General features: G+C 52.6%; 52 protein-coding genes (1 of these 52 running past the window's edge). 15 read left to right on the top strand and 37 right to left on the bottom strand.

The window, feature by feature from the left end:
• Positions 1-126 precede the first annotated feature (126 nt).
• From RSX24_RS10180 to RSX24_RS10205, 6 genes are all read right to left on the bottom strand, one after another.
• Positions 127-414 (bottom strand): hypothetical protein, encoded by a 288-nt coding sequence (locus RSX24_RS10180; protein ID WP_236414300.1) that lies wholly within the window; start codon positions 412-414, stop codon positions 127-129.
• Positions 401-2,203: a hypothetical protein gene (locus RSX24_RS10185; RefSeq protein ID WP_343260514.1), complete on the bottom strand. Its 1,803-nt coding sequence runs from the start codon at positions 2,201-2,203 to the stop codon at positions 401-403. Before RSX24_RS10185 ends, RSX24_RS10180 begins: the two co-directional genes overlap by 14 nt.
• Positions 2,204-2,207: 4 nt before the next feature.
• On the bottom strand, positions 2,208-5,765 hold the full coding sequence (locus RSX24_RS10190; protein WP_343260515.1) for a DUF4132 domain-containing protein: 3,558 nt from the start codon (positions 5,763-5,765) through the stop codon (positions 2,208-2,210).
• A gap of 64 nt (positions 5,766-5,829) precedes the next feature.
• Complete coding sequence (locus RSX24_RS10195; protein ID WP_343260516.1) at positions 5,830-7,008, bottom strand: VWA domain-containing protein; 1,179 nt, start codon at positions 7,006-7,008, stop codon at positions 5,830-5,832.
• Complete coding sequence (locus tag RSX24_RS10200) at positions 6,993-9,392, bottom strand: DUF5682 family protein (RefSeq protein ID WP_343260517.1); 2,400 nt, start codon at positions 9,390-9,392, stop codon at positions 6,993-6,995. The genes RSX24_RS10195 and RSX24_RS10200 overlap by 16 nt, the downstream gene beginning before the upstream one ends.
• Positions 9,380-10,480, bottom strand: coding sequence for an ATP-binding protein (locus RSX24_RS10205; RefSeq protein ID WP_236414290.1), 1,101 nt, complete (start codon positions 10,478-10,480; stop codon positions 9,380-9,382). Before RSX24_RS10205 ends, RSX24_RS10200 begins: the two co-directional genes overlap by 13 nt.
• A gap of 280 nt (positions 10,481-10,760) precedes the next feature.
• On the opposite strand from RSX24_RS10205, the gene RSX24_RS10210 reads away from it, so the two are divergent.
• The 4 genes from RSX24_RS10210 (at position 10,761) to RSX24_RS10225 (ending at position 13,949) form a co-directional block, all read left to right on the top strand.
• On the top strand, positions 10,761-11,954 hold the full coding sequence (locus RSX24_RS10210; RefSeq protein WP_343260518.1) for a cytochrome P450 family protein: 1,194 nt from the start codon (positions 10,761-10,763) through the stop codon (positions 11,952-11,954).
• A 44-nt stretch (positions 11,955-11,998) separates the two neighbouring features.
• Positions 11,999-12,148, top strand: coding sequence for a ribosomal protein L7/L12 (locus RSX24_RS10215; RefSeq protein WP_343260519.1), 150 nt, complete (start codon positions 11,999-12,001; stop codon positions 12,146-12,148).
• A 161-nt stretch (positions 12,149-12,309) separates the two neighbouring features.
• Entirely contained in the window at positions 12,310-12,594 is a 285-nt protein-coding gene (locus RSX24_RS10220; protein ID WP_236414284.1) for an ArsR/SmtB family transcription factor, read from the top strand.
• A 176-nt stretch (positions 12,595-12,770) separates the two neighbouring features.
• On the top strand, positions 12,771-13,949 hold the full coding sequence (locus RSX24_RS10225; protein WP_343260520.1) for an MFS transporter: 1,179 nt from the start codon (positions 12,771-12,773) through the stop codon (positions 13,947-13,949).
• 75 nt (positions 13,950-14,024) lie between these two features.
• On the opposite strand, the gene RSX24_RS10230 is transcribed toward RSX24_RS10225, so the two are convergent.
• The 9 genes from RSX24_RS10230 to RSX24_RS10270 form a co-directional block, all read right to left on the bottom strand.
• The gene (locus RSX24_RS10230; RefSeq protein WP_339272192.1) at positions 14,025-14,780 is read right to left on the bottom strand and encodes an SDR family NAD(P)-dependent oxidoreductase; all 756 of its coding nucleotides are present in this window, start codon (positions 14,778-14,780) and stop codon (positions 14,025-14,027) included.
• 302 nt (positions 14,781-15,082) lie between these two features.
• Positions 15,083-16,810, bottom strand: coding sequence for a ubiquinone-dependent pyruvate dehydrogenase (poxB, locus tag RSX24_RS10235; RefSeq protein WP_343260521.1), 1,728 nt, complete (start codon positions 16,808-16,810; stop codon positions 15,083-15,085).
• Between the two features lie 216 nt (positions 16,811-17,026).
• Positions 17,027-17,788 carry an SDR family NAD(P)-dependent oxidoreductase gene (locus RSX24_RS10240; protein WP_236414280.1) on the bottom strand — a complete coding sequence of 254 codons (762 nt, stop codon included), beginning with the start codon at positions 17,786-17,788 and terminating at the stop codon, positions 17,027-17,029.
• 120 nt (positions 17,789-17,908) lie between these two features.
• Positions 17,909-18,208, bottom strand: coding sequence for a Dabb family protein (locus RSX24_RS10245; RefSeq protein WP_236414279.1), 300 nt, complete (start codon positions 18,206-18,208; stop codon positions 17,909-17,911).
• A gap of 167 nt (positions 18,209-18,375) precedes the next feature.
• Entirely contained in the window at positions 18,376-18,627 is a 252-nt protein-coding gene (locus RSX24_RS10250) for a type B 50S ribosomal protein L31 (RefSeq protein WP_236414278.1), read from the bottom strand.
• Positions 18,628-18,765: 138 nt separating this feature from the next.
• The gene (locus RSX24_RS10255; protein ID WP_339272190.1) at positions 18,766-19,032 is read right to left on the bottom strand and encodes an HPr family phosphocarrier protein; all 267 of its coding nucleotides are present in this window, start codon (positions 19,030-19,032) and stop codon (positions 18,766-18,768) included.
• 224 nt (positions 19,033-19,256) lie between these two features.
• Positions 19,257-20,324: an NAD(P)-dependent alcohol dehydrogenase gene (locus RSX24_RS10260; protein ID WP_343260522.1), complete on the bottom strand. Its 1,068-nt coding sequence runs from the start codon at positions 20,322-20,324 to the stop codon at positions 19,257-19,259.
• 27 nt (positions 20,325-20,351) lie between these two features.
• Positions 20,352-22,469, bottom strand: a complete 2,118-nt coding sequence (locus RSX24_RS10265; RefSeq protein WP_343260523.1) for an alpha-glucuronidase family glycosyl hydrolase — start codon at positions 22,467-22,469, stop codon at positions 20,352-20,354.
• Positions 22,466-24,646 (bottom strand): glycoside hydrolase family 52 protein, encoded by a 2,181-nt coding sequence (locus RSX24_RS10270; RefSeq protein WP_343260524.1) that lies wholly within the window; start codon positions 24,644-24,646, stop codon positions 22,466-22,468. The genes RSX24_RS10265 and RSX24_RS10270 overlap by 4 nt, the downstream gene beginning before the upstream one ends.
• Before the next feature lie 239 nt (positions 24,647-24,885).
• Here RSX24_RS10270 and RSX24_RS10275 point away from each other — a divergent pair, with 239 nt between their 5' ends.
• Positions 24,886-25,797: a helix-turn-helix domain-containing protein gene (locus tag RSX24_RS10275; RefSeq protein WP_343260525.1), complete on the top strand. Its 912-nt coding sequence runs from the start codon at positions 24,886-24,888 to the stop codon at positions 25,795-25,797.
• Positions 25,798-25,911: 114 nt separating this feature from the next.
• Here the strand turns inward: RSX24_RS10275 and RSX24_RS10280 are convergent, their stop codons facing one another.
• Together RSX24_RS10280 and RSX24_RS10285 are read right to left on the bottom strand one after the other, a co-directional pair.
• Complete coding sequence (locus RSX24_RS10280; protein ID WP_343260526.1) at positions 25,912-27,312, bottom strand: aldehyde dehydrogenase; 1,401 nt, start codon at positions 27,310-27,312, stop codon at positions 25,912-25,914.
• Between the two features lie 15 nt (positions 27,313-27,327).
• Positions 27,328-27,630, bottom strand: a complete 303-nt coding sequence (locus tag RSX24_RS10285) for an ArsR/SmtB family transcription factor (protein WP_236414268.1) — start codon at positions 27,628-27,630, stop codon at positions 27,328-27,330.
• A 242-nt stretch (positions 27,631-27,872) separates the two neighbouring features.
• On the opposite strand from RSX24_RS10285, the gene uxuA reads away from it, so the two are divergent.
• The 4 genes from uxuA (at position 27,873) to RSX24_RS10305 (ending at position 31,113) form a co-directional block, all read left to right on the top strand.
• Positions 27,873-28,940 carry a mannonate dehydratase gene (uxuA, locus tag RSX24_RS10290; protein WP_236414267.1) on the top strand — a complete coding sequence of 356 codons (1,068 nt, stop codon included), beginning with the start codon at positions 27,873-27,875 and terminating at the stop codon, positions 28,938-28,940.
• Positions 28,937-29,800, top strand: coding sequence for an SDR family oxidoreductase (locus RSX24_RS10295; RefSeq protein ID WP_343260527.1), 864 nt, complete (start codon positions 28,937-28,939; stop codon positions 29,798-29,800). Before uxuA ends, RSX24_RS10295 begins: the two co-directional genes overlap by 4 nt.
• A gap of 182 nt (positions 29,801-29,982) precedes the next feature.
• On the top strand, positions 29,983-30,711 hold the full coding sequence (locus tag RSX24_RS10300) for a DUF421 domain-containing protein (RefSeq protein ID WP_236414265.1): 729 nt from the start codon (positions 29,983-29,985) through the stop codon (positions 30,709-30,711).
• 30 nt (positions 30,712-30,741) lie between these two features.
• On the top strand, positions 30,742-31,113 hold the full coding sequence (locus tag RSX24_RS10305; RefSeq protein ID WP_236414264.1) for a DUF4363 family protein: 372 nt from the start codon (positions 30,742-30,744) through the stop codon (positions 31,111-31,113).
• A 99-nt stretch (positions 31,114-31,212) separates the two neighbouring features.
• Here RSX24_RS10305 and RSX24_RS10310 read toward each other — a convergent pair whose 3' ends face one another.
• The 4 genes from RSX24_RS10310 to RSX24_RS10325 form a co-directional block, all read right to left on the bottom strand.
• Positions 31,213-31,917: a M50 family metallopeptidase gene (locus RSX24_RS10310; RefSeq protein WP_343260528.1), complete on the bottom strand. Its 705-nt coding sequence runs from the start codon at positions 31,915-31,917 to the stop codon at positions 31,213-31,215.
• Positions 31,918-31,978: 61 nt separating this feature from the next.
• A complete protein-coding gene (locus RSX24_RS10315) occupies positions 31,979-32,551 on the bottom strand; it encodes a hypothetical protein (protein WP_343260529.1) in 573 nt (190 codons plus the stop codon).
• Positions 32,552-32,773: 222 nt separating this feature from the next.
• Positions 32,774-32,923 carry a 50S ribosomal protein L33 gene (rpmG, locus tag RSX24_RS10320; protein ID WP_036613813.1) on the bottom strand — a complete coding sequence of 50 codons (150 nt, stop codon included), beginning with the start codon at positions 32,921-32,923 and terminating at the stop codon, positions 32,774-32,776.
• A 74-nt stretch (positions 32,924-32,997) separates the two neighbouring features.
• Entirely contained in the window at positions 32,998-34,197 is a 1,200-nt protein-coding gene (locus RSX24_RS10325; protein WP_343260530.1) for a GTP-binding protein, read from the bottom strand.
• Positions 34,198-34,465: 268 nt separating this feature from the next.
• Between RSX24_RS10325 and RSX24_RS10330 the strand changes: the two genes are divergently transcribed.
• The 3 genes from RSX24_RS10330 to RSX24_RS10340 all read left to right on the top strand — a co-directional run bounded on the left by RSX24_RS10330 (position 34,466) and on the right by RSX24_RS10340 (position 37,200).
• On the top strand, positions 34,466-35,521 hold the full coding sequence (locus tag RSX24_RS10330; protein ID WP_236414260.1) for a permease: 1,056 nt from the start codon (positions 34,466-34,468) through the stop codon (positions 35,519-35,521).
• Positions 35,522-35,618: 97 nt separating this feature from the next.
• Positions 35,619-36,635 (top strand): TIGR03943 family putative permease subunit, encoded by a 1,017-nt coding sequence (locus RSX24_RS10335; RefSeq protein WP_343260531.1) that lies wholly within the window; start codon positions 35,619-35,621, stop codon positions 36,633-36,635.
• Between the two features lie 235 nt (positions 36,636-36,870).
• Complete coding sequence (locus tag RSX24_RS10340) at positions 36,871-37,200, top strand: hypothetical protein (protein WP_339272168.1); 330 nt, start codon at positions 36,871-36,873, stop codon at positions 37,198-37,200.
• Between the two features lie 80 nt (positions 37,201-37,280).
• Here the strand turns inward: RSX24_RS10340 and RSX24_RS10345 are convergent, their stop codons facing one another.
• From RSX24_RS10345 to RSX24_RS10390, 10 genes are all read right to left on the bottom strand, one after another.
• Positions 37,281-38,582, bottom strand: coding sequence for a pyrimidine-nucleoside phosphorylase (locus RSX24_RS10345; protein ID WP_236414258.1), 1,302 nt, complete (start codon positions 38,580-38,582; stop codon positions 37,281-37,283).
• 46 nt (positions 38,583-38,628) lie between these two features.
• Positions 38,629-39,336, bottom strand: coding sequence for a purine-nucleoside phosphorylase (gene deoD / locus RSX24_RS10350; protein WP_236414257.1), 708 nt, complete (start codon positions 39,334-39,336; stop codon positions 38,629-38,631).
• Positions 39,337-39,457: 121 nt separating this feature from the next.
• Complete coding sequence (gene deoB / locus RSX24_RS10355) at positions 39,458-40,636, bottom strand: phosphopentomutase (RefSeq protein ID WP_343260532.1); 1,179 nt, start codon at positions 40,634-40,636, stop codon at positions 39,458-39,460.
• A 30-nt stretch (positions 40,637-40,666) separates the two neighbouring features.
• The gene (locus RSX24_RS10360) at positions 40,667-41,857 is read right to left on the bottom strand and encodes a NupC/NupG family nucleoside CNT transporter (RefSeq protein ID WP_236414255.1); all 1,191 of its coding nucleotides are present in this window, start codon (positions 41,855-41,857) and stop codon (positions 40,667-40,669) included.
• Positions 41,858-42,096: 239 nt separating this feature from the next.
• Positions 42,097-42,747, bottom strand: coding sequence for a deoxyribose-phosphate aldolase (gene deoC / locus RSX24_RS10365; protein ID WP_343260879.1), 651 nt, complete (start codon positions 42,745-42,747; stop codon positions 42,097-42,099).
• Between the two features lie 287 nt (positions 42,748-43,034).
• Positions 43,035-43,973: a DNA-binding transcriptional repressor DeoR gene (gene deoR / locus RSX24_RS10370; protein ID WP_236414254.1), complete on the bottom strand. Its 939-nt coding sequence runs from the start codon at positions 43,971-43,973 to the stop codon at positions 43,035-43,037.
• A 218-nt stretch (positions 43,974-44,191) separates the two neighbouring features.
• Positions 44,192-44,539, bottom strand: coding sequence for a hypothetical protein (locus RSX24_RS10375; protein WP_339272165.1), 348 nt, complete (start codon positions 44,537-44,539; stop codon positions 44,192-44,194).
• Positions 44,540-44,640: 101 nt separating this feature from the next.
• Positions 44,641-45,318 carry a class II aldolase/adducin family protein gene (locus tag RSX24_RS10380; RefSeq protein WP_343260533.1) on the bottom strand — a complete coding sequence of 226 codons (678 nt, stop codon included), beginning with the start codon at positions 45,316-45,318 and terminating at the stop codon, positions 44,641-44,643.
• 42 nt (positions 45,319-45,360) lie between these two features.
• Positions 45,361-46,845, bottom strand: a complete 1,485-nt coding sequence (locus RSX24_RS10385; RefSeq protein ID WP_343260534.1) for a rhamnulokinase — start codon at positions 46,843-46,845, stop codon at positions 45,361-45,363.
• A gap of 50 nt (positions 46,846-46,895) precedes the next feature.
• On the bottom strand, positions 46,896-48,686 hold the full coding sequence (locus tag RSX24_RS10390; RefSeq protein WP_343260535.1) for an L-fucose isomerase: 1,791 nt from the start codon (positions 48,684-48,686) through the stop codon (positions 46,896-46,898).
• Positions 48,687-49,040: 354 nt separating this feature from the next.
• Here RSX24_RS10390 and RSX24_RS10395 point away from each other — a divergent pair, with 354 nt between their 5' ends.
• Positions 49,041-50,060: a LacI family DNA-binding transcriptional regulator gene (locus tag RSX24_RS10395; protein WP_339278292.1), complete on the top strand. Its 1,020-nt coding sequence runs from the start codon at positions 49,041-49,043 to the stop codon at positions 50,058-50,060.
• 173 nt (positions 50,061-50,233) lie between these two features.
• Here the strand turns inward: RSX24_RS10395 and RSX24_RS10400 are convergent, their stop codons facing one another.
• The 3 genes from RSX24_RS10400 to RSX24_RS10410 all read right to left on the bottom strand — a co-directional run bounded on the left by RSX24_RS10400 (position 50,234) and on the right by RSX24_RS10410 (position 53,004).
• A complete protein-coding gene (locus tag RSX24_RS10400; RefSeq protein ID WP_343260536.1) occupies positions 50,234-51,127 on the bottom strand; it encodes an NAD-dependent epimerase/dehydratase family protein in 894 nt (297 codons plus the stop codon).
• A 145-nt stretch (positions 51,128-51,272) separates the two neighbouring features.
• Complete coding sequence (locus RSX24_RS10405; RefSeq protein WP_343260537.1) at positions 51,273-51,992, bottom strand: class I SAM-dependent methyltransferase; 720 nt, start codon at positions 51,990-51,992, stop codon at positions 51,273-51,275.
• A gap of 31 nt (positions 51,993-52,023) precedes the next feature.
• Positions 52,024-53,004: a Gfo/Idh/MocA family protein gene (locus RSX24_RS10410; RefSeq protein ID WP_236414245.1), complete on the bottom strand. Its 981-nt coding sequence runs from the start codon at positions 53,002-53,004 to the stop codon at positions 52,024-52,026.
• 209 nt (positions 53,005-53,213) lie between these two features.
• Between RSX24_RS10410 and RSX24_RS10415 the strand changes: the two genes are divergently transcribed.
• On the top strand, positions 53,214-53,807 hold the full coding sequence (locus tag RSX24_RS10415) for a bifunctional transcriptional activator/DNA repair enzyme AdaA (protein ID WP_236414243.1): 594 nt from the start codon (positions 53,214-53,216) through the stop codon (positions 53,805-53,807).
• Positions 53,804-54,622 carry an SPL family radical SAM protein gene (locus RSX24_RS10420; RefSeq protein WP_339278288.1) on the top strand — a complete coding sequence of 273 codons (819 nt, stop codon included), beginning with the start codon at positions 53,804-53,806 and terminating at the stop codon, positions 54,620-54,622. The genes RSX24_RS10415 and RSX24_RS10420 overlap by 4 nt, the downstream gene beginning before the upstream one ends.
• A 136-nt stretch (positions 54,623-54,758) precedes the next feature.
• On the opposite strand, the gene RSX24_RS10425 is transcribed toward RSX24_RS10420, so the two are convergent.
• The 3 genes from RSX24_RS10425 to RSX24_RS10435 form a co-directional block, all read right to left on the bottom strand.
• A complete protein-coding gene (locus RSX24_RS10425) occupies positions 54,759-55,865 on the bottom strand; it encodes a Gfo/Idh/MocA family protein (protein ID WP_236414239.1) in 1,107 nt (368 codons plus the stop codon).
• A 57-nt stretch (positions 55,866-55,922) separates the two neighbouring features.
• On the bottom strand, positions 55,923-56,651 hold the full coding sequence (locus RSX24_RS10430) for a ThuA domain-containing protein (RefSeq protein WP_236414237.1): 729 nt from the start codon (positions 56,649-56,651) through the stop codon (positions 55,923-55,925).
• A gap of 72 nt (positions 56,652-56,723) precedes the next feature.
• Positions 56,724-57,671, bottom strand: the 3' portion of a protein-coding gene (locus RSX24_RS10435; RefSeq protein WP_343260538.1) for a Gfo/Idh/MocA family protein. The gene runs 225 nt beyond the window's last position; the window shows 948 of its 1,173 coding nt (coding positions 226-1,173); its start codon lies beyond the right edge, outside the window; its stop codon occupies positions 56,724-56,726.

Here is a 57,671-nt window from a genome sequence, read left to right on the forward strand (position 1 = left end):
CCTTCAATCCCTCCACCCGCATAGCAGGTGGTTTTTTGTTTCGCGCGTTTCACGCACTCAACTGGCTAAAGCCATAACAAAAAAAGATTTACAGAGGATTCCTCCCCTGCAAATCTTTGATCCTGCCTATTTGTACGAGGATGGCTCTTGCAATCCAAGTCTCACATATTGGGTGATGCGGCAATACAGATCCAGGAGCTGAACCTCATCGCCATCACCCAGCGCCATTTTCCTCCCCTGATCCACGAGGTGACCCACTAACTCTTGCAGGAAAGACGCCTCAAAGCGCTTTACCTGTTCAAGAATCGCTTCCAGTACGTCAACATCCTTCATGCTGAATTGGGTCAGTCCCCGCAGCAGCATTTCTTCACCCCAGCTTTGGATTCGTTCCAATATGGCATTATATTCTTGCAAACCGTCCCATCCTTCCATAACCGGCATCCAGCTTCAGGTTGATCACCTGCTGCCCTTTCAGAAAACTGATGGGACGCAAGCGTCCGGCCTCGACACGCATAAATACGAAAAAATGTTCCAGCTTGGCGATGCCATGCCCGGATTCCAAACGGCTGATCATCGTGCTCCAATCCTTGTCGTAAGGAAACGACAGATCGAGCAGTTCTCCGCGATCGCTTTCTACCGTAAGCGTCAGCTCTTGCTTCTGTTTATCATAGGCTTGATCGAAAACACGGGTGACTTTTACCAGAGCAAGCTGCTCCTGAGGCATGGAGAACAGTTGATATGATCTTGGCCCTCCACTATTCGAAAGGGCAGAAAACTCTTGTGTAAAGGGGCCGAAATCCATCTCTTCTACCGGCCTGCGTGTCAATAGTTTCAGCTTGGCTCCCTCTCCGGATGAGAGTCTGCGATCTTCGTTGACCTTAATCCCGTGGAAACACAGCTCTTCGCCTGCAAATTGTCGGTAGCTTACGTTGGGCAGCCACGGAATCGTCGAACGGTAATGATCTTCGAACTGGAATTGCTGTTGGTCGTAATATACGGCGCGAACGTCGCTGAAGGTATACATTTGCTGGTCCTGCAGCCCGTAAAAATAGTACGTGATCCCCCGATAACCCGACTGCGTCTCCCAAGCATCTGCCCCAAGTCCATATAGATGCAGATCAGGGACTGTATAATACTTGCTGCGAAAGCTGCCGATCAGCTGGCTTTGCTGCATGGTGGATACCTGTTTCTGTTCCAATACCTGCAGAGCAAGGTACAGCTTCGTGACCCGATCAAGCATGGTTGGCATGGAGAAACGAATATGCCTGGTCAGAAAAAGCTGCAGCTCCCCCTGGATTCCTCGCAAACTGCGTTCGATATCCGGCAGATTGCCGCTGTGGGCTGTGATCGCCAACGTTTCGAGCTGGGCCATGTACGATTCTGGCAAGCGGGCTAACCCTACCCGTAACATTTCCGCTAACATGCGACGACACTCTTTGACCGTCTCCAGCGAGAATTTAGCTTCATATGCCTTTCCGCCAAGCGTGTCCGCATCGTGAAGTCCGTGCTTCTTCCGATAACGAAGCAATGCTTCCAGTTTGGCCATATTCCCGGCAGCCTGTTTCACCTTACATAGCGCTTTGCTTAAACCAGGTTCTTCCGTGAAAGAGACTTCGATGTTTTGCCGAACAAGCCGCACCGTGAGCAAGGAGTCATGAATGACTTCAATGTCTTCGGGATAACTCAGGCGGAACATGACTTCTTCCAGGGCAGAGGCACTGTACGATTGGATCAATGCAAGCAAGTCGGCGTGCAGCATCCATTCGAACCGGGATCGCGACCGGGATTCCGGGGCAGCAGTATCCTCACGATCAGCCCCGTCAGTCGCCACATGAGTCTTAACCGATCCGGATTCCGCCTCCGTCAAGGCCTGTTCCGGATTAACGTCATGTGCTTTATCGGCAGGCACCTCAGCTGCGGCATGCGTCTGTTGGTAATACAAAATGGAGATGAGCACATGTTTGCACAAATGATCCGAAGGGCATGAGCAGTTCCAGTGATCCAAGGTGCTTTCCAAGGTGCACGTGATGCCGTCGCCCAGATGGCACGTTACGGTTGTCTCTCCCCATTCGTACTTCACGCTCACGCCTTGGGCAATGTCCTTCAAGGAACGCTTGTACAATCCTTTATTGGCATGGCGGATCAAATAATCTTCGGTACACAGCTCGACGAATGCCTGAAATTTCCGTTCAAATGACGTCACGTAATCAGCGCCCCGATGCTCTCAAGATGTCATACAACGTTTCACTAAACACGCGCCCCGGGACCTTGCCCAGAGAAATCGCTTTGTGGTCGCTGTAATAATATTGTTTCTGGTTCCCTGGGTTGAAGAAAATCAGGGATTCGAGCGTAATGTCTTCCATTCCTTCATAATACGTAATGCTTGTACCGCTGAATCGCAGCTCTGCAACAAGCTCGCCGTATTCTTTGTAAAATTCGTTAAACCAGCCGCCATCCATGGCAGGCCCCTTGATCCAGCCGTATTTCTCCAAAGCTTTCGGAAACGCCGTTGGTGAAAGGTCTGACTCCGGCAGACGATCATATTCGCTCTTCGCCTGATCTTCCTCGTCCACAACATGAATCTCGCGTTCAAGCTGGGCGAACGGCTGGCTGATCTCGTAATCCTCCAGCTGCGTCTTCCATGCGGCAATGTCGGATGCCTCCAATTCAAGCGGATGAACCAGACCAACCATGAAGGCAGGGTCCAATTCATATTCGTCTTCATCCACCGTATTAAACGTGCCGTCTTCCATATAGCGGAAGGTTGCTGCAAGTTCATTGTCCTCATACACGCCCCAAATTAAGCCTACCGCAAACTTTTGCATGATCACGTTATCGACGAACAGGTTTTTCCACTCCTCCGCCGTCCACAGACGCTGCTTGGACAACGATTCCTCCAAACGTTGAGACTGTATGGTGACCATGGCTTTAAGGTCTTTCTTCAATTGGGCAAAGCTGGCTTTCGCCTTGGCCGCAAGTTCCGGATCGTCTTTTTGCGCAGGCGCGGGCAGCGATTTGACCGATTTTCCGGTTTCTTCGTTCCATACCGCAAGCTGCAAATCGCTGTTCACCTTGATCAAGAAGGTGCGTTCGCCATAACTGAGCCGCTGCGTCCCTTTTTCGTCAAAACCGAGTGAAGTAACCAGCCGATCCTCCAGCTGCTCCGTCGTCAGTCCCATATTTTCGGCGGCCAGCAGCAGCGCTTCCTCAGCGGAGCCCTTGACCTGGCGATTTTTCACCGTACGTTTGATCGAATCGATCGCCATTAGAGCGGCAGGAGCCTTCAAATAAGCCAATACTCTGACCGCATCGGCGGCAATCGCTCCCCGGCTCGACTCGGTCCATTCCTTGATTTGACGCTTGAAAATGGCAACGAGCTGCAAATCGCCGAACAGCACGGACAGATACATTACCCATTTCTCTTTGGCAGGCGCCCCTTCCTGAATCCAAAGCTGCAGCAATTCAACGGCGAAACGGGAGAGCGATTCCTCGGTGGCATAGGTACGTACTTCATTCAAGCTTTCATTCGGGGCGGCCGTATAGTCCATGGACTGAAGCAGTACATATTTTTTGATTCGTTCATCGAGCGGCGTTCCTTCGTGATCCATAAGATCAGGCAGATCCTTCAACGACAGCCAGTTCAAACGGGATACTTTTTTGGCATCGGCTTGGTCTGCCAGCGCGGCATGGGCATGTACCGGGCTCAAATCGGCGGTATCCAGCAGAATTTGAATCAATGCTTTCCACTCTGCCGATTTCTCGCTTTGTAGAAGCGTTTGATAGGCCGTTTTGGGATCAGGCAGCCCGCGAATGGCGTTCAACACCATTTCCTTGATGCCGGCTTTTTTCTCCGCACGATAGATGTGAATGTACAGCTCCGCATCCGGCGTGCGGTTGAAGCGCGACGTGGCGAGCGCATTGGCTTTTTTGGACGAATCCTGAAGTCCCAACCGAAGCGCCTGCGACAACTGCTCTACCGAAAGCTCTTGATCTTCCGCAAACGCAATTTCAAGCGCAAGCTGGCGCGTCTCTGCAGGCAGGTTTTTGTACTGCTTGAATGCAGCATCCAGATGGTTTCCGATGATCCGGGTATATTCATCCTGAGGCATCGATCGGTAGCTGTATTCACGAATGCCGTTCAATTGGAGCAAACTCGAAAGCAGGTTTTCATCGTCCACGTCCGGATCGTTGCTGTACGCATCAAGCAGCTTCTCTCCACTGAACGCATAGGAGGAGTAGAGATCGGACAAAGCCTCCAACGTCCCGGTTTGGGGACGGGAAATCAGGATGGCAAACCGCCGCATCGCTTCGGAACGTACCGGCAGGAACGTAATTGCAATCAGGTTGGCAATACGTTTGGCATCCCGATTCAAATGGGTGAACAACCCGCGATTCAAGTTGTCTTTCCAATAATCCTCGAGCGAGGTTTCCCCTTTCAAATAACGGGACATGTTCAGACCGTGCCGGCCTCCGTCCGTTGGATGGGCCAGTGCGGCGAAGACGGCTTCTTCGATCGTTCCCGATCCGGACGGTAGTGAAATATCATGCTTTTCAAGCACGTAGTGAATATATAATTTGAAATAAGCAGAGCGCGAGAGCGCATACGTGCGCTTTGCCCGCTCAGTGTCGGCCAACACGGCGGCTTCCAGCGACTGCCACGGCACAAAATAACTGTACAGATCCGTGCGCAGCTGCTCGATCAGCTGATAAGGCTCGTCCGTCGGGACCAAGCCGCTCAGCAGCTCATCCACGTTTTTCGCGCGGTAATCCATCGCGAGCAGGTATTGACGCACCTCCAAAGGATAGATTTCGTGCAGTTCTCGCATTGACTCAAGCAAAACGAGGCTCAGCTCGTCTTGATGCTCTAGAAATGCGTTCTTTCCCCCTTGGATGTTGATCACGTATAGCAAAGCGCTGCTGATCAGCAGCATCGTGGAATGGAAATCGCCGGCAGATACCCGATCTTTTTCCCGCAAAACCGTATCCGCATACTTTTCATCGATGAGTTGCTTGCGTTTGGATTCAAGGTATTCATGATCCAGCTCATACCATGATCGATTGTCCTTCGTCTGCATGTAGCCGACCACGAGCGGTTCGCACATCCGGTGCAAAAGCGTACGAAGCTCAGAAACATTTCCCGCGAAGACCGCTTGGAACAGTTCTGGCAAACCTTGATGGAACAGCTGAACCTGTGCGCCGTGCTGTGCATCGCCATGCAGGCCGGCATAGGCACGGAGCAAAAGAAGCGCGTTTACGATGTCATAACAGCTGTTGGATCGATGGGCTTTCTTTTGTTTCAGATGGGTCTGGATTGCTCCCAGCCTGCTTTTCAACTCATCCACGATTTCGCGCTCGCCTGCAAATGCACGAATTTTGTCCAGACGGGCAATAACAGGCCCCATCCGATCTTTGCCTTTGGTCTTGCCTTCCAATCCGTACGCGTTGGCATCTTCGCCAAGACAAACGGAAAAGGCATCCTGTCTCCACGAATTTCGGGAGTATCGGGACTCCAGATGAATGAGAATGGAGCCGGCACGGAAAAACACGTCCCCCGCATCCCTTTTACCAATTTTCATGAGCGTTTCCATGCTGAAATATGCATAGTGGCTCGATTTGCCCAACATATCCGGAAATTCGTCGGTATTGCCCATAATATAGTCATAGATGGAGCCGCTTCGGTCCGTTTGTATCGAGTATTCCCGCGAACACTCGGTGGCGAATTTTTCGATCAAGGCCTCCAATGCACGATCTGCGGTTAACATCATACATGCCTCCTTTAAAATGTGTAGCTATGGTTCATCCAAACAAGGTTATATAAATTGGACCCATTCAACTTATGATCTCTCCGATCCAATCTGCCAGCTCGTTTGGCGTAATGGCGGCAACGTGCGCTCCCATATTGGCGAGTGTCTGTGCGGCATGTTTGTTGTAGACGGAATCTCCGTTGAAATCAAGCGCCGTCAGCACCAGCAGCTTGCAGCCCGAATCCAGAATATCTTTGCAAGCTTTATACATGTGCTGGATCGGATAACCTTCCTCCAGATCGCTGACGAGGATGTAAATCGTTTTTCCGGGGTTATCGATCAACGTTTCACCATAACGCAGTGCTTTGGCAATATGCGTGCCCCCGCCAAGCTGCACGTTCATTAACAGATCCACCGGATCGTCGAGCCGGTCGCTGAGATCAACAACTTGGGTATCAAAAATGAACAGTTTGGTGCGCAGCGCATTGAGCCGGTAAAAAATGCTCGCCATCACTGAACTGTAGATTACCGAGTCCAGCATGCTGCCGCTTTCGTCCACGCCGATGATCACGTTCCACTTATTGTGCGGTTGAATATTGCCGTCGAAATACAGCCGGTCTATGATGAACCTTCGATTGACGCGATCGACGTTTTTCAGGTTTTTGGTCACCGTTCGCTTGAAGTTCAGATTGCGCAGCGAGCGAACCGGGCTATGTGCATATCGCGAGCGTTTGCCCATAATGCTGGCGCGCGTTTGCGACTCCAGTTTTCTGCGCAAGTCTTCCACGACTTGCCGCACGATCTCTTTGGCGCTTTTCAGCACCTCGCCCTTCATGCGGCCTTTGAACTGCATAATGTTTTTGAGCAAGCCCATATTGGGTTCAAGCGACTCAAGCAATTTTTTGTCCGTCAACAGTTCGGTGAGTCCGTAACGGTCCAATGCCTGTTTTTCCAAAATCTCGACCGTCTGTTTCGGAAACAGCTTCCGAACCTTATGCAGCCATTTGGGTACCGTCAGATTGGAAGGACCTCGGCCCCCTTCTTGCCGATAGCCCTGATCTTCCCCGTATTCGCGGCTGTATAAATAGTCCAGTATTTCATCCACTTCGTTATATTGGAAATGCTGCTCGTCAAAGCCGTCAGCCTGGCATAAACCTTCGCTCGCCGATTCTCCGAGGATCAATCGCCAGCGATTGAGCGCTTCCGATGAACTGCGTTTCGCCGACGCGCCAGCGGCTTCATGCATATTCAGATCAGTTTCCATGCCTCAAACTCCTTTCGGATGGCTTCATCCCAAGCCTTTGCCTGTACCAGCACTCTTTCGTCCATAGCGGGAAGGGAAAGATCGTCCACCCGAACTTGGAAGAGGCCGGCTACCCGTTCCGCAATCAACGCAACTTCCATCGGCGTAAAAAACGTAAAGGCCAGGCGCAATTCGGGAACCATGCCGATAAAATCCTCCGTAGACAGCTGCGCCACCAAATAGTTCAATTCCTGCAACAGCTCATCTTCATACAGGAACGCATCGCGCGAAATCGCAAAAACACCTTGCAAATACAGCGCGGTTTGCAGCATTTGCTCCGGTGTACCGCGAATATAAGACCGGGCTCGCTCTACGATTTCCTGCTTTGGCCTGTCGCCGAGCCCGGAGGATATGGCAACGCAGACCCCTTCCAATTGAGGGGGAAGTCCCTGATCCATAAGCAGATCGTTCAAGTAGGAACGGAACGTTTCGTCCTCGAATGGCTGTTCGGCCGAGTCCGCCAGCATCGATAACAGCTTCAATCCCTGAATGATGGCAGCGTGCTCGTCCTGGTTCGTATGGGCTAGCTGCGGCAGCTTGTCCACCGCATTTCGATATGCCTCCACCACCAGCAATCGCAGCCTGTCATCATTTGCAATTCCGAGCAAGTGGCGATGCTGACGAATCCTGTTCAGCGTGTGCAGGCTGTCGCATAAAGAAAGGAAATGGCCGTCTTTGCGCAAAGCGGCGCGTACCTGACTGTATAACCGTTCGGCGGTATCCTGCAGCCCCATCAACAGGGCACGCAGCATGCGCTGGGCAAGCTCTCCGCTGTGATGATCGGGAATACCCTGCATCTCTTCTTCCATTTTGCGGGCTGCCGCCTCGCGAAGGGTGCCTCCATACAACGAGCTTTCAATCAAACGGGCTTCAACGCGTGATGAATACGCATAGACCCACGTTTCACGAACCAGGTTCATATCGCGCCGGGCAACCCAATCCGGACCGGATTGCCGCTCCGCGAAATGCGGCACCAAGTATGTAACGCATTGAAAGAGCCGGCTTAATCGGCGATGTTCCTTTTTCGCATACAGATCCAACACCTTTTTATGCTGGCCCGTCGTTCCGATCTGGAGTTTTAGCTCTTTGCACCAAGCTTTAAAGTCTTCAACGATCGGAACGCTGAAAGGATTCGGTGCCACAGTGCCGATGGCATCTCCGGTCAGCAATTGCTGCAGTTCTTTCATAGGCTGTTCCGTCGCGAGCGTAAGCTCGCCCTTGATAAAGGCGGACAACGCCGCGTCCATGAGCTCATAGACCCCGCCTTCCGATTTGCCTCGCAGCGCCGCCAAATCCTGAATCATGCGATACGCTTCAATGGCGTCGCTTGTGGATACATGTTCATCGCGACTCCGCAGTTTGCGCGTCAGTTTGGCCAGCAAATCGACGGCGACTCGTTCGTATGGGCGGTTTTTCTTTCGCTGCAAATGTTCCCAGATCCATTCATAATAGCTGACGAAAGGCATGCCGCTGGCATAACCGTTCAACCGATCCGCCTCTGCATAGGTATAAACCATTGGGTAAATCTGATGCGATACGGGAGCTGTCTGAGGTAACGTATCTTGATGTGATGCTCCGCCGCCCGGTACGGCTGCTGGTTCTGTAAGCAAGCCGTAGGTATGAAATCCTCCCGTAATCACCAGCACACGTTCATATGCGCCGGCGGCTTCCGCGATGTGCTCGCGCATCCGGGCTTCCCTTGCCAAATCGCCGGATGCCAGCAGCTGGCTCGGCGTATAGCACATTCTAGAACATGTGCAGTACGTAAATACGTCCAGCACAAATTCGCGCGTCGTTTTGGCCAAACCGCCGATCTCGAACACTTTCTCCCAAAGCTCGTCAAAGCTGCGGCAATTCGCCTTTTGACACAAGCGCTGAATGAACTCCGATCCGGCGAGCAGTGTTTCGTCCTGGCCCGACACTTCCCTTCGCTCCGATGTTTGCGTTCCGGCCAGGTGGTGGTAGTCCAGATCGATGAAACGGGCCGGGATGCCGCGCTTGGCTGCCTCTCTGATGGCCACGTACTCCGGAGAATAACGCAGCATGGGATAATAGCAAGCATCTCTGCCGTCTTCATTTTCGTACGTATAATACAGGCTGACCGGAGGGACCGTAGCTTCGTCTGCCAGGACGCCAAGCAGCGGGTTTCCGCTTTCCGGGCCTTCGATCAGAATCATATCCGGCTTATACAGATCAATCAGCTTCAATAAATGGTAGGAACAAGCAGGACTATGATGCCTCACCGGATAATACAAGGTTCCCCCGTCCGTATTGAACACGCTGGTCTCAAACAGACGCAGCAGCTCATCCATGTCCAAGCCGGACGCGGCGTTTACCCGATCCATTTTTTCTCCTCATAATACTGCTTCCAAATGCCTTCATCTTTGGAACGCTCTTTGACCACCTTGGAAAAATACGTTTTGAGCACGGACAAGTCCTTGTCGTTTTCCTTGGCGATCGTACCCAGCATGTTCTGCACCAGCCGGTCGAGCGCAATGTCCTTCCCTTCATAATAATGGGATGTCATCGCGCTCTGCACATAAACGGATACCGCTTCGGCCGTGCTCATGGAAGCCTGCGGCGTGTCCAGCTTGTACCCTTCGCGGCTCATGCCCGTGCGAAGCTCCATAAAGGTCGTCGCGAGCAGTTCCACCACGTCGGTATTGATTTCAGCCTCGATGCCGCTATGCATCAGCAGGCTGCGTGCCTGGGATTCGATGATTTTGGCTTCCATCTTCACGCTGTTGATTGGCTTGATCGTTTCAAAGTTGAATCGGCGCTTCAGCGCGCCGCTCATTTCGTTAACGCCTTTGTCCCGGATGTTCGCGGTGGCGATCACGTTGAAGCCCGGTTTGGCGAACAATACTCCGCCATCCAGTTCGGGAATGCTCATGACCTTGTCGCTGAGTATGCTGATCAGGCTATCCTGCGCTTCCGAAGGACAACGCGTAATTTCCTCGAAACGGGTCAGGATGCCTTTTTTCATTCCGTTATACAACGGGGATGGCACGAGCGCGGCTTCCGAAGGTCCTTTATCAAGCAGCATCGCGTAGTTCCACGAGTACTTGATCATGTCCTCCGTCGTGCCGGCCGTACCTTGAATGGTGTTCAGGCTGGTACCTGAAATGGCTGCGGTCAACAGCTCGCTCAGCATCGTTTTGGCCGTTCCCGGTTCCCCGACCAGCATGAGCCCCCGGTTTCCCGCCAGCGTCACCACGGCCCGCTCGATCAGCACGTCGTTGCCGTAAAATTTTCGCGTAATCGGCACCTGCTTGCCGTCCAGCACCGCCGGCTCGTCGCGCCCAATGATGAAGTCCCGCACATGCACAGGCGATAACAGCCAATTTGGAGGCCGCTTGCCCTTGTCTTCTTCCCGCAGTGCACGCAGCTGCTCCTCGTACAATGTTTCGGCCGGTGGTTTAATCATTTCCATCGTGAAGCTTTCTCCTCTCACATAACAGATCGTATGTTCTTATTGATGTTATATTAACATACTCCTTTTCAGGCTACAGGCATAAACGCCAAAAATGGTTGAAATGTCCTTCTTATCAGCATCTATACTAAGCCCTTGGACACAGATCCACGTATAAATACGTAACAGAATTGTACCTGTCCAGACCAATCCGGGATCATTCGTAGCAACATTTGCATATTGCCCAAGCATCTGGAAAAATAGAGTTGTATCCAAACGAGCAAAGAGAGGGGATATTCATTTGAGCAATCAGCCTGGTTCGAATTATTCCGATTTCTTCACGTCCGAATTCACCCGGAATCCGTATCCCGTTTATGCAAAAATGAGACAACAGGAACCCGTTTTTCGCATCTTGTTCCCCGATGGGCAATACGTCTGGCTTATCACGCAATATGAAGATGCGGTACAAGTGCTTAAAGATCCGCGATTCAGCAAGGACGTGGTCAAACGATACGGGGCGGAACACGCAACCATGATGACGAATAACATGCTGTTCGCCGACCCGCCCGACCATCGACGCCTGCGAGGACTCGTGCAAAAGGCATTTACGCCTAAACTCATTGCGGACATGCGCGATCACATCCAGGAGATTGCCGACGACTTGCTCAACAATCTGTCATCCACGGAACGCGTGGACTTGATCGACGAATATGCATTCCCGCTGCCGATTATCGTCATTAGCGAAATTTTGGGCGTACCCTTGGAGGATCAGGACAAATTCCGGGTCTGGTCCAATGCCATCATTGACGCAAACAGCGCCGAGCATGCGGATACGTTTCAGGAGCATAGCGAGGCATTCAGGGCTTATTTGACCGAATGGTTCGCCAAAGTACGGAAGGAGCCAGGAAAGGATCTGATCAGCCAGCTTGTAGCGGCAGAGGAAGCGGGCGATAAACTGTCCGAAGAAGAGCTGCTTGGCGTTGTCGCCCTGCTCATCATTGCCGGTCACGAAACCACCGTAAACCTGATCGGCAACGGCGTTCTTGCTTTGCTGGAACATCCGGAGCAGCGCGATCTGTTGATCAAGCAACCGGAGTTGATCCATCAAGCCGTCGAAGAAATGCTGCGTTATAATGGCCCCGTGGAATTCAGCACAACGCGTTGGGCCTTGGAAGATATTGAATTTCGCGGACAACATATTGCCAAAGGAGAGATTGTCATCGTTGCGCTGGATTCGGCCAATCGGGACGAAGCACGCTTCAGCGATGCAGACCTGTTCGATATCACGCGCGAGAAGAGCCCGCATTTGGCTTTCGGAACAGGCATTCACCTTTGTCTCGGAGCGCCGCTCGCCCGCCTGGAAGGGGAAATCGCCATTGCAACCTTGTTGAAACGATTTCCGCACATGCGTCTAGCATCCGACGTGGATTCGCTGGAATGGCGGGCAGGACTGATTGTAAGAGGGGTAAAGGCCCTCCCTATTCAACTAAGCTAGAAGCAGAAACCGATCTTTCAACAACAAACCCGGAGCCGGCCGCGTTGTCTGTGGATCAACAAGCGCTTGAGCACAGGCAGATCGAACTTATTCGCGCTGGCAACAAAATCAGGGCTATCAAGGAATTGCGCGATGAAAGAAGGCTGTCGCTCAAGGATGCCAAGGATGTTGTTGAAGCTCTTGAACGAAACTAAAAAGTATCACCCCTACTCCCTGCGGAAATCCTTACGCTCTTGGCATGCATCCTTGCTGTCTAAGACGAATTTTCAGCAGGGAGTTTACATTTTCATCGATCCATGCTATCTTATTTCTATATTCCTAGAAATAAGAAATAAAGATGAAGGGACTAACCATAATGGTGAATAACCCGATTGATATGGAACAAGCCGTGAAAATTCATAAAGCGTTGGGTGAGCAAACACGGTACAAAATCGTTCAGATCTTGTCCGGTGAAAGCAATCTTTGTCCTGCCGATCTGGAGAACCGCCTTGTAACGGTGGCCCTTTCCACCTTGTCTCACCATTTGAAGCAGCTGTCCGATTGCGGCTTGCTTACATCCCAAAAAAAAGGAACCTATATCTACTACAGCCTGAATACAGACACCGTACAGCGGTATGCTCCCTATCTGTTAAACAGCTAAAAATTTTGATCGTTATTTCTATAAAACTAGAAATATCGAAAATAGGGCTGTTCGGATGAACATCAGCATGTTAGCTCACTCAATGCATTCAATGGACGGTATAGCGGTTTTTCTTTGTCTTTATTTCTATATTTCTAATAATATCAAAAAACTATTATCGAAAGAGGTTGATCTCGTTGTCTAAACAGCTGAAAATCGTTGTTCTCGCTTTGGTCAGTTTTCTTGTCGGCACTTCCGAGTATATCATTGCCGGCATTCTGGATCGCATCGCCGCCACGATGCACATCTCACTGATTGCTGCCGGTCAGCTGATTACCGTATTTTCACTCGTTTACGCCCTCGGTACTCCAGTGATCATCGCCCTGACTTCCCGCTTCGATCGGCGAAAATTGCTGCTTTATTTCCTCGGTCTTTTCGTCATCGCCAATGTGCTAGCCTTCCTGCTGCCAGGATACGAATGGTTTATTGCTGCCCGTATTCTGATGGCGCTTGGCGCCGGAGTGGTTGTCGTTACCGCGCTAACCGTCGCTTCCAAAATCGCCCCTGAGGGTAAACAGGCCAGTGCCATTGCTACGGTCATTACCGGCTTCACCGCTTCCCTGATCGTTGGCGTGCCTTTGGGAAGGCTCGTTGCCGCCTCATGGGATTGGAAACTCGTTTTTGCAGGGATTGCGTTCCTTGGCCTATTATCCATGCTGGTCATTGCATCAACCATTCCGCCATTGGAAGCCGAAGCTCATGTTCCATTGAAAAAACAGTTGTCCCTCTTGAAGCAGCCCCGAATCGGCTTGGCCCTGCTTGTGACCTTTTTCTGGCTGGGCGGTTATTCGATCACCTATACGTACATTTCGCCGTATCTGATCGAAATCTCCGGCATGAGTGAAGCCGTGTTAAGCACCACCTTGCTTGCCTTCGGTATTGCAAGTCTGATCGGCTCGAAGGCAGGAGGTTACAGTGCAGACCGTCAAGGCGTAAAACGCACGCTGCTTGCGGGAATGGCTCTGCATGTGTTTAGCCTTGCGATGTTAAACCTGACATCCCACTCTTCATTCGCCATCGTCGCCGTTCTTATATTGTGGTCTTTTGCGGCCTGGTCGTCCGGTCCGACTCAACAATATCATCTCGTTACGATGGCTCCTGAATCCTCCAGCATCATGCTCAGTCTGAACAGCTCCGTTATGCAGCTCTCCATGGCTGCAGGTGCCGGTATTGGTGGGATTGCCGTCAGCGCCATATCGTTATCGTCCATCACCTGGATCGGTGCAGCCGGAGTCGCCATTGCTTTTGTGGTGGTTGGGGTATCCTATCGATCCGCACACAGGAAAGTAACTTCAAATGCTTCAAGTGCCGCATAATGAGCAATAATCACTTGGTGATAAGAAAAAGAGAGGCTCTGTCACATACAGCGCCTCTCTTTCTTTGTTCATCCATTATTGTGCCGTTACGGCACCATCAATGGGATATACAGCACCGTTGATGTACGGAGCTTCGTCTCCAAGCAGGAAAGCAACCAGGTTCGCGATTTCTTCCGGCTTGCCGAGACGTCCCGAAGGGATGCTGTCAACGGTCGCCTTGAACACCTCCGGGTTGTCCTTGCCGAATTGCACTACCATTGGCGTTTCGATCGTTCCCGGCGCGATGGCGTTTACGCGAATTTGATCTTTGCCGTATTCGATAGCTGCCGTACGTGTCAGACCAACCACGCCATGTTTCGTCGCCGCATAAGGAGCCACGGCGGGTACGCCGACTACGCCTGCCGTTGAGGCGGTGTTGACGATCGAACCGCCGCCCGTTTTGAGCATTTCGGTAATGACATATTTCAATCCGTAAAATACGCTTCTCAAGTTAATGTCGATGATTTTGTCAAACTGTTCAATCGTGTGCTCGATCAATTTGACGCCTGGGCCCGCGATTCCGGCATTGTTAAAGAACATGTCGATGCGTCCGAACTCATCGATCGTTTTTTTTACGTAGTTTTCCACGTCCGCAGCCTTGCTTACGTCTGCCTGGACGAAAATGGCTTTTCCGCCAAGTTCCTTGATTTGTTTAACCGTTTCCTGACCTGTCTCTTCTACGAGATCAACGACAACGATGGATGCTCCCTTTTCCGCCAGCTTCAACGCGGCAGCTTGTCCCAAACCGCTTCCTGCTCCAGTAATGATAGCTACTTTTCCGGTGTGACTCATGTTGATCTCCTCCATGTCTGTACGTTTTTCGTCATCGGATGGTTAAGTCGATTTGAAGCAGTGCTCAAACATAACCTATGTAAGATAAAATTGTATCCTTCCTGACTTACTTATTGTAAATGACTTACGACAAAAAAATCAAATTATATTTATATTAGTACATATAATATCGTTTCATAAGTATATAAAAATGGTGCGAAGAAGAGAGCGTCCAAAAAAGGACATGTTTTGAACCCGCTCTCCCTACGCATCCGATAGGATGATGCTGCACAGCATAACACCTGGAATTCCCCTCCAAGCCGTTAGCGCAGCAAATTCGTTTTGGCCAGCTCGATCAGCTCATCCCCACGCCCGTTAAGTACAGCCTTCATCATCCACAGCGTGAAGCCTTCCGCTTGTTTGATGCTGATTTTTGGTGGCAAGGACAGTTCCTGCCGGTTGACGACTGCGTCGATCAGGACAGGGCCGTCATGCTGCAGTGCCTGCTGGATCGCTCCTTCGACATCGGCCGGATCTTCTACTCGAATGCCTTTGATGCCCATAGCTTCCGCCACCGTCGCAAAGTTGGGATTGACGAGCTCGGTGCCTGATTCCAAAAAACCGGCCGCCTTCATTTCAAGTTCGACGAAACTAAGCGCTCCATTATTGTAAACCACAACCTTCACCGGCAGATTGTGCTGTTTCAGGGTAAGCAGGTCACCCATCAGCATGGCTAATCCGCCGTCGCCGGACAAAGAAATGACCTGCCGGCCAGGATCGGCTACTTGCGCCCCAATGCCCTGAGGCAGTGCGTTGGCCATCGTGCCATGATTGAACGAGCCGAGCAGACGGCGATTTTGGCTCATTTTCAAGTAACGTGCCGCCCATACGGTAGGCGTGCCTACGTCGCACGTAAAAATGGCATTCTCCGCGGCTGCGTCGCTGATCGCTTGCGTAAGGTATTGCGGATGGATCGGCTTTTTGCCGGGTTTGCCCACGGCCAACTCATCCAAGTCTTTACGCACCTTTTCGAAATGTTCCACACTTTTGCGCAGATGTTTGTCGCTGTGCTCTTGTGTCAAATAGGGCAGCAATGCTTCGATGGTAGCCTTCACGTCCCCGCACACCCCATAATCCAGCTTGGTTCTTCGGCCAAGGTGCGAAGCTTGAATGTCCACCTGCAGAACGATGGCCTCCTCGGGATAAAACTGCCGATACGGGAAATCTGTGCCCAACATCAGCAATATATCGCAATCCATCATCGCATGATATCCGGATGAATATCCGATCAATCCGGTCAATCCCACTGAATACGGATTGTCATACTCCAGATGCTCCTTGCCCCGGAGCGCGATGACCATCGGCGATTTCAACCTGTCGCACAGCTGCATCAGCTGCTCATGTGCACCAGCGCATCCGGCCCCGCAGAGTAGCGTTATCTTTCGGTCGCTATTCAAGTACTCTGCGAGTTTTTGCAGTTCGGGAACGGAAGGGTGAACGACGGGCTTGGGGGTTTGGAATACATGCTCGGGTACGGGAAGATTGGCCGCCTCCAGAGCAGCAACATCGCCCGGCAACACAATAACCGAAACGCCCGAACGCGCCACCGCAGTCTGCATGGCCATCGTAATCGAACGCGGCATCTGCTTGGCCGTGGTGACGACCTCGCAATAATGGCTGCATTCCTGAAACAAATATTCCGGATGCGTGGATTGAAAATATTCGCTTCCAATCTCGTCGCTCGGAATATGTGCCGCAATGGCCAGAACGGGAACGAGATTCCGGTGGCAGTCGTACAAACCGTTAATTAAATGCATATTCCCCGGGCCGCTGCTTCCGGCGCAAACGGCAATGCTCCCGGCAACGGCCGCATCCGCTCCGGCGGCAAACGCCGCGACTTCCTCGTGACGCACGTGGATCCATTCGATTTCACCCGAACGGCGAATGGAATCGAGGATCGCGTTCAACGAGTCTCCAACAATACCATAAATACGTTTAACGCCTGCGTTTAGCAAGGCTTTAATGACAACATCCGCTACTGTCTTCTTCATGGACAATCTCCTTTATTCGCTGAATATGAGTTATGCTTCCACCTCGCCGATATACCTATTCGCATACCCGAAATCATTCAACCCGAACCAGATGACGCCAAAATCCGCCTGTCGCAGAGACAGGCGGATACATATGCGGATACATATATGGAACAGTTGCCCACACGGGCAGCGCACCATGATGAACATATTTCAAATCAAACACAAACTTCGCCATTAAATGGCTGGCATGACATTGCCGCCGCTCACCGGGATGTACGCCCCGGTAATGAACGAAGACAGATCGGAAGCCAAGAAAGCGACAGCATTGGCAATTTCCTGATCCTCACCTCTGCGTTTCAAGGGAACTTGATCGGCGTAAGCCTGATCGTAACCAGGTTCTGCGGCGCGGTCGCGATCGCTGATGGTCCATCCCGGAGCGACTTGATTGACCGTAATCTGATGCTCCCCCACTTCGCGCGCAAGCACGCGATACAGACCATCCATGCCGCGTTTGCCTGCAGTGTATGCGGACTGCGTGGCAAAATTTTGCATGGCGCATTCCGTGTTGATACCGATGAAACGTCCGCTCCCGGCTTCCTTCATGTGCGGAATGAACGCTTTGGCCAAGTACACGCTCTGCATTACGCAAGACTCGAACTGACTCATGTAATCCTGCGGAGATTGTTCAAGCACCGTCGTCCACGCATACTGAATCACCGCATTGGCAACGACGATATCGACCGGGCCCAAACCCGCCAGGATCTCATCGCGAATCCGAAGGGACGTTTCTTCTTTCGTGATATCCCCTTGCACGGTTAAGGCTTTGCGGCCGGCGGCCTCGATCTGCTGCCGCAGTTCTTCGGCCTGGGCCTGATTGTTTATGTAATGAAGCGCGATATCCGCGCCGCAATCAGCCAGTGTACGTGCAATAACACGTCCCAACTGACCGGTGGAGCCTGTGACAAGCGCGATTTTGCCCGTAAGATCCAAACGCATTGCAGCACCTCCTTTTTCACGTCATATTGTTTCTGGATCCGAGTTCAAAACACCCACAGTAAAGGGCACTATATAGAAAACGGTTTCGTTTTAGAAATAAATGATTGCTGCAAACCGCTATTATTGATGTTGAATCAGATCGATTTCCTGGAAACGACTGACTTCCTTCAGCCAACGCTCTTCCACATATTTGCGATGCGCTGGATGATCATTATAGCTGTCGTAAGCAGCCTGATCGGCGAATACCATGGAGAATCCGTAGTCGAATTCGTTTTTGGCGCTAATTTGCTTCAATACCTGAAATTGCTCCACACCCGGAATGACCTCGAGCACATTTTTGCTTTCCTGCAAGAAGGCTTCTGCCTCAGCCGTCCCCTTGCCTGCGTACAACGAAAACGTTACCATATGCGTGATGCTCATCTCTAAACTCCTCCTCCAATGTATATATAACGATCTACTTAATAGTACCTCCGAACAGTGTGTAAGCGCAATCTTTATATTTACATCTATTTTCCACTTATTCCCATTCAAACAACAAAAAAGCCTGGGGCAGTGCCCGAGGCTTCCGTATGAACGTCCAACAACATTTAGTTTTTGAGATTGTATTTACGGTTGAAGCGATCCACGCGACCGCCCACGTCAACCACTCTTTGTTTGCCTGTAAAGAACGGGTGTGATGCGGAACTGGTGTCCACGCGAATGACGGGATACGTGTTTCCGTCCTCCCATTCCATCGTTTCGTTCGAATGTTTGGTGGAAGAACTGAGGAACTTGTAATCGGCACTGGCGTCATAGAAAATAACGATCTGCGTTTTTGGATGGATATCTGCTTTTGGCATATCTATCTTCACTCCTTGTGATATGAGTAAGTGTTCCCTTGAATTGAACCAAATTCGATTATACTCCATTTTGCATCAAAAATCAACAATATCTGGAATTTGATGCATGCTGGCTGCAAGCTCTGCAGTGAGTCCAGTCTATGAGCGGCCCTTCTCCAATACGTCCAGGATGTATTCCAGCGCCTCCAGCTCGTCTCTCCCTCTGGTCTGCAATCGGACCACGCTGCCGTGACGAATCGGAAGCATGGCCATGCCGAGCAAGCTTTTGACATCCACCCGATGCTCGTGATCAGTGGTTACGAATGACAAGGAGATGTCCGAGGCAAAACGCGATGCTTGGGATGAAACCGCGATCAGGTCATCCCGGTCAAAATCGGAGTGAATCGTAAACTCGTGTGTTCTCACGACGCTCAGTTCCTTTCAGCAAAAGTTGCGATAATCCATTGTATGCCTATCGTTGCATATTGAATTCTTTCAGCATTATACCACGATATGACAGGTTGTCTAATCCTTGCCGGAAAAAAAGCCCGCAATGGCCATCGAAAAAACCATAACAACGGCCAGCTCCAACTGCTGATAGACTCATGAAATGCAAAAGAAGCCCCGGATACAGGGCTTCCTTCATCTCTTTATCGACCGTTTGGATATACCATGACTTTCAGGCTTCCGCTCTTGTTGTGCAGCGCCCGCTCCATCGCTTGCTGCGTCTCTTCAAGGTCGTACCTGTCCGTAATGAGCGACATCACGTCGTGCTGTCCCGAAGCAAGGAACTCGATTCCGGCCGGATACGTGTTGGCATAACGGAAAATGCCGTAGATATCAACCTCGTTATCCGCAATGAACGGCACGTTCAACGCGATCTCGTCCTGGGCGGGCAGCCCGACGATCGCAAGTTTGCCTCCGCGACGAAGCGAGTACAAGGCGGATTGCAGCGCTTTCGGGTTCCCCGCCGTTTCCCAAGCAGTATCGACGCCGATCCCGTTCGTCAATTCACGAATGGCTTGAACCGCATCCTCCTTACGAACATTGATGGCATGCGTCGCTCCCAGACGGAGGGCAGCCTCCAAACGCACCTCTTCCAGATCCGTCACGATAATGCGGTCCACGCCGAAGGATTTCGCTGCAGCCACGGCCATCAGGCCGACAGGGCCCATGCCCATGATGGCCAGCGTCGTTCCTGGAGCCAGCTTGCTGCGGCGGGCCGCATGAATGCCGACGGAAAACGGCTCGTTCATGGCGGCTTCCTCGAAGCTGAGGTGATCCGGGATCGGGAACACCATGTCCTCCCGAATCGTCATGTACTGCACGAATGCGCCATCCACCGGCGGCGTCGCCAGAAATTGCACATCCGGGCAGAGATTGTAGCGCCCCTCTTTGCACGCTGGACAACGTCCACATGTGACGCCCGGCTCGATGGCTACCCGATCTCCTTCTTTCAGTCGCGTAACGTCTGCGCCGACGGCGGCGATGATGCCCGCGCATTCATGTCCCAGAATGATCGGCTTTTCAACGACGAACCTGCCGATTCGCCCATGCTCGAAGTAATGCACGTCTGAACCGCACACGCCCACTGCCATTACTTTGACAAGCACTTCGTCGGGTGCCGGTTCAGGCACCGGCTGCTCCTCGATGCGGATCGAACCCGGCTCTGTCATGACCGCGGCTTTCATCGTTTCGGGAATCTCTTGATGTCGCATGGTACTCCTCCTTCTGCCTTTTCTTCATTAATATATAGTTCTTCCCCATCGATCCTCGATCCCGCTTTTGCGGTAGAAGTACGTATTGATCATGTCGCGCCATTCCTTTGCATGTTCGGCCTGGCCTTCCTGCAGCGCAGCCACTTTGTTGAATATGGTCGGATCGATCTTGCCCTCAAGCCGCTTCCAATCGTTCAACAATGCCGCTGCCTGATCGGCCCCGTCGAAATGGGTGTCGTAAATATGCTGTATAACCGTTTTGCCGGAGTGCAGCACATGCGTGTAAGGAACATGGTGGAAAAAGAGCAGCAGTTCGTCCGGGCAGGTTTCCAGCGATTCGTATCTGTCTGCATTCGCGGCATGGTACTGCGAAGCATAACCCGTACCGCTTTTCGCCGTCCGATCCACGCCGATGCCATGGCAATCCGCGAAATGATATGTGCCCCATTTGGAATACTCGTAACCGTCTACGTTCGGACCGTAATGGTGTTCCGGATTAACCATCCAGCCTACGCCAAGCGGTGCCGTGTAGCTTTCATAGATGTCCAGCGAACGGAGCAGCATGCCTGTAATGATAGTTACGATTTCGTCGTCGCTGCCGAACGTCTGCCTCACCCATTCGTCCGCAATCTGTTCGGCGGACAATTCCGGGTTCCATGCGAGACGTCCATACCCGTACAAATTGGCCTGGGCCAACGGATGTCCCGTCCAGCAAGCATCCGCGCCGATATTGGAAACGGCCGCAAAGCCGTTTAGGGACCTGCCATACAACGAACCGTCGGCGATGCGTTTCACTTGCGAACCCTCGCCTTTGGCATGTGTGTCAAAATCCAGAACTTCTTTCCATTGCGGGATCAAATAACAGAGGTGACGCTGCTGGCCCGTATATTCCTGCGTAATTTGGAATTCAAGCACCTGATTTGTATGCTCCATCGCCCCGAACAACGGCGATACCGGTTCGCGGACCTGAAAGTCCATCGGGCCGTTTTTGATCTGCAAAACGACGTTGTCTGCAAACCGTCCATCGAGCGGTTTGAAATGATCGTATGCTGCACGCGCGCGGTCGGTCGAACGGTCTCTCCAGTCCTGTTTGCAGTTGTACACGAAGCAGCGCCAGATCACGATCCCCCCGAACGGCTGAAGCGCTTCGGCCAGCATGTTGGCTCCGTCGGCATGATCACGGTTATACGTGAAAGGTCCAGGACGGTTTTCGGAATCCGCCTTGATCAGGTATCCGCCGAAGTCCGGAATGGCCGCATAGACCTTGGCGGTCTGCGATTTCCACCACTCCCGCACTTCTTCATCGAGCGGATCTGCCGTATGCAGTCCGCCGATCTCGATGGGGCTTGCATAATTGGCGCTCAGGAACAGCTTGATTCCGTAATCCCTGAATTCCGCGGCTACCCGTGCCACGTCGCCAAGGAATGGTTCCGTCAGGAACAGGCTTTCCCTTTGGTGCACGTTGACGTTATTGATCGCGATCGCGTTCAGCCCTGTCGATGCAAGAAGACGTGCATAATCGCGAATCCGAGCGGTGTCGGATACGATCTCCCCGTTTTCATAGAAGATAGACCTGCCTGCATACCCTCGCTCTATGCTTCCGTCCACGTTATCCCACTGGTTGAGCATGCGCAGCAGGTTGCGCGGCTGCTCGGCAATCTGGCCGAACGCCTCCGCGGAGGCCCCATCCGGACGCCCTATGCGAAGCACAAGCTCTCTTAATACATGGAATGAACCGTACAAAACGCCTTGGGGAGTTTCCGAACCGATGTAAAGATGTCCGCGGTCCGCATCTTCGCGAATGACGTAACCTTCGCCATGAACCGAAGCGCGCTCGGCATCGGTAAACGTATTCCGAAGGGTTGCGCTGCCCGCCCATGTACCGATCCATATCCCTGCCGCTGATGCGTGAACATCTCCGGCAGCCGTCGTTTCAGGTTTGCTTCCATACAGCTTTTCCAGTCCGATCGTCAGCTCTGCAGCAGCTGTTTTGACAACCGGATGAGCTTCTTCAGTAATCACCTGGCGAGCCCAGAGCGGTGCCTTGGCCGATCCAGCCCCGTTTTTTCCCGGGACTCCTGCGAGATATCCCAGCCAAGCGTCATATTGCGGTCCGGCCAGCCCGGATTGTACGATTGAACTCATTGTGCCGCCTCCTTGGTTGCATAGATCTGTGTCAGTCGGTTGCCCTTGCCTTCGAGCAGCCATAGTATCGATGTTACGCCGCGCGGGTAATATTTGCTGCCGACCGCTACGCCGGACAGAATCTGATCGCTCCAGCACCAATAGGATTCTGCCGGATGCAGCAGCCAATCGACATGTGCGGCATCCGCCGCTTTTCCTGTTTCGTCCCCCTCCACGCCCAGCAGCTCTCTGGCGATGAACTGGGAAAGGTAGATTTTGCTCAGCCACGAATTGTTGCTCGTCGAGGACAGCTTCCAGCCGCCGTCCGCGAACAGGCAGGTGCCTGGAACGAGAACTGTCTTCAAGTGCGTACGCAGCGCCTGCAAATAAGCGCCGAAGCGGCCGTTTGCGTCCAATGCGCCCTCGCAGCCTGTGAAATACGGGAACACGAGCCCTTCGATCGCCGGAATGATGCGCGAATCGTTATTTTCCGCAATGACGGCCGGAATGTAGCCGCCATCCGTCAATTGCGCCGCGATGCTGGCCGCGCAGCGATCGGCTTGACGACCTGCTTGGTACGACAAGTCGTTCAGCTTTTCCGCAGCGAACAACTTCTCGAGCGCTACATACACCGCCCAGCATTTGCCCGCCAGATAGATGTTGTTTCGGGATTGTCCCAGCGACACGTCCAGGCTGTCGTAGGTCGTAATCTCTGCCCCGCCTTTGGTGCGGGTGCTGTCCAGGCCCATCAATCCGTTTCGTTGATTTTCTTCCGGATGGTCGCGGTTGACCATGCTCTGGAAGCAGTCTTGGATGACAGGCAGCATGTTCTGCACAAAATCCCGATCCCGAGTCTGCTCGATGTACACTGTCGCACAGCAGAGCCAGTTGACCAACTCCTCATGGCTCATCTGCGAGAAGCAGTCATCGATGCCGACCAGTTCGTACGCCGAATGCCCGGGTCTCGAAAATACGTTGGCTACGCCGATGTCGTGCGTAAACGTAATTCCTCCCGGATGCGCCTTTTCCTCTCCCGGGAATCGGACCTCATCGGTATAGCTGTACCGCTTCACGAACCACTCCAGTTCATTGCGTACCGTCCACGGATTCATGGCCAATTCGAAATACAGCTGGTCCGCGGTCAAATCGAGCGTGTTCATCATGCGATATTCGCCTTCGTTGACCACCCAGAGCGGTTCTCCATCTGCATCGAGCAGCTGCGTGCTTGCATAATAACTGTGAACGGAATGCGCCAGCATGAACGACTGATCCTCGGACAATGCGGAAACGCCCAAGCGCCGATCCGCTTCCTCGCACGAAGTTGCCAGTTCATCGAAGCGATTCAGCGCGTATGTTCCCGCCTCCTGGATGTTCGCGAAATACCGGGTATACCAATAGGTCGTGTCCATGCCGGAAGTGACAATGCCTCCGCGATAGAAGCTTACCGCAAAACGGTACGTGCGCTGTTCTCCTGCGGGAACTTCCATAAGCAAAGCGGCTGTGCCGCCAAGGCCGAAGGCCAGATTTTCCACGTGTTTTTCAAGCAAAATCTTCTCCAGCGTAAAACCGAGCGCGGGCCAAAGTCCGCTATCCTTCGAAAGGATCGCCGTATGGCGCCCTTGGCCAATGCCCGTCACGGAACCGCCTTCTGGCCCGCCAATCATACGCATCGCGGAATATGGATCGCTGCCCTGGTAACCGAAGAACGCTCTGCGCGTTTGCTGTCCCTGGCGGTTGTCCAATACAAGCTCGACCAGCACGGCTGGCACCAAGGCATCTTTCAGCGCTTGTTCATCCCCTTCAACCGGGTGAGGCACCGGACGTACCGGCGAATAAATGCGGAAAGTCAGATCGCCTGCGGTCCATGTATCCGTGCCGATCGTCAGTTTACGGCTGATGTCCTCGTCGCGAAACGCGGAGACCAACGGTTTGGCCGCTTCGGCCGCCGACGCGTCAGTGTGATCCGGCTTTTCTACGTCATAACGGGCACTTTCGTCTTCGGTTGCTGCAAAAAAGGGCAAAGCCTCGTAATGTTCGCCGTCCCGTGCCTGAAGGCCGATGTAGATGTTTTCGTCGGCAGGCTTGCCCAATTCGAGTCCAAGACCGCCTTTGGCTCCTTTATATCCAAGCGTAAAGCTTGCAAAAGCGCCGATCGGCGCATGGTGGGCATTATAGAAAATCGATTTGGATGTGCTCATGGGATGCGACCCCTCTCAAATGATTTGCATGCGTTTTCATAGCCCCATCCTATCATGGCATTTCCGGCCAGACCATGGTCAAATCAAGCAGATATTTACCCAAATCGGGCTGATGGTTTATAATTGTACTAAAGCGGTTACATGCTTTGGCGCATCAAGAATTCTTCCGGTACACCGCAGGAAGGTTCGCCGAATCGAGCTTGCATCTTAGTTATGCATCCGAAAAAAGGAGGTCCCACATGTCTTCCACCTATTTGCCTCCCCAGCTTGGGGAAAGCGTGCACGAAGTGTTCTATCCCGACGTGCAAACGACGGTAAACCTGTTTGCCATCCATCTTCGCAGCGTCGGGTCCGATTGGGACTATCCCGCTCATGAACACCCGCAATACGAGCTTAACTATGTGACCGAAGGCGAGCAGCACATGATCATCGAAGGTCAATTGTACAGGCAAAAAGCCGGAGAATTGCTTCTGATCCCTCCGGGCAGCGTTCATTCCAGCCATAGCCCTGACGGAAAAGGCTTCACCTATTTTTGCATGCATTTCGATATCGATGATCAGCTGTTTCTCTCTCTGCTTGCCCGCATCAGACAAGTCCTGTTTGGCGCCGACAGCGTCGTTACCCAAAACATCGAACCCGTGCTGCGCAAACTGATGAACTCGGCCACTGCCCCGTCGGCCAGCACCATGGTGCAGCGCATGCAATTGCAATCGGCCGTGTTCGAGCTGTTCGGCCACCTCTGGGAAGCCGTTTCCCAGGAGGTTGCGCATACGTATGCCGACGGTTACGACCGGATCGAGCTTGCCCATCAGATCCGCAATCGTTTGCAGGGGCTGGTGAGCCAGCAGTTCAAACAGGGACATGAATCAGCCAGTCACTATGGCATCGACGACATTGCAGCAGAACTCGGGATCAGCACGTCCCATTGCAACCGCGTATTCAAGCAGGTATTCGGCCAATCCCCACGCGCCATGCTGTCCGAGATGGTTCTGCATGAAGCGAAGATTTTACTCGGAAATCCGGCATTGTCCATTCAAAATATCGCCGTCATGCTGGGTTACAAAGACATCGCCCACTTCAGCCGCCAGTTCAAACGCTGGTCGGGGATATCCCCATCCCGGTACAGGCAGGATCTGCCTGGTTCGGAATAAGTCTTGGGGCGCAGCACTTCGCTTCCGTCGACTCTCGCCGCGCTATGGCAAAGTGGTCCCTGCCGGGTGAGAGCACTAAGAAACCGAGTTCGGTTGATCCGAAACCCGTATGGCTTATTTCAGCAGCCGTTTGATCGTTTGTAATTTGCCGGCATAAGGCGGGTACAAGATCGGCAGATTCAGCCGCGTGCTTTTTCGGAGTATGCTTTTCATATGCGAAAAGGTTTCGAAGCTGTATCGCCCGTGGTATCCGCCGATTCCGGAATTCCCTACCCCGCCAAAAGGCAGCCGCGGGTTGGCCACATGGGTAATCGTATCGTTGATACATCCTCCGCCAAAGGACACTTCCTGCAGCACCTTCTCCTGAACCTGCTTATCGGAAGTGAACAGATACAAAGCCAATGGTTTGGGAAGTTTCAAAATGCCTGCGATGGCTTCGTCAATATCATGATAACTGATAATCGGGAGGATCGGGCCGAAAATTTCGTCTTCCATACTCGCTGCTTCCCAAGACTCCACGTCCAGCAGCGTAGGCGAGATGAAGCGATCTGCCTCGTCCGTTTGTCCTCCAAAAATCAGGTGTGCCTTATCCCGCTCGATCAGATGGCTCAACCGCTTGAAATGGGCTTCATTGACGATCCGGCCATAATCCCGGTTATGCCGAACGTCCGAGCCGTAGAAGCTGTGCACGGCCGCCTTCATTTCCTCGATCAACGTTTGCTTCACCCGCTCATGGACGAGCAGATATTCCGGTGCGATGCACGTTTGACCTGTGTTGAGCAGCTTGCCCCACATAATGCGCTGCGCGGCGACTTTGAGGTCGGCATGTTCGTCCACGATGACCGGGCTTTTGCCGCCCAGCTCCAGCGTAACCGGAATGAGGTTTTTGGCAGCGGCCTCCATGACGATTTTGCCGACGGGCACACTCCCCGTAAAAAAAATATAATCAAATTTCGCGTGGATGAGAGCCGTCGTCGTATCTTTGGCTCCTTCAATGACCTGGACGTACCCGGGCTCGAATACCGATGTGATGATGTCCCGCACGACGGCCGAAACGGCCGGCGTATGTTCGGATGCCTTCAGCACGGCCGTATTGCCAGCCGCAACGGCACCCACGAGCGGCTCGATCAGCAACTGGAACGGATAGTTGAACGGCCCGATGATGAGAACCGATCCGTAAGGCTCGGGAATGATATAGCTTTTGGAACCGATGAGGGCCAGCTGCGTTTTGACCTTTTTCGGTTTGGCCCAGCGTTTCACGTTCCGAATCGTGTGCGAGATGCTGTCGAGCATAAAACCGATCTCGGTCGTGTATGATTCGAATTCGCTTTTGCCGAGATCCTGATACAGCGCTTCGGTCAACGGTTTCTCGTATTTTCGAATCGCATCCTTAAGCCAAATAAGACGTTCAATGCGAGCTTCCGGCGAACGGGTGGAGCCCGAGCGGTAAAATTGCTGCTGCAGCTCCAAAATTTCCTCTACTTCCGGGCTGGTTATTTCCCGTATTTTTGTCATATGATCTGCTCCTCCCTATAAACACTCTTCTTCCAATGCCGCCACCAATTCCTTCAGTAATTGAACCGATGCCTGCAATGAAGCGGAATAATAGCGTTGGGTTCCCTGCTGCTCCACCGAAATCAAGTCTTTGTCCAGCAGCAGCTTGAGGTGGTGGGATATAGCCGGGCGCGAGAGGCTGGATTGCTCCGTAATTTCATTGACGGTCATTCTCCCCTTCTCTGTCAGCAGCATCAGGATGGATTGGCGATGTGAGTCGCTGAGCACCTGAAACAAAGGCATGCAGGATTGAAAAATGGATAGTGCTTTTTGTCCCATCGGGTTTCCTTCCTTCTTTCTCTATAAAGTTGATACGTTTAAACATTTAAACCATTATAGTTATTTTACTTCTTTCCTTCACGATCCACAAGAGTTAAGACCACTTATGAGAGAGAGCTCACATTTTTTTGGGGAAACGTCATCAAATTTTTCCTTAAAGCGCTTCCAACATTCAAACTTGTATGGTAGTATGGTAATTGAGCGTTGTATTCTTTCCTATATAAAATGATGAGGTGAACGTCATGAGAATGGTTTTTCGCTGGTTTGGCGAAGGCAACGATACGGTATCGCTGGATGACATCCGTCAGATCCCGGGCGTTGAAGGCATTGTATGGGCACTGCACGATGTGCCTGCAGGCGAAGAATGGCCCATGGAGAGCATTTTGGCAATCAAGAAGGCGGCGGATCGGGCCGGACTACATATGGATGTCGTTGAAAGCGTTAACGTCCATGAAGATATCAAACTCGGTCTCCCCACCCGGGACAAATATATCGAAAACTACAAAAAAACGATGGAAAAGCTTGCGCAGGTTGGCGTCAAAGTCATCTGTTATAATTTCATGCCGATCTTCGACTGGCTGCGTACCGACATGTATAAGGAGATGGAGGACGGCTCCACCGCCCTTTTCTACGAAAAAAACAAACTCGAAGACATGGACCCGTTCGAACTGGTCCGCCGCATTACGGAAAACTCCGAATTGACGATGCCGGGCTGGGAGCCTGAGCGTCTCCAGTACTTGACAAGCGCGTTCGAAGCATACAAAAATGTCTCGGAAGACGATATGTGGCAGAACGCAAAATACTTTTTGGACGAGATCATCCCTGTCGCGGAGCAGCTTGGCATCAAGATGGCCATCCACCCGGACGATCCGCCATGGTCGATCTTCGGCCTGCCGAAAATCATTACGACCCAGGACAACATTCGCAAATATTTGAATTTGCATGATAGTCCATCCAACTGCGTTACATTGTGCAGCGGCTCGCTCGGAGCGAATCCGGCCAACGATATCATCGGCATGATCCATGAGTTCAAGGATCGGATTCCTTTTGCCCACATCCGCAATGTAAAAGTGTACGAGAATGGCGATTTCATCGAAACGTCGCATCGGACCCAGGACGGAAGCGTGGACATCGTGGGCATCGTGGAAGCCTACCATGACACCGGATTTACGGGGTACGCCCGACCGGACCATGGACGCCATTTATGGGGAGAGAAATGCAGACCAGGGTATGGCCTTTATGATCGCGCGCTGGGCATTATGTATCTGTGGGGCGCCTGGGATTCCCTGCAAAGGAGGGCAAAAGCATGAACGAACTCATTCGCGAGACCTCGTCGAGACTGCAAGGAAAAACGGCGGTCATTACGGGCGGTGCCGGCGTACTGTGCCGCGCGATGGCCGAGGAACTGGCCAGACATGGTGCTCAAGTCGCGATACTTAACCGCACGGTATCCAAAGGTGAAGAAGTGGCTGCTGCCATTACGGCCACAGGCGGCAAAGCCATTGCCGTTGCTTGCGACGTCACGCAGCCGGATAGCGTCCAGGCCGCCGCGAATGCGGTGCTTGAACGGCTTGGACCATGCGACATTCTCATTAACGGTGCCGGCGGCAATCATGCCAGCGCCAATACAACGAATGAAATTTTTCGGCTTGAAGACCTGCACCAGGAAAACATCACAACTTTTTTTGACGTAAGCGTAAGCGGATTTCGACAAGTGATGGACTTGAATTTTGTCGGCTCGCTGATTCCTACGCAAATCTTTGCCAGACAAATGATCGAACGCAGCGTACCGGCAACGGTCATCAACATTTCATCGATGAGCGCCCCTTCCCCGATGACCAAGGTGCCTGCCTACAGCGCGGCCAAAGCGGCGATCAATAATTTCACGCAATGGCTGGCCGTTCATCTGGCCGAATCCGGCATTCGGGTAAATGCGATCGCTCCCGGCTTTTTCCTGACGGAGCAAAATCGCAATCTGCTGTTGAATCCGGATGGTTCGCCGACCGAACGCTCCAGCAAAATCATTTCCCATACGCCGATGCGTCGTTTCGGCAAACCGGAAGATCTGCTCGGCACGCTGATGTGGCTTGCCGACGAACGCCAATCCGGATTTGTAACAGGGACCGTCATTCCCGTTGACGGCGGCTTCATGGCCTACTCCGGCGTATAGACCTAAGATCTTGCGGCCGTCGGAGCACCTTTTTGCCAAATCCATGCACGATGAACGGAATCATTCGTTATGCTCTCACGTTTCAGTCGAAGTCCGGAATTTACATTCCGGGCTTCTTTTTTTTGTGGAATAAGATGTTAAGAGACGGGAAAAGCTGGTATACAAAGGACGGTGATTTCTCGATGATGGAAGAAACATGGGTGGTCGCAGTACGCTCGGTTATCGCTTTTCTGACCCTCATGATTTACACGCGGGTGCTGGGCAAACAGCAAATGGGCAACCTGACGTACTTTGATTACATAAACGGCATTACGATCGGTTCGATTGCGGGAACGTTCGCCACGGACCTTTCCTCCAAAGCATGGATTCATTTCGTCGCGCTGACCATTTTTACGTTGGTTACGATTATTTTTCAATATGTGACCTTGAAAAATCGTACCGTGTCCAAATGGTTTGACTCCGATCCTACGCTGGTGATCCAGAGCGGCAAAATTTTGGAACAAAACATGCATAAAATGCGCGTAAAATTCGATGAACTGACGATGATGCTGCGGCAAAAAGACGTGTTCGACATTACGACGGTCGACTATGGCATTCTTGAACCGGATGGAAGTCTCTCCGTTGTCCTGAAGCCGGAGAACCAACCGGTGACGGCCAAGGATATGCACATGAAGACAAGCCCGAACAAGCTCATGACCGAGCTGATCATTGACGGCGTACTGATCAAACAAAATCTCGAAGAACGAAACAAGGACATTCATTGGCTCACCGAGCAGCTTAAAAAGAAAAAAATAACGATCCAAGACATCGCCTTTGCCGCGATTTTGCCCAATGACAAACTGTACATCGACCTTTTCGAAGACAAAATCACGGAGAAAACGGACATGGGCGACTACGAAGGGCCGTTCTAACGGAAAGATTACACTGCAGGAGGGGATACAATGAAAGCACGATTGTGGCTGCTCTATGTGGTTCCCATCGTTCTGATTCTCATCTTTTGCGCCGTCATGGCTACGGGAACGATTCTCAAAAAACCGTGGGGCGAGAATGATCGCTTGGTTGAATCGGTGCAATCGCTGGAGAAACAAGTTGAAGCCAAACAGTGGACCCAAGCCAAGTCAGAAATCGAATATGCCCTGAAGGCGTGGGACCGAATCGTGGATCGCATCCAGTTCAGCGTGGAGCGTGAAACGATTTATGACATTCTGGGCACGCTTGCCCGCATGAAGGGTGGCGTCGCCGCAAAAGACGATAAGGCGATCATGGAGGAAATTTATTATTTTTATGTCCTGTGGGAAAATTTGGGCGATTGATTTTCACGAGAAAAGCGCTCCCTTTCAAGGGGGCGCTTTTTGGACTGCGGTGGAAGATTACTACTCCCTGCCCGCAGGATTTGCTCTTTTCCCATTCAACTATGCACTGCGTTGTCGTACTCTGCGAGAGCGGGCCCCGGATGCGGCGTTTTTGCCAAAAAAGGAAGTCAACGCTCCTTTGGCACACCATAGCGCAAACAAGGCAAAAAGTGTGCCCCAAAACAATGCAGGCATAAAGGTCTGGCCAGCCAGATTGGTTGCGTCTCCCGCAGCGGAAGGGTGCGTCCAGGACATCCAACCCACGTACATGGCGCTAACTACGGATTCTTCCAACGTAAGAAACGCCAGCAAAAGATAATAGAACTTGGCGAATTTGGCGCCAAAAATCATGATAACCGCATTCAGCGCGATAAAACCCGTTAGCCATAACATGCCGAATTCTCCCCGGACATACAGCAGAAGCGAGACGGCAGCGACCGCGGTCATGATCCCGAGTCCCCACATGTGCCGTCCTTTTCGATAAAGAACAAACAACAGCCAGGCAAACAGCGACGCGCACAGATAACCAGCCAGAGAAACCAGGATCGACCTGCCGGGCGTAAGCATCGAGGAATACGTAACGCCGCTATGGTCGGCATACAACTCAATGCGCAGCACTTTGCCGGATAATAGCAGCGTAACAAGCGCGTGGCCGAACTCGTGGATCATCGTATCCAAATTGCGGAACAACGATGAAAACGGAATAAAACGTGTAAGAAACGCCGAGCCCAGCAAAAACAATATCGTCTTGAGCCATTTGTTCAAATGTGGTGCCACCCCCCTGCTTTCCATTCAATCATATTCGCGAAAATACGGACGAAGCCGACTATTCGTTTCGGATTTCGAACCGCGCAGCGCAATGCTGCATCCACCAGCAGAAACTGCGGTTATGGCCGATAAAGAAGGATGACAGGTCATAACGGCCGGTGAGCTGATCCAGTGTGACAAGCAGCCTATTTCGCATACGGTTCATCGCAAACTCTACGAATTGGTCAGCCGCCCCATTCTGTACCAGTGTAACATATGCATACAAGGAATGGTCCACAGGTTCATCGAGGGGGCTTACTCCTGCACAAGAATATTCGGTCAGCATTCCCTTTTGAGACATCAGATCCAAGGCAGAAACCAACTGGAAATCCACTTCGATCCCATTCCATAACGTCGTTCGTTTGGGAGAAACGGTTGTTTTATCGCGTTCCGTCCACTGGAGAAGCTCTTGCCTGCGCCTTTTCCAGAGGTGAGCGGGTTGGTTGCTGAACAGCACTTCCTGTTCCGCCGAGGGCGGAAGGATCGTTGCTGCTTCCACCGCACGGGAACGGTTATGTAATGTTGAAGCTGAATCGCCGTCATCCTGAGAATCGGCATTCGAACGGGTCGTTAAACGGGCATCTTCATCCATATCCAAACCTCCTATTACTAAAACGCCCATTGGGCTGTATACAAAAACAAGAACATGCTTGTGCGCCTCAAGATCGTTTCTTCTGGAACTACACGGTATAGCCAATCCAAAAATAACGAAAGAGCACATTGCTGTGCTCTCAAAAGTTCTGGGAGGGTGCTACCCCCCTGTTACTTGGCTACATATATTGTACACTTGTTATGTACAAGCTAGCAAACCGGTTTATCTCGTTTCGCGGTGAATCGTCATTTTTTTCAGGCGGGGGGAATACTTTTTCATTTCCAGCCGCTCCGGGTGATTGCGTTTGTTCTTGGTGGTGGTATAGTTGCGGTCCCCGCACTCGGTGCAGGCTAAGGTTACGATGACTCTCATGGGTGATGCCTCCTTCGTTTTCTTAAATCGTAATAATTACTATTTAATCATAGTAGCTGAATTGTTTTCTGTTGTCAATGCCACGTCGGAAACGGATCCTTCAAATCCCTCCAATTCCGCTGCATCTCTTCATCCGTCAGCAGCGTTTCGTCCAGTGTCCGTTCAATCTCCGAACGGTCCATGTCAATGCCGATGAACACAAGCTTGGTTACCCGGTCCCCCCACGTCTCATCCCAATCCGGAATGTTCGGCAGCGTATCGCCAAAATGCAAATGACGTTCCTCCTCAGTCATCGCGCCGACCCACAATCCTGCCGGAGCCAGCTGCTTCGATGTACCGGCATGGCTAAAGGAAACGGCCATATGGTTGCGCGTCGCAAGCCACATCAGCCCTTTCGAACGAACGATGCTGTCCGGCCACTTGGCAATCCATCGAAGCAGGCGTTCGGGATGGAAAGGACGTTTGCGATGATATACGAACGAGTGAATGCCATACTCCTCCGTCTCGGGCGTATGCTCTTCCTTCATCAATTCCCGGATCCAGCCCGCAGACTGACTTGCCTTTTCGAAGTCGAAACGCCCCGTGTTCAAAATTTCATGCGGATCAATTCGCCCATGCGTCGTTCGGATCAGTTTGGCTGTCGGCTGCATCGCGCGGAGCGCCTTCTCCAGCTTGAGCAATTCCTCTTCCGTCACCAAATCACATTTGTTCAAGACCAATACATCGCAAAACTCGACCTGATCGGTCAACAGGTGCACGATCCCCCGCGTATCTCCTTCACCGGCTTCCTGGCCGCGATCCATCAGCGTCTCCCTTGAATAGAAATCCCGCCAAAATTGGGCTGCATCCACCACAGTTACCATCGTATCGAGGCGAGTAAATTTCGTCAGATCAATCCCGAGTTCTTCGTCGATGTATGTAAACGTCTGAGCAACAGGCACAGGCTCGCCAATCCCTGTCGATTCGATCAAAATATAATCAAAGGAGCCTTCCAAAGCGAGTCGCTCCACCTCTTTCAGCAAATCCTCGCGCAAGGTGCAGCAGATGCACCCATTGGACATTTCCACCAGTTTCTCATCGATACGAGACAAACCTCCGCCATCCCGGATCAACCCAGCGTCGATATTCACCTCGCTCAAATCATTGACGATCACAGCCACTCTCATGCCTTGGCGATTATAGAGCACATGATTCAGTAAAGTTGTTTTGCCCGCTCCCAAATATCCGCTCAATACGGTGACGGGAATGGGGCTGCGTGCTTGTCGTTGTTCCATGTATCGTTCCTCCGCTTCTCCAGATTCTTTCTGCCCTCTCCGTTATCGTGTAAATGTTTAGTTGAACCTGTATAATAAACAGAACGCTCTTGTTAATCGTAATAATTACTATTAGCAAATAATATACCTTATAGCAAATGCAATGTCAACGGCGCTATGTCTTTACATGCTAATAAATCGTAATTTTTATGATTAGATAGCTCCCAACAGTTATGTTGTCCAAGGTACAAGCATATATCTTAAACAAAACGATTGTGGAGGTCTGTCGATGAAGCTGGCAGCCAATCTGAAGCTCCTTACCTTCCTAATTCCCTGCGCATTTCTCATCCCCGTACTTGTTCTCATGGCGCCGGACCTGCAGCAAGCCTGGAACAGCGGGAGTATGCAAAGCATAAAAACGATATTGGTCAGCATCCTGCTCGAAGCCATGCCGTTCCTCCTCATTGGCGTACTGCTCTCTTCCCTGATGCAATGGTTTGTGTCCGAAGACATGGTGCGCAGGCTGACGCCAAAAAACCCCGTGCTGGGGATTATCGCCGCAGGCCTGCTCGGCATCGCGTTTCCGATTTGCGAGTGCGGTATGATTCCGGTCGTGCGCAGGTTAATGCGCAAAGGCATGCCTGCCTACATCGCCACGACGTTTATTCTCAGTGGACCTGTAGTAAATCCGGTTGTGTTCACGGCCACCTTGCTTGCCTTTCCGTCCCATCCCGAAATCGTGATCGCCCGCATGGGACTGGCTTTCGCCGTTGCGGCCATCGTCGGGGGGCTCGTCTATCTGTTCGCAAAACACAATCCGCTCCGCAAAACAAATGTACCGGACGAACTGTCCGTACAAACAACGGTGAGAACGCATCCCGGCTTCAAGATGGCACATCCGCACGTCCATAACGGACATGATCATTCGGATCATGAACATCCCAAAAACTGGCGCAGCTTTTTCATTCATGCGGGAGACGAGCTGTTCGACATGGGCAAATATTTGGTTCTTGGCGCCGTGATCACTGCCTGCATTCAAACCTTTGTCAGCCGGGCCGACTTGATTTCCCTCGGAAACGGGCCGATCTCGTCCTATGTATTCATGATGGCGTTCGCCTACGTGCTGTCCCTGTGTTCTACTTCCGATGCCTTCGTTGCTTCAGCTTTCTCACATACGTTTGCCCTTGGGCCGCTGTTGTCTTTTCTCGTGCTCGGACCAATGCTCGATTTCAAAAGCACCTTGATGCTGCTGTCCACGTTCCGCACCCGCTTTGTCATTGGCCTTGCGATCGCCATCATCGTTCTGGTGTTTGCGGGATCGTGGTTAATCAATGCATTTGCATGAGGTAGCTTAGCTTTAAGGCTGCGGAAGATTCCGAGCATCTTGCCTGCTCGCAGCTGAAGATACACGAACCGCAGAAGAAAAGAAAGGAGTCGATGCCATGGCTGCCGTGTTACGATCATCCCCAAAAATGCGTACTAACTTTTCCCGTTCAGTTCGCGTGCAATGGCACAGCCTGTTTCGTTCCGTTTGGCTCGGTGCGCTGGCCATATACATTATTCGGCTCAACGAAACCGATTCGCTGCACTATTATTTGGCTCCCTCGCTGCACCCGCTGCTCTTGTGCTGTCCGGTGCCGCTCTTGTTCATCTCGGCAATCATGGGTTGGCAAGGCGTTTTCGGTCATAAGCATGTGCATTGCGATTGCGAGCATCCACCGCCTTCGGGATGGATTCGTACCTCCCTTACCTACGGATTGGTTTGTTTTCCTTTACTGCTCGGCTTTTTGTTGCCTGATCTTGCATTGGGCAGCGCGATGGCTAGTCAGAAGGGCATGGCGCTTTCTTACGCACCTCCCGAAATCCGACGCAAAGAGCCTTTGCCGGAAGCAAACGCCATGAAGGTGCAGGATATTAACGGGCTCCCATCCAGAATGGATGCGTCCAAAGCTTCCAATGCAGCTGCCGCGGGGCAAGTGCAATTCATACCGCCTGACGAATACAGCCAGGAGTTCGCCGATCTCGCCCAAAAGCTGTACCGCGAACAGGTCATTCAGGTCCATCCGGCGATTTTCTCGGAAACGCTTGGTGCCATCGACATGTTTCAACGTCAATTTGCAGGCAAATCCATCTCGTTAACGGGCTTCGTATACCGGGATGAAGACATGAATCAGGATTCCCACTTTGCCCTTGGTCGTTTCCTGGTCATGTGCTGCCCGGCGGACGCCGCTCCCTTCGGCATTATGATCCATGTGCCCGACGCTGCGGCCTTCCCCACCGACAGCTGGGTTCAAATCGACGGCAGCATCGGTTCCGTGCAGGTGGACGGCAAAGATCGGCTGGAAATTCGTGCTGACAAAGTCATTCCTGTGGCTGAACCGTCGACGCCTTACATCTACACCAACGCAGATTCGGTGGAAGCCTATGACCAACTTCAGAATAGCGATACGGGGCAATAAAAAGCATATAAAAGAAAGCTATGTTTAATCCTTAGTGTTGATATTTGATGTTTACGAACACAGCCGCTTGAAACGCAGGATGGACCACTTTAACGATGTACAACTAAGTATTTAGAAACATAATCCGGCTTAGTTTCGCTACGTAGACAGCAAGGAATATGAAAACACAACGTCGAATAATAAAAACATGCATGTCACCTCTTGTCTCCTATGATAACTGAGAAAGGATGTAATCATGAAGGTTATCACTTTATGCGGTTCTACAAAATTCAAGAATCAATTTGAACAAGCAAATGCATATCTTACTCTTCAAGGAAATGTAGTTATTGGCTTAGCCTTCTTTGAACAAAGCGAAGGTTTTAAAATCACACAAGAACAAGCTGAATTACTGGGAAACATTCATTTGAGAAAGATTGATATTTCGGACGAAATATTCGTTATTAATGTCGATGGTTACATTGGCAACAGCACGCGAAAAGAAATTGAGTATGCTGAAAAGCAGGGTAAAACCATCCGTTACTACTCGGATGGAGAGATTCCATCTGGGTATTCAGTTAAACATTAGAATAAAACAGAGCCTAAAGAAAAAACCGCAAGCATGGGTTTCCACCATGCCTGCGGTTTTTCGTAATGTATTTCGTCCTTTTATTCGGTTACTATACCATGTACCAATACCGGAGCTTCCGCATGATCGGCAATCGTAATGTTTTCCTTGATTTTCTCGATCACGCTTGCGACATCCTCGCGATTGGCATGGATCGTAACAAGGGATTCGCCCGCTTTGACGGCATCCCCCACTTTTTTGTTCAACATCAGGCCAACGGCCAGATCAATCTCGGATTCTTTCGTTGCGCGTCCGGCACCAAGCAGCATGGCCGCCGTACCAATCTCGTCAGCGATAATTTCCGCTACGTATCCATCTTTATCCGCAGGCACTTCAATGAGATATTGAGCCTGAGGCAGACGTTCCGGATGATCCACGACCGAAGCGTCGCCGCCCTGATTGGCGAGGAACTGCTTGAACTTCTCCAACGCTTTGCCGTTGCGGATGACTTCTTTCAGTTTTTCCTCCGCGTCTTCCAGCGAATCTGCTTTGCCTGCAAGGAACACCATTTGCCGCCCGAGTGCAAGGCACAGTTCCTCAAGGTCTTTCGGCCCTTTGCCTTGCAGCGTCAGAATGGCTTCTTTCACTTCAAGCGCATTCCCGATCGCGAATCCAAGCGGTTGGGACATGTCGGAGATGACCGCCATCGTTTTGCGGCCGACATTGTTGCCGATGCTGACCATCGCGTGCGCAAGCTCTTTGGCGTCCTCTGCGGTTTTCATGAACGCGCCCGCGCCCGTCTTGACGTCCAGCACGATCGCGTCAGCGCCGGCGGCGATTTTTTTGCTCATGATCGAGCTGGCGATCAATGGAATGGAGTTGACCGTTGCCGTCACGTCGCGCAATGCGTACAGCTTTTTGTCCGCAGGCGTAAGGTTGCCGCTTTGTCCGATGACCGCAACTTTGTTTTCGTTCACGAGCCGGATGAACTCTTCTTTTTCCAGCTCGACGTGGAAACCGGCAACGGATTCCAGCTTGTCCGTAGTACCGCCGGTGTGGCCCAGGCCGCGTCCGGACATTTTGGCTACAGGCACGTCCAATGCCGCTACAAGCGGTGCCAGCACCAATGTCGTTGTATCGCCTACGCCGCCGGTGGAGTGCTTGTCTACCTTGATGCCTTCAATGGCGGAAAGGTCGATCGTTTCGCCGGAATTCACCATGGACATGGTAAGGTCAGCACGCTCTTTGTCCGTCATGTCATTGAAATACACGGCCATCGCCCATGCACTGACTTGATAATCCGGAATTTCGCCTTGGGTATATCCTTGAACGACAAAATCGATCTCGGCCGTCGTCAGCTCTTTCCCGTCGCGTTTCTTGGCTATAATGTCTACCATTCTCATGGCCTGATCTCTCCTTTGAGGTTTATATTGTGAATTGGTGTCATACTTACAGCGTAATGGCTGTATCCAGGGCGACAACCATCATGTCGTTGAACGTTTTTTGGCGTTCTTCGGCCGACGTTTCTTCGCCTGTCAACAAGTGGTCGCTTACGGTAAGGATCGTCAGCGCGTTTACACCGAACTTCGCTGCAATCGTATACAGTGCTGTCGTTTCCATTTCCACGCCCAATACGCCGTGCTGCATCAGCTTTTCTGTCACGGAACGGTCGTCGCGATAGAAGGAATCGGAGCTGAACACGTTGCCGACATGAATGTTCATGCCTTTTTCGGTAGCGCGGTCATATGCGGCCTTAAGCAGAGAGAACGTCGCGATTGGAGAAAAGTCGTATCCGCCGAACACCAGCTTGTTCATGCTGGAATCCGTACAAGCCGCTTGGGCCAAAATGACATCGCGAACGCGAACGTGCTCCTGCATGCCTCCGCAAGTGCCCACGCGAATCAGGTTTTTAACGCCATAATCGCGGATCAACTCGTTCGCATAGATCGCGAAGGAAGGAATGCCCATGCCCGAACCTTGCACCGAAATCCGTTTTCCTTGATATGTACCCGTGAAACCAAGCATGCCGCGCACCTCGTTATAACACACCACGTCTTCAAGGTACGTATCCGCAATGTATTTTGCGCGCAAAGGATCTCCCGGCAACAGAATCGTTTCCGCAATATCTCCCGGTTTTGCTCCAATATGTGTACTCATCGTATGTTCTCCTCCATTAACCAATGAATTGTGTTCGTTTATCAGGTGTGTCGACTTTCATCGACCATGGGCGAAGCTAAGCCGAAGCAGCAGGACTGCCCCGGCTCATTGCTCCTCCCGATTATTTAAGTTCGCTCAGGAAACTTGTGCCATGTTCCGGCAGTTTTACGCCGAAATTGTCGGCCACGGTTGCTCCTACGTCGGCAAACGTACGTCGCTGCTCCAGCCGTTTGCCTCCTGCAAAGCGAGGGGAGTATACCAGCAGCGGCACATACTCGCGCGTGTGATCCGTTCCGCGATAGGTTGGATCGTTACCGTGGTCTGCTGTGATGATCAGCAAATCTTCTTCCGTCATTTTACCCATAATTTCCGGCAGGCGTGAATCGTAGTCTTCCAGCGCTTGCGCATAGCCTTGCGGATCGCGGCGATGGCCATATAACGCGTCGAAATCCACCAGGTTCACGAAGCTAAGGCCAGTGAACGCTTCGTCCATCGTTTCGGAAAGCTTGTCCATGCCGTCCATGTTGGAAACGGTACGAATCGCCTTGGTCACCCCTTCGCCGTCATAGATATCGGAAATTTTGCCAAGCGCAATGACATCGAAACCGCCGTCCTTCAGCTCGTTCATCACGGTGCGGCCGAACGGTTTCAACGCGTAGTCATGGCGGTTCGCCGTACGTTTGAAGCTGCCTGGTTCACCCACGAACGGACGTGCGATGATGCGGCCGAGCATGTACGGGTCATCCAGCGTGATTTCGCGGCAGAACTCGCAAATTTCGTACAATTCCTTCAGCGGAACGACGTCTTCATGCGCAGCGATCTGCAGCACCGAATCTGCGGAGGTATAAATGATCAACGCACCGGTCTTTACATGCTCTTCGCCCAGCTCGTCAATGATTTCCGTACCGCTCGCCGGCTTGTTGCCGATGACTTTGCGGCCCGTTTTTTCTTCGATGCGCCGGATCAGCTCATCCGGGAAGCCGTCGGGGAATACGCGAAACGGCGTATCGATGTACAGCCCCATCAGCTCCCAGTGACCCGTCATCGTATCTTTTCCTTTGGACGCTTCCTGCATTTTGGTGTAAAACGCCTTCGGCGCATCCGCTACCGCCACGCCTTCGATTTCCTTGATGTTGGACAACCCCAGGCTGGCCATATGAGGCATGTTCAGCCCGCCGCGCTCACGCGCGATGTGGCCGAACGTATCGACGTCATAATCGTCGAAATCCGCTGCGTCCGGCGCCTCGCCGATTCCGACGGAATCCATGACGATCAGGTGTATTCTTTTGAATGTTGACATAGTTGAAGCACTCCTTCCAAATGATCCGGCTTACAAAAACAGTCCGGCGATGACCGCGGACAGCACGCTGACCAGCGATGCACCGTAAAGCAGCTTCAGACCGAAGCGGGCCACCACGTTGCTCTGTTTTTCATGAAGGCCCTTCACCGCACCGGCGATAATGCCGATGGAGGAGAAATTGGCGAACGACACCAGAAAGACGGATACGATGCCTGTCGTTCTGGCAGACAGCGCCGTTTGCTGGGTCAGACTCAGCATGGCCACAAATTCGTTCGAGACCAGCTTTGTCGCCATGATGCTTCCTGCCTGCACCGCTTCTCCCCAGGGAATACCCATCACAAACGCAAGCGGGGCAAACACATAACCGAGCAGTTGCTGGAATGAAATGCCGAGCACGGCGCTAAAAATGCCATTCACAAGCGCAATCAAAGCCACGAAGCCAATAAGCATCGCCGCTACCGTGATGGCGACCTTGAAACCATCCATGATGTATTCGCCCAGCATTTCAAAGAACGATTGTTTCCCCTCTTCCTGCACTTCCAATATATCTTCTTCCTCGGTAACCCGGTAAGGGTTGACGATGGACGCGATGATAAAACCGCCAAACAGGTTCAGCACCAGTGCCGTAACCACATATTTCGGGTCAATCATGGACATATAGGCCCCGACGATCGACATGGATACCGTTGACATGGCCGAGGCGCACAGGGTATACAGTCGATGCTTTGGCAACAGGCCGATTTGCTTTTTGACCGAAATGAACACTTCCGATTGCCCCAGTATGGCTGAAGCAACCGCGTTATACGATTCCAGTTTGCCCATTCCGTTGATTTTGCTTAATACCAGACCAATATATTTTATAACAAAAGGCAAGATTCGGATATACTGCAATATGCCGATCAGCGCCGAGATAAAAACGATCGGCATTAGCACGCTCAAGAAGAACGGAACGCCTCCGCTCTCCGCGCCGACGGTCGTCAATCCGCCGAACACAAACGAGATCCCTTCGTTCGCGTAATCGAGCAAGTTTTTAAAAACAGACGCAAAACCGCCGATCAAAAATGTGCCGATCTCAGTATTGAGCAGCAAATAAGCAAGTATTAGCTGCAGAACGATCATGACGGCAAGGGGACGGTAACGAATGTTCTTTCGGCCGTTGCTGGCGAGATAAGCCAGTCCAAACACCACCAGCAAACCGACAATCGCGATCAGAAATTTCATGTCTTCACTCCTTTGAAGTTGGTTGGGCCTGATGCAAGTCTTCGGATCAAAGGTTGCTTTGCCATGAATTAACCTTTCAGAAACAAGGTGAAGCGCTTACAATAGAGCCGGAATCCAAATAGCCAGCGTTGAGTTGTTCTCTTATGGAAAAGAGCGGAATCTACTGCATGGCTAATGGAACGAGGCCTGTATGCTAGTGCCCTAGTGTGATTAATTCGTGCGGTTTATATAGCTTCGCCTTAATAAGAAGATGTTGATTGTCCGCCTTGCATGATTTTCACGCCGGAGCTGGCTCCGATGCGCGTTGCGCCTGCTTCGATCATTTTTTGCATGTCTTCGAGGCTGCGCACGCCGCCGGATGCTTTAACGCCTACATTCGGGCCCACCGTACGGCGCATCAGCGCGATGTCTTCCGGAGTGGCTCCACCCGTGGAGAATCCTGTGGACGTTTTAACGAAATCAGCACCTGCTCTAACTGCCGCTTCGCAAACACGAACCTTCTCGTCATCGGTAAGCAGACAGGTTTCGATGATGACTTTCACCAACGCTTTGCCTGCTGCAGCTTCCACGACCGCACGGATGTCCTGCTCCACGTAATCGTCCTTGCCGTCCTTCAAAGCGCTGATGTTAATGACCATATCCACCTCGGTAGCACCTTTGGCAATGGCATCTTTGGTTTCGAATGCTTTCGTTTCGGATGTGGACGCACCCAGAGGGAAACCGATGACCGTGCAAATATCGACGCCAGTGCCTTGAAGCTGTTCGGTGGCGTAAGCAACCCAGCCCGGATTGACGCAAACGGAAGCAAATTGATATTGTTTCGCTTCTTCCGTCAGTTTATGGATTTCACTTTGCGTAGCATCGGCGCGCAGCAAGGTATGATCAATCATTTTTGCGAGTTGTGATGTATTCAATCGAATCTCTCCCTTAGTTTTCTGAACTGATGAATTCCATACTGTTACACTACCATGAACATATGTAAAAATCAATTTGAACTTTCGTTCAACCTGTTAAGATAACTTGGGTTGCCATACGACTTATCTTTTGCCTAAAAAAACAAAACATCCACCGATTGTCTTTGGCAGATGTTGTCACCGCTTTCTATATTAACCGGTTTGCCACCGGCAAGCATTATTCCAACGGCGGCTGAAGGATCTGCCGCGATTCGGCGGCGGCTTTACATTCGCAGCAGTGCTTGCGCCGTGTACTGGTCCGTAACCAGGGTGTTCGCATAATGTCCTCTCAATGCCGCATGGATGGCTTCGATCTTACGCTGCCCACCGGCAACGAGAATCGATTTGTCTTTTTTGCGCAGCTCGCCCAAATCGATCCCCACGGTTCTGCTGTTGATCTCATCGCTGATCAATCGGCCTTCCGCGTCAAAGAAGCGGGAACAGATGTCTCCCACGCCGTTTTCCATCAGAAGCCGCTGCTCCGTTTCGTTGAAATAGCCCAATTTGAACAGAAGCGCATCTTCTTTCACCGTTCCCACGGTGAAGACCGCGATGTTGGCCTGTCTCCCGAGTTCCACGATCCTTCCGATATGCCTGTCGGCTTCGACCATTTTCTTCACTTCAATATTGTCGAAAATGACCGGCAACGGCAAATACCGCGGAACGGTATGAAAGGCTTCGGCGAACAAATGCGCAATCTCTGCCGCATGAGTATTCACGTGTGAATGGCTGACTCCGCCCTTCAGCTGAACGACTTCAACGCCCTTGACTTGTTTTGGGCGCAGCTGGCGTGCCACGTCATGCATCGTCGTTCCCCAGGTCACGCCGATGATATCGGTATCCTGCACGATCTCATGCATATAATCGGCCGCACGTTTGCTGATGTGTTTCCGGATCTCTTCATCGCTTTTGATCGGAGCAAAACAGACCAGCGCCGTTTCAAGCCCATATTTGGCCTTCAACTCGTCGGCAATGATGTCGATGTCCTCCAGCGGGTCCATAATTTCGATGCGTACATACCCGCGATCCTTGGCGTACTGTAACAAACGGGATACCGTAGGGCGCGACACGCCGAGCCTCTCGGCGATATCCTGCTGGCTGTAATCCGATTGATAGTACAATTTGGCTGCTTCAATGCTCAGTCTTTGCTTTTCCAAATCCATCCCTGCTCGCCTCGCTTCACTATAAGCCCAATTATGCCTGACTTAACGTTGTCCCACCACAAGCCTTGGAAAACGCGTCCTGTTCATTATACATGAATCGCTGCAAGGGTCACTATTCCCGCACAAAAAGCCTGCCTCTCCTAGCATAGCGCTAGGATAGACAAGCTTGGCGGTATATATCTATATGATTATATATATTTAGAGCGAAAGCTGTTGTATTATCTGCCGGCACCGGATCGGGTGATCGTTTCCAACTTGCGTGAAATGGCATTGCGGTCGACTTTAAGCCCCCACAATTCCTCGATGATTTTTTCTTTTTCGTCCGGTTCGTCCGTATCCTTCAACTGCAGCAGCAAAGCATGCATTTGTTCATTAATATGTTCAAACTGTACCCAGAGGTCGTGTCTGACCTCATGCGAATCCCGATGGCGGTTTGCCTCTACCTCTTCGCGGAGTGCATCCAAAATGGATTGCTTCCATTCATCATCCCCGAGCCGGTCAGCCATGTTCAGGAGATCCAGATAATCGTCGACAAGCAGCGAGTTCAATTCATCGTATGTTTTCATCGTTTATTGCATCCCCCTACGGTTTGTTTACCAAGTATTATACTCGGAAATAGCGGATATGCAATAGTTGTCGAAAAAAGAAATTCATTTATTTTCACGAATCAGGATTTAAGCTGCTGCAGCAGCTGGACGCGGTACGCCTCCGTTTCCAGAGACTGGATCTCTTTATATTGTTCAGCCGTAAGCGCTCTGGGTTCTCCGACCGACTGGGCGATCATGTACACCTTGGCGCTTTCCTCAACGACTTGTGTACGATAATAGGCTTCCCGCAGATTTTTGCCGATCGTCACCAGACCATGGTTCGCCAGGATCAAGGCGCTATGCTGCCCTGGTCCCACTTTCGCGGAGACGGTATCGGCAAGGCGTTTGGTGGTTGGCAGTACATAAGGGACCATACCGATGTCCCCCACGAGTGCGGATTGATCGGGAAAGAGGTGCGGCAGTTCGTCGTATACCAGGCTGAGCGCAATGGTGTAGGCCGGATGCGTGTGTACGATCGCTTGAATGCCCGCATTAACGCGATACGCGAACAAGTGCATCAGCACTTCGGATGAAGGGCGGGGAGAGCCTGGCCGCGTCTCCCCCGTGAAAATATCCACGGCAACCCACTCATCCGGTTCCAGTTCTTCCAGCGCATAACCGCTCGGGGAAAGCAGCATCGTGTCGCCCGCGCGTGCGCTGATGTTTCCGCCGGGTCCTACCACCAGTCCTTGCGCGACCGCTTTTCTGGCATACTTCGTCAGTTCCTCCCGCACCTGCTGTTCCGTCTGTTCCAACATGTCCTCTCCACTCCTTTATATCCAAGGTTTAGATCATTCTATTTACGTCTGCATGTTCAATCGCTGATACGTGCCGTATGCTTCCTGCCATTGCGCCATTTCCTGGGGTTCATACGTCTGTGGTGAAAAAGAAACCTTCATGACCTCCCGGATCTCGCCGAGATGGGCAAATTCGCCCTGGGCCATCAACTGGACCATGCAGTTGCCGGCCGAGGTAGCCTCGGCTGGGCCAGCGATGACCGGAATGCCGGCAGCATTTGCGGTCAACTGACACAGCAGCCGGTTATGCACCCCGCCCCCCACCATATGAATCACGCGCGGCTCAACCCCCGTAACCCGTTCAAGTTCTTCCAGCGTCTGCCTGAACTCCAGGGCAAGGCTTTCGATGATACAGCGCACGACGGCTCCAACCGTCGCGGGCACCGTTTGCCTGTTGGCCTCGCACTGCTTGCGAATCCGCTCTGGCATGTTGCCCGGTGCCATGAACGCTTCGTCAGCCAAGGAGACGTAACACAGGTGCGGTGTGGACGTGGCGGCGAGCTGGACCAGTTCCTCGTGCGAGAACGATCGCCCCTCCCGCTCCCACTGTCGCTTGCATTCCTGTAGAAGCCACAGGCCGGATCGGTTTTTGAGCAGGCGAATCCTGCCGTCTACCGTACCTTCATTGGTAAACCCCAGGTCGCGGGCCGTATCATTCAATACCGGCTTATCCATTTCCATGCCCATAAGCGACCATGTTCCACAGCTGATAAACGCATGGTCCGAACCTGTGGCTGGAATGGCCGCAACGGCGGAGGCGGTATCATGCGAACCCGCAGCCACAACCTGAATGGGGCCAGTCTGCAATTCTTTGCGCAGGTCGCCGGACAGTCCACCTAGGATCGTTCCAGAAGGAACGACCTCGGGGAACAACGTTTCCGGCAGCCCCAACCGGTGTAAGAGCGGTTCGTTCCATTGCGATCGCCCAGCCTGAAGCAACCCGCTGGTGCTTGCGATCGTATATTCGCAAGATTGCACGCCAGAGAGATAATAGTGGAACAGATCCGGCATGAACATCATCCGCGTATCCGAACCCAGATGTCCGGCATGCTCCCGCGCACGTCCGAACAATTGGAACACGCTGTTGATCTGCTGGGGCAATACGCCGGACATCAGGTACAGTTCCCGTTCGCTGACGAGGCGCACGGCCTCCTGCATCCACGCTTTGTTGCTTGCATCGCGATAATGGCGCGGATTTCGAAGCAGCCTCCCGGTTCCGTCCACCAGGCCGAAATCAACGCCCCATGTATCTACCGCCATGGAACGGATCCCGGACACGGACCGTGCCCCTTTCGCGATGCCTTCCTTGAGTTCATGATAGAGCCGCAGGAAATCCCAATACAGGTCTGCGCCGAGCTGCACGGGATCGTTGGCGAACCTGTGCACCTCTTGCAACTCAAGCTTTGCGCCGTCATAGCTGCCCCGAACCACCCGGCCGCTTCCGGCCCCGAAATCTGCGGCAAGCACGCGGATTGCCTGCTTTCCCATCCGCTATTCCTCCTTTTAGAACCGATGATCGACAATGTCTGTAAGCAATCCTAGCGGTACAATGGGCCAAAGGTGCTGCATGCACGGTAATCGGCATTTTCCGGTTCGCTCGTGCCGAACAGTCCCCATGCTCGCGGCCGGAAAATGTCTTCAGCAGGCACGTTATGCATGCTGACCGGTATGCGCAGCATGGAAGCCAGCGTCAGCAGGTCTGCGCCGATATGGCCATATGAGATGGAGCCATGATTCGCTCCCCATTGGTTCATGACTTCGTACACGGAGGTAAAGGCTCCCGAACCGGTCAGGATCGGGGCAAACCAGGTCGATGGCCAAGTCGGGTCCGTGCGTTGATCGAGCGCATCGTGCACGTCCTCCGGCAGATCCACCGTATATCCTTGGGCAATTTGAAGCACCGGGCCAAGTCCCTTGACCAGATTGAGCCGGGTCATCGTGACAGGCATGCCGCCCCGCGTAAGGAAATCCGCCGAGAAACCGCCGCCCCTGAAATATTCCACCGATGCCGGTCTCCAGGATGTGGCCCCCAGGCACGCCTTGGCTTCTTCATCCGTTATTTCCCAAAACGGCTTCAGCGCCGGCTTACCGTCCCGGGTCTGTTCGCCCGTGCCGTCCAGCGCCGCCGAACCGGAGTTGATCAGATGAAGGATACCGTCCTGCGCAAGACCTTCCAGCTGATGTCCTGTTACCCGTTTGACGGAGTCCGGGCTCCAATACGTACGCACATCGGCAAAAATCTGCGCGGTATGTGTCAGCAAGGAACCGAACAGCATGGATACGCCGTTCAAGCTGTCGTTTTCCGTAGCGACAAGATAAGGCGCACGTCTTCCGTTCCAGTCGAAGGAGGAATTCAGCATCGATTCGAGGAAATCCCCGTTCGGCGCATGATCCGTCCACTGGCGTTGTCCTTGAAAACCGGATACGATCGCATGGTGACCCATCGATTCTTCGGCATAACCGAGCTCGGCAAGCCTTGGATTTCCGGCCATCAAATCCCGCACGATTTGCGTCATTTTCACGACCGTTTCCCATTCGTAATCCTTCCGCTTGCGATCCGTCTGTAAATGCGGTGGATTGTTATCCGGGCCTTCAATGCAGTTCTCTTTCACCCAAGCGAGCGCCAGCTTGTATTCCTCGGGATCGTAGATTTCTTCCTCGATGCGGCGCGTCAGTTCGCTCATGTCCACATATTCGTTCCGCATGCCGAGATATTCCTGAAAGAACGCATCGTTCACGATGGAGCCGGCAATCCCCATGGAAACCGAACCGATCGACAGATAAGCCCGGCCTTTCATCGTGGCTACTGCGAGCGCTGCGCGGCTGAAACGCAGCAGCTTCTCCCGCACATCGTCCGGAATCGAAGAGTCTCCCCCATCCTGAACATGTTCACCGTAAATGCCGAACGCCGGAATCCCTTTCTGGGCATGAGCCGAAAGTACAGCCGCCAAATATACCGCACCCGGCCGCTCCGTGCCGTTGAATCCCCAAATCGCCGTCGGCGTCGAAGGGGACATATCCATCGTTTCCGTGCCGTAACACCAGCAAGGGGTGACCGTAATCGTAACGCCTACGTTGGAGCGGTTGAACAGTTCACCCGCAGCCGCAGCCTCGGCGGCACCGCCAATGCAGGATTCGGCAATGATGCATTCTACCGGCGAGCCGTCAGGGTATCGAAGTTCAGCCGAGATCAATTCGGCCACGCTGGTGGCCATGCGCATCGTTTGCTCCTCCAGCGATTCGCGAACTCCCTTGCGTCTTCCGTCAATCGTGGGACGAATGCCAATCTTGGGAAAAGCCTGCTTATAACGGTAATCCTGATGTGTCATCGTTAAGCGTCCTCCTTTAATGGGTCCATGGAATTTCGCGAATCACGTTACGATGCCTTATTTTCTTGTGCCCACAGCCTTGTATACGGGTTTTCGCTCGTTTTGAATGCGTTTACATAACTTTGGTTAAATACACCGATACAATCCCTGCGCATGGGACCTCATTTTCAATGGATATGTACCTCACCCTTCTATGATGTAAACAGCCATTTTAGGCAAGAAGGATGCTGTGAAAATGAAGTCTTTTGTTAGTAGGGTTATCGGTAACCCTAACATAGCATGCACTTCTCTTGCTGTCAATCGCGGTCATCCTATAAAATGGGAGGAACAACACCCGAGAAAGGTTCGATCATATTGATTACCATTTATGACATTGCCAAAAAAGCCAACGTCTCTGCGATGACGGTTTCCAAAGTCATCAATCAGACGGGGCGAATCAGTTCCGCAACGCGTGAACGCGTGCAGCAGGTCATTGACGAGCTCGGATATATTCCGAATTCAAACGCACGAAGTCTCGTGCTTCAGCGGACCGGCATACTGTCCCTGCTCATTACCGATATTACCAATCCGTTCTATACTACCCTGGCACGGGGAGCGGAGGATGCAGCCCATGAACGCGGATACCGCCTGCTGTTCGCCAACAGCGATGAAGATTACGGGAAGGAAAAAAGTTATGTCGAGGCCCTGCTGTCCACTCGGGTCGACGGCGTACTGTTTGCGCCTGCCGGAGACCGGTCGCTGGACCATTTGCAGCAATTGCAGGCACGCAGCATTCCGTTTGTCATTCTGGACCGCACCGTTCCGGGCATCACGTCAGACGTTATTGCCGGCGACAGCCGCGAAGGCGCCCTCCAGCTGATGCGTTACCTCGTGAAGCTCGGCCACCGGCGCATTGCGCTCGTCAATGGTTCTCCCGATGTGTCGACGGCCCGCTTGCGGGAACAGGGGTATATGGAGGGATTGCAGGAAGCCGGACTAGATGCCGATCCATCCTTCGTGCTGCGGACAGACTACCGGGATTTCCGGGACGAGCAAGCGCTCCATTCATTACTGGACGGCCCGGACGGCCCTACGGCCATTTTTGCCGCGAACAATCTCGTTGCGATCGGAGTCATTCGGATTTTGCGAAAAAAAGGGCTTGCCGTGCCTGACGACGTTTCGGTCGTCTGTTTCGACGATCTGGATGCAGCGTCCGCGTTCGATCCGTTCCTGACCGTTGCGGCGCAGCCGGCCTATGAATTCGGCGCCCGAGGCATGCGGATGCTGATCGATCGGATCGAGGACAAGGCGCCAGCCGAGCCCCAGACGGTCATTCTGCCATCGGAGCTGCGCATACGCGCGTCGGCGACTTCACCACGATCTGCACCGTGGTGAGTGATGGAGCAATTTGCTGAATACGCGGATGGTTCCGGGTATGGTTTCATCCGCCGCTTAATAAACAAAGACCATGCATCGCGTTGGATGCATGGTCTCTTTATAATAACCGCGTATGCTCAGCTCGATCGTAGATTCGTGGTCGCATTAATCATACTTTGGGACATTATCGTTCAAACGTTGGATTGAAGCGCGAGCGCGACTTCTCTGACAAGACCCGGGAACCAGTCCATCAATGCCTCGAACGAATACCCTTCCTGCTCCGCTTTCGCTGTATCCATGAACCACGATTGCGCCACGCCGAACGGCGACATGTCTTCCGGCCCTGTCCGGGTCAGGATCTGGGCCTGCATGCCGGTCACGGTTTCGATCAGGTTCATCATCGCCGACAGGGTGATCGTGCCTTTGGATGCAGCGTTGACAGGACCCGTCAACGAATGTTTGCCAAGCCATGCGAGAAACCTCGCCGCTTCGGTCGAGTTGATGAAGGCGATCTCCGCATCTTTGTTCGGAATGCCGATCGGCTTGCCCTTTTGCACGTGTTCGACATGGAAATGCAGACGTTTCGTATAATCATCGATGCCGAGCACGATCGGGATGCGCATCGCAGCCACCGGAAAATCAGCCTGTTGGAAAAATACCGCCTCCGCCAGCCGTTTGCCCTCCCCGTAGGAGAAATCGTCGCGGCCTCCCGGTTGGACCGGATATGTATATGGATCAAAATCGGTCTCCGTAAACCCGGGGCGCGGATCGCCATAGACGGACAACGTTGACGTCAGCACATAACGCCGCGTTCTTCCCTTGAAGGCCTCACAAGCGGATGTGGCGTCATTCGGCGAATAACAGATGTTGTCGTAGACGACATCCCAGTGGTCCGACTGCGCGGCAGCCGCAAGGGATTGCGGATCTTCCCGGTCCAATTTGATCCGTCTCACCTCTTCTGGGAAACCTGGATCCGTGTTGCCGCGCGTAGCGATTGTTATCTCCGATTGGCCTTCCCATAACAGATGGTCTACCAGACGTTTGCCAAAGAAACGCGTACCGCCAAGAATAAGCACTTTTTTCATTCCCATTTAACCTCCTCTGCACGTTCTGACTTAAACCAAATTATAACGGGCGCTGACGAAGAACAACAAATTCCGGAAAGCGGCAACCTGCCTGATTTCAACCACTGATGTTTCACAGCGGAGGAAAAATCCCTGCCTGATAAGATCATTTTCGGATGATTAGCATCGTGTGTGCGCCCGACTGGAACTCGTATGCGGTCTTCACTTCCGATACGGAATACCCGGAATCCGCCACCGAAGCCAGCAGCTCATCCATTTGACTGTAGCGTTTCCCCGAACGATCTGCCGTAGGGAAAATGCGCAGCTCCCCTTTGGTCACCCGCAGCAGCTCCCGCAAGGTACGCACATGGAAATCCAGATCCAGCTGATCTGCGTAGGTAAAAAGGAAATGGGCCGATAACGTCAAATCGAACCGTTCATCCTCAAACGGCAGACCAGGCAGCACGGCTGAGACATAACGTTCCGGAAAGTTGGCCATGTCATCGGTACTCGCTCTGAGCGCACGCAATCGTTCCACTTTCAGGCCGTCGATCGACCCGTGCTCCTCCCAACGAAAGCCGTCGCTTACTTTGGACAACTGCCGCATCGTATGATCGATGTCTGCCTGCCCCTTCAACCTTAAACTCTCCAAATCAAACGCATACGCGATATCGGCCGCAACGGCACGGGCACCGAGCTCGCAGGCTCGCGCCGTAAAGGAACATGCGCCTCCCGGACAATCCAGAATGGATGTGCCACGCAGTTCTTCCGGACGAAGATCGAACATGCGCACGTATTCTTCAAACGTTCTTCCGATAAACACGATCTGGTCCAGCTCCAAAGCGGACGACCGTCCCGTTTGCTCTTCTCTTCTGTTCTCGCTCATCTCTACTCGCCTCGACTTTCCAATTTTTCATTCAATCATTCGGGAAAACAAGTCCGATTTGCTTCCGAATCCGATCCATGACCTGCATCGTGACCAGGGAGCGTTCATACGTATTGATGTCCGACTCTCGTCTGCCCTCTTCGATCAGCTTCACGAACTCCTCCACCTCATAATACATGACCGGGTGCGTCTGATCCGCCGCAATGTTCTCGACGGTGCCGTCGTTGTACCGGATTTCGGCCTGTTCAGGGGATCCGATTTTGTCGATCAGGATGCTGCCCCGTTCGCCCATAATTTCGGTAGGAACATAGGAATTCGAAATTTTCGAATACGTCACGACGGCTTCCAATCCTTCATAATTCAAAAGGACGCTGCCCTGGCCGTCCACGCCGGAATCCAGCATCATCGCTTGCGCCTGCACCTGCTGGGGTGCGCCAAACAGGGTAATCAGCGGATACAGGCAGTACACCCCAAGATCCATCAGCGCCCCGTTCGCCAGTTCCGGTTTAAATGCGTTCAGCACGACGCCTTCCTTGTATTTGTCATAACGCGAGGAATACTGGCAATAGCTGGCCACGTATTTGCGAACAGGCCCGATTTTGTGCAGATGCGATTGCACCATCCGGAACACGGGCAGCACGGTCGATTTCATGGCCTCCATCAAGAGGACATCGTGCTTGCGCGCAACCTCGATCATGCGACCGACTTCGGCGCTGTTGGCCGCCAAAGGCTTCTCGCACAACACATGTTTGCCGTTACGCAGAAACAATTCTGCCTGCGCGGCATGAAGCGTATTGGGCGTAGCGATGTATACGGCATCCAGATGCTCGCTCGCTGCCATTTCTTCCAAATTCGTGAACCGATGTTCTGCTTGATATTGATCGGCAAAGGCATTCGCCTTCTCCGCGGTTCTCGAAAAGACGGCCGTCAACTCGAAACCTTCGACCTGCACGGCAGCCTCCAGCAGCCTTTCCGTAATCCAATTCGTACCTACCACGCCAAAACGAACCATGTCTACCTACCTCTTTCATCGATGAGTAAATATTATTATCAGTCTCCAGTACATTGTAGCTTATATTGCATTCAGATTGAAGGCAGCACCTCACCTCATCGCATGCTCTATTGGACTTCTCAGAAATTCGTTTTGAAATCTTGCTTTTACGTTCTTTCACCGTTGTTGACGATCTCAAGACGGTTATAATGGAACTGGAGGTGAGTGCCATGAAACATGCCGCAGACCGTCGAGCCGGCGCAAAATCGTTATCCTTGAGCGAGGAACACTGGAAAGCCATCATCGGCAACGATGCGTCCTGGGACGGGCGATTCTTTTACGGCGTCGCGACAACAGGCATCTTCTGCCGTCCTTCCTGCAAATCCAAGGCTCCGCTTCCCGAAAACGTTCTGCTCTTCGCAAACGCCGATGAGGCGCTGAATCGCGGGTTTAGACCTTGCAAACGCTGCAAGCCTACGGGAAAACGGGTTCCGGACCAGGAATGGATTGCCGTCGTTACCGACTATATTCATGTCCATTATGCCGAAGCAATTACGCTGGACGCATTGGCCGCTGCGAGTCACGGCAGTCCCTATCATTTGCACCGCGTATTCAAGCGGGTCACCGGCATGACGCCGGTTCAATACATTCAAACGAAACGGATGGCTGCAGCCAAAGGCTTGCTGCGCGACCAGAGCCTTTCCATTGCCGAGATCGGGCCCAAGGTCGGCATACCGAATGCCGCTTATTTTAGTACCCTCTTTCGAAAATCGACCGGCCTCACGCCCGCACAGTATCGGGAAAAGTTAGGTGATGACTCATGAAAGCGACCATTTTCCATAAAACGCCAAAATCGCTGATGAACAAAGGAAGCGGCTTCCTTCAAGGGTATTCCCACACGTTGAATCCGTACGCCGGATGTTCCTTTGCGTGTTCATATTGTTATGTCAGGCAGATGCCGGTGGCGCTGTTTCGCGGTGAGGCCTGGGGCAGTTGGGTCGATGTGAAGCAGCAGGCCGCCGCCGTGTTTGTCCGCGAGCTCAAACGTGCCAAGGCCAAAGGTCCTGTGACGATATTTATGTCCTCCAGCACCGATCCTTATCAGCCAGTCGAACATAAAGAACGTGTCACGCGCTCTTTGCTGGAGGTGATGGCCGACGATCCACCAGACTTCGTGCTGGTCCAGACCCGCAGTCCTCTCGTCACCCGGGATATCGACCTGCTTCAATCCTTGGGTCAGCGCGTGCGTGTAAGCATGACGGTGGAAACCGATCTGGAGCATGTCCGCAAGCTGTTCAGCCCGGCTGCGCCGCCGATCGCTGCAAGATTAAAAGCGCTTGCCGCACTGCGCGACGCAGGCATTCCGACGCAGGCAGCGATCGCTCCGGTTTTGCCAAGCAGCGAACGATTCGCTTCCCTGCTGAGGCCGCTTACGCAGCGCATTTGCATCGACGATTATTTCATGGGCGACGGCAGCGAAGGCAAACGCACGCGCAGGCTTGGCTTGGATGCCCTTTATGAAGAAGGCGGATATGAGGAATGGTACGGTCCGGATGCTTACCGAATCGTGCTGGAGCGCATGCGGACATGCTTCTCCCCGGACGAAATCCGGGTCAGCCAGGCGGGTTTTGAACCTTGAACCTTATATCGGTAAACCTTGAATTATTGTAACTCGATCGTGAAAAGCAGCAGCCCCGCCTCCTTAATGATAAGGACGCGGGGCTGTTTTCATGGTCTTGCAGCCGGTTGAATGAGCTGCTATTGACGAAGTTTTTTTATTGATCCAGCGTGTACAACGGCAAGTTCTCCGGCAGCGCCGCCGGACGTTTGCAGGTGCTCTTCATCTCGTAGAACGTTCCGGTATCGGAGGAGTCATGGAAGGCCCACATGGCTTCAAGCACATGGTATGCCAATTCCCCGCTTGCCCGATGAGCGCGGCCGCTGCGCGCAGCGTATGCCATATCCGCAACGCCGATTCCGCGCGTGTTTTCCTGATAGCCGGGAAGCAGCGGAACCTCGGTCCACTCCTGCTCGCCCGTCAAGCGATACCGGACCGGACCGCCGAAGGTGTTCGGATCGGGAACTTGCAGCGTGCCATGCGTTCCATAAACCTCGATCGGAGGCAGTGCGCTTCCGCCAAATACGTCAAAGCTCGTGATGAGCGTGCCGATCGCCCCTTGCTCGAATTGCAGCAGACCGGTTACGTGCGTCGGAATGTCCACTTGGATCGTTTGGCCCCGCTTTTTCTCGCTGCTAATGGTGCGTTGGTCCATGGCCTTGCCCGTCATGCCCGCAATTTTGGAGATCGGTCCGAGCAGCTGCACCAGTGCCGTCAAATAATAAGGACCCATGTCGAACATCGGGCCGCCGCCGGATGCATAGTAAAACTCCGGATCCGGATGCCAGTGCTCGTGGCCGCGGCTCATCATAAAAGCGGTCGCAGACATCGGCTTGCCAATTACCCCGTCTTCGACGAGTTTCAGCGATGTCTGAATGCCGGAACCGAAGAACGTTTCGGGTGCGCAGCCGACCAGCAAGCCCTTTTCGCGGGCAAGCTCCAGCACGGCTTGACCTTCTTCGCGGGTAACGGCAAGGGGTTTTTCGACGTAGACGTGTTTGCCTGCTTCAAGCGCCTTCAAGCAGACATCCGCATGTACGGCGGGGATCGTCAGGTTGATGATCAGTTCGATTTCGGGATCCGCCAAAATCTCTTCCACCGAATATACTTTCGGAACCTGATAGGCAGCAGCCTGTTCCTCCGCGCGCTTCCGGTCGATATCCGCTACGGCTGCAAGCTCGAGCACCTCGAATCGGTGGCAGTTTTCCATGTAGATGCCGCTGATTTTGCCGCAACCAATAATGCCGACTTTCATTTTGTCCATGATTGTCCGTACTCCCTTCGGGCGTTAATTGAATTGTTGGAGCTTCTTTAAGCCGCGTTATACCGTTTGATTATCCGCCATGCCTGTGTATGCTTCCGTGCTCGCAACATTCCGTTCTTTGGCCACGGCTTTGCCTGCCGCCGCCCATTTGAAACCGCTGCGCATCATTTCGGACACGGGTTTCATGTCCACGATGTCGGCATGGTGTCCGAGCGAGTTGTAGAACACGCGGCCGGCTCCCCAGCGCTTCGTCCAGACAACAGGCATGTCGACAGGACCGTTCGCCGCATGAGGACCGTTAACGATCGGGAAGCGGGTTGTTGCCAATACTTCCACCGCAGGATCGACATGCAGGTAATATTGCTCGCTTTTGACTTCGAAGTCTTCGATATGATCCAGGAGCGGGCTTGACCCGCGCTTCATGTTCACCGTGTACTCGACGCCATCGTTGCCGGGATGGGCAACCCATTGTCCACCCGTCATGAACTGCCAATCAACGTTGTTGCGGAACGCGTCGCACATGCCGCCGTGGCAGCCTGCAAGACCGACCCCGCTCTGTACGGCCGCGGATACGTTATTGACCAGCTCTTGTTCAATCTGCCCCATCGTCCACAACGGAACGATCAGATCCAGGTCAAGCAGTTTCTGTGCATCGGCGTAGGAGTCCAGCGTGTTGGATACCTCTACCTCAAATCCTTCTTCCTTCAAAATGCGTTCAAAAATAGCCGCTACCTGTTCCGGTTCGTGACCATCCCAGCCACCCCATACGATCAAAGCTTTGCTCATCGCCAATCACTCGCTTTCCCGAAAGTTTGTTATATTCGCTGCCATGGCACTTTGTACTTTGTTGCCTCAACCCTACATTTCTTCCAGTCCGACCCAACGCCGTTCCGTTACGGAACGTTCCACGGCTTCCAATACGGCCTGACAAGCTACGCCGTCATGGAAGCTTGGCTGAGGCTGGCGTCCTTCGGAGATTGCCGTCACCAGTTCCAGCATTTCATGCGTGAACGTATGCTCGAAGCCGATCGTGTGCCCAGCCGGCCACCAAGCCTCGGCATACTTATGCGCCGCATCGGTCGCAAGCACGCGCCGGAAACCTTGCACATCTTCCTCATCCTTCGTGAAGTACACTTCCAACTCGTTCATGCGTTCGAAATCGAAGCGCACGCTGCCCAAGCTGCCGTTGATCTCGAACGAATTGGTGCTGCGATGGCCTGCCGCAAAACGAGTCGCCTCGAAACTGCCCACCGCACCGTTCTCAAAACGTGCGAGGAACAAGGTCGCATCATCCACCGTAACTTCGCCCATCGGCGCATCGGTGCCCGAATTGCCTTTAGCGGTCAGTCCGGTCATTTCCGAAGCCAGCGGACGCTGTTTGATAAACGTTTCGCTCATGCCGATGACTTCCTTGAATTCGCCGACCAGGAAACGCGCCAGATCGATCAGGTGAGCACCAAGATCGCCGTGCGAACCGGACCCGGCCACGTCTTTTTGCAGGCGCCAAACGAGCGGGAACGATGGATCGAGAATCCAGTCCTGAAGGAAGAACACGCGGAAATGATAAATTTTGCCGAGACGTCCGCTCTCCACCAGCTCCTTCGCCAACTGCACGGCCGGAGAGAAGCGATAGTTGAATCCGACCATGTGGGAAATGCCCGCTTCCTCCGCTGCCTGAAGCATTTCGCGGGAATCCGCCAGCGAAAGCGCCAGCGGTTTTTCGCAGAAGAGGTGCTTGCCCTGCCGTGCCGCTTCTAGCGCGATTTCCTTGTGCGCGTCGCTCGGCGCGTTGATATCGATCAGGTC

The organism is Paenibacillus hubeiensis (genome assembly GCF_032334105.1).
In the GTDB taxonomy this organism is placed as follows: Bacteria; Bacillota; Bacilli; order Paenibacillales; family Paenibacillaceae; genus Paenibacillus; species Paenibacillus hubeiensis.

What these genes read in the sequence shown, in the direction of transcription:
- uxuA (WP_236414267.1), top strand. Translation starts at nt 27,873, where the DNA reads ATGAGAATGGTTTTTCGCTGGTTTGGCGAAGGCAACGATACGGTATCG.
- RSX24_RS10430 (WP_236414237.1), bottom strand. Translation starts at nt 56,651, where the DNA reads ATGAGCAAAGCTTTGATCGTATGGGGTGGCTGGGATGGTCACGAACCG.
- RSX24_RS10335 (WP_343260531.1), top strand. Translation starts at nt 35,619, where the DNA reads ATGGCTGCCGTGTTACGATCATCCCCAAAAATGCGTACTAACTTTTCC.
- deoD (WP_236414257.1), bottom strand. Translation starts at nt 39,336, where the DNA reads ATGAGTACACATATTGGAGCAAAACCGGGAGATATTGCGGAAACGATT.
- RSX24_RS10420 (WP_339278288.1), top strand. Translation starts at nt 53,804, where the DNA reads ATGAAAGCGACCATTTTCCATAAAACGCCAAAATCGCTGATGAACAAA.
- RSX24_RS10275 (WP_343260525.1), top strand. Translation starts at nt 24,886, where the DNA reads ATGTCTTCCACCTATTTGCCTCCCCAGCTTGGGGAAAGCGTGCACGAA.
- RSX24_RS10315 (WP_343260529.1), bottom strand. Translation starts at nt 32,551, where the DNA reads ATGGATGAAGATGCCCGTTTAACGACCCGTTCGAATGCCGATTCTCAG.
- RSX24_RS10345 (WP_236414258.1), bottom strand. Translation starts at nt 38,582, where the DNA reads ATGAGAATGGTAGACATTATAGCCAAGAAACGCGACGGGAAAGAGCTG.
- RSX24_RS10400 (WP_343260536.1), bottom strand. Translation starts at nt 51,127, where the DNA reads ATGAAAAAAGTGCTTATTCTTGGCGGTACGCGTTTCTTTGGCAAACGT.
- RSX24_RS10410 (WP_236414245.1), bottom strand. Translation starts at nt 53,004, where the DNA reads ATGGTTCGTTTTGGCGTGGTAGGTACGAATTGGATTACGGAAAGGCTG.
- RSX24_RS10220 (WP_236414284.1), top strand. Translation starts at nt 12,310, where the DNA reads ATGGTGAATAACCCGATTGATATGGAACAAGCCGTGAAAATTCATAAA.
- deoB (WP_343260532.1), bottom strand. Translation starts at nt 40,636, where the DNA reads ATGTCAACATTCAAAAGAATACACCTGATCGTCATGGATTCCGTCGGA.
- RSX24_RS10295 (WP_343260527.1), top strand. Translation starts at nt 28,937, where the DNA reads ATGAACGAACTCATTCGCGAGACCTCGTCGAGACTGCAAGGAAAAACG.
- RSX24_RS10415 (WP_236414243.1), top strand. Translation starts at nt 53,214, where the DNA reads ATGAAACATGCCGCAGACCGTCGAGCCGGCGCAAAATCGTTATCCTTG.
- RSX24_RS10205 (WP_236414290.1), bottom strand. Translation starts at nt 10,480, where the DNA reads ATGGAAATGATTAAACCACCGGCCGAAACATTGTACGAGGAGCAGCTG.
- RSX24_RS10330 (WP_236414260.1), top strand. Translation starts at nt 34,466, where the DNA reads ATGAAGCTGGCAGCCAATCTGAAGCTCCTTACCTTCCTAATTCCCTGC.
- RSX24_RS10260 (WP_343260522.1), bottom strand. Translation starts at nt 20,324, where the DNA reads ATGCGACATCAAGAGATTCCCGAAACGATGAAAGCCGCGGTCATGACA.
- RSX24_RS10265 (WP_343260523.1), bottom strand. Translation starts at nt 22,469, where the DNA reads ATGAGTTCAATCGTACAATCCGGGCTGGCCGGACCGCAATATGACGCT.
- RSX24_RS10305 (WP_236414264.1), top strand. Translation starts at nt 30,742, where the DNA reads ATGAAAGCACGATTGTGGCTGCTCTATGTGGTTCCCATCGTTCTGATT.
- RSX24_RS10240 (WP_236414280.1), bottom strand. Translation starts at nt 17,788, where the DNA reads ATGCGTTTGGATCTTACGGGCAAAATCGCGCTTGTCACAGGCTCCACC.
- RSX24_RS10270 (WP_343260524.1), bottom strand. Translation starts at nt 24,646, where the DNA reads ATGAGCACATCCAAATCGATTTTCTATAATGCCCACCATGCGCCGATC.
- RSX24_RS10190 (WP_343260515.1), bottom strand. Translation starts at nt 5,765, where the DNA reads ATGATGTTAACCGCAGATCGTGCATTGGAGGCCTTGATCGAAAAATTC.
- RSX24_RS10300 (WP_236414265.1), top strand. Translation starts at nt 29,983, where the DNA reads ATGATGGAAGAAACATGGGTGGTCGCAGTACGCTCGGTTATCGCTTTT.
- RSX24_RS10325 (WP_343260530.1), bottom strand. Translation starts at nt 34,197, where the DNA reads ATGGAACAACGACAAGCACGCAGCCCCATTCCCGTCACCGTATTGAGC.
- RSX24_RS10385 (WP_343260534.1), bottom strand. Translation starts at nt 46,845, where the DNA reads ATGGGAAAGCAGGCAATCCGCGTGCTTGCCGCAGATTTCGGGGCCGGA.
- RSX24_RS10280 (WP_343260526.1), bottom strand. Translation starts at nt 27,312, where the DNA reads ATGACAAAAATACGGGAAATAACCAGCCCGGAAGTAGAGGAAATTTTG.
- RSX24_RS10340 (WP_339272168.1), top strand. Translation starts at nt 36,871, where the DNA reads ATGAAGGTTATCACTTTATGCGGTTCTACAAAATTCAAGAATCAATTT.
- deoC (WP_343260879.1), bottom strand. Translation starts at nt 42,747, where the DNA reads ATGATTGATCATACCTTGCTGCGCGCCGATGCTACGCAAAGTGAAATC.
- RSX24_RS10360 (WP_236414255.1), bottom strand. Translation starts at nt 41,857, where the DNA reads ATGAAATTTCTGATCGCGATTGTCGGTTTGCTGGTGGTGTTTGGACTG.
- deoR (WP_236414254.1), bottom strand. Translation starts at nt 43,973, where the DNA reads ATGGATTTGGAAAAGCAAAGACTGAGCATTGAAGCAGCCAAATTGTAC.
- RSX24_RS10425 (WP_236414239.1), bottom strand. Translation starts at nt 55,865, where the DNA reads ATGGACAAAATGAAAGTCGGCATTATTGGTTGCGGCAAAATCAGCGGC.
- RSX24_RS10375 (WP_339272165.1), bottom strand. Translation starts at nt 44,539, where the DNA reads ATGAAAACATACGATGAATTGAACTCGCTGCTTGTCGACGATTATCTG.
- rpmG (WP_036613813.1), bottom strand. Translation starts at nt 32,923, where the DNA reads ATGAGAGTCATCGTAACCTTAGCCTGCACCGAGTGCGGGGACCGCAAC.
- RSX24_RS10200 (WP_343260517.1), bottom strand. Translation starts at nt 9,392, where the DNA reads ATGGATCGGGTAAACGCCGCGTCCGGCTTGGACATGGATGAGCTGCTG.
- poxB (WP_343260521.1), bottom strand. Translation starts at nt 16,810, where the DNA reads ATGAAGAAGACAGTAGCGGATGTTGTCATTAAAGCCTTGCTAAACGCA.
- RSX24_RS10230 (WP_339272192.1), bottom strand. Translation starts at nt 14,780, where the DNA reads ATGAGTCACACCGGAAAAGTAGCTATCATTACTGGAGCAGGAAGCGGT.
- RSX24_RS10245 (WP_236414279.1), bottom strand. Translation starts at nt 18,208, where the DNA reads ATGAGCATCACGCATATGGTAACGTTTTCGTTGTACGCAGGCAAGGGG.
- RSX24_RS10285 (WP_236414268.1), bottom strand. Translation starts at nt 27,630, where the DNA reads ATGGGACAAAAAGCACTATCCATTTTTCAATCCTGCATGCCTTTGTTT.
- RSX24_RS10250 (WP_236414278.1), bottom strand. Translation starts at nt 18,627, where the DNA reads ATGCCAAAAGCAGATATCCATCCAAAAACGCAGATCGTTATTTTCTAT.
- RSX24_RS10380 (WP_343260533.1), bottom strand. Translation starts at nt 45,318, where the DNA reads ATGTTGGAACAGACGGAACAGCAGGTGCGGGAGGAACTGACGAAGTAT.
- RSX24_RS10195 (WP_343260516.1), bottom strand. Translation starts at nt 7,008, where the DNA reads ATGGAAACTGATCTGAATATGCATGAAGCCGCTGGCGCGTCGGCGAAA.
- RSX24_RS10390 (WP_343260535.1), bottom strand. Translation starts at nt 48,686, where the DNA reads ATGACACATCAGGATTACCGTTATAAGCAGGCTTTTCCCAAGATTGGC.
- RSX24_RS10405 (WP_343260537.1), bottom strand. Translation starts at nt 51,992, where the DNA reads ATGAGCGAGAACAGAAGAGAAGAGCAAACGGGACGGTCGTCCGCTTTG.